At 66.8% G+C, this 54893-nt stretch carries 62 protein-coding genes, 1 tRNA gene and 1 pseudogene; 35 read left to right on the top strand and 29 right to left on the bottom strand.

The features are described 5' to 3' along the window. Positions 1–107: 107 nt before the first annotated feature. The gene (locus AC0685_RS16010; RefSeq protein ID WP_478226218.1) at positions 108–1328 is read left to right on the top strand and encodes an acetyl-CoA C-acetyltransferase; all 1221 of its coding nucleotides are present in this window, start codon (positions 108–110) and stop codon (positions 1326–1328) included. 95 nt (positions 1329–1423) lie between these two features. On the opposite strand, the gene AC0685_RS16005 is transcribed toward AC0685_RS16010, so the two are convergent. From AC0685_RS16005 to AC0685_RS15990, 4 genes are all read right to left on the bottom strand, one after another. Beyond that, a complete protein-coding gene (locus AC0685_RS16005) occupies positions 1424–2956 on the bottom strand; it encodes a DHA2 family efflux MFS transporter permease subunit (RefSeq protein ID WP_478226217.1) in 1533 nt (510 codons plus the stop codon). A 230-nt stretch (positions 2957–3186) separates the two neighbouring features. Then, positions 3187–4455 (bottom strand): YeeE/YedE family protein, encoded by a 1269-nt coding sequence (locus tag AC0685_RS16000; protein WP_478226216.1) that lies wholly within the window; start codon positions 4453–4455, stop codon positions 3187–3189. 138 nt (positions 4456–4593) lie between these two features. Continuing rightward, positions 4594–5127 carry an LppU/SCO3897 family protein gene (locus AC0685_RS15995; RefSeq protein WP_478226215.1) on the bottom strand — a complete coding sequence of 178 codons (534 nt, stop codon included), beginning with the start codon at positions 5125–5127 and terminating at the stop codon, positions 4594–4596. A 72-nt stretch (positions 5128–5199) separates the two neighbouring features. After that, positions 5200–6036 (bottom strand): Bax inhibitor-1/YccA family protein, encoded by an 837-nt coding sequence (locus AC0685_RS15990; protein WP_340687070.1) that lies wholly within the window; start codon positions 6034–6036, stop codon positions 5200–5202. A 314-nt stretch (positions 6037–6350) separates the two neighbouring features. Here AC0685_RS15990 and AC0685_RS15985 point away from each other — a divergent pair, with 314 nt between their 5' ends. The 4 genes from AC0685_RS15985 (at position 6351) to AC0685_RS15970 (ending at position 11843) form a co-directional block, all read left to right on the top strand. Continuing rightward, positions 6351–7820 (top strand): SpaA isopeptide-forming pilin-related protein, encoded by a 1470-nt coding sequence (locus AC0685_RS15985; protein WP_478226214.1) that lies wholly within the window; start codon positions 6351–6353, stop codon positions 7818–7820. 11 nt (positions 7821–7831) lie between these two features. After that, the gene (locus AC0685_RS15980) at positions 7832–8515 is read left to right on the top strand and encodes a class F sortase (protein WP_478226213.1); all 684 of its coding nucleotides are present in this window, start codon (positions 7832–7834) and stop codon (positions 8513–8515) included. Positions 8516–8614: 99 nt separating this feature from the next. Further along, positions 8615–10606, top strand: a complete 1992-nt coding sequence (locus AC0685_RS15975; RefSeq protein ID WP_478226212.1) for an SDR family oxidoreductase — start codon at positions 8615–8617, stop codon at positions 10604–10606. Positions 10607–10724: 118 nt separating this feature from the next. After that, positions 10725–11843 carry a cell division protein DivIVA gene (locus tag AC0685_RS15970; protein ID WP_478226211.1) on the top strand — a complete coding sequence of 373 codons (1119 nt, stop codon included), beginning with the start codon at positions 10725–10727 and terminating at the stop codon, positions 11841–11843. Positions 11844–11927: 84 nt separating this feature from the next. Here AC0685_RS15970 and AC0685_RS15965 read toward each other — a convergent pair whose 3' ends face one another. Both AC0685_RS15965 and AC0685_RS15960 read right to left on the bottom strand, forming a co-directional pair. Continuing rightward, positions 11928–13253, bottom strand: coding sequence for an amidase (locus tag AC0685_RS15965; protein WP_478226210.1), 1326 nt, complete (start codon positions 13251–13253; stop codon positions 11928–11930). Positions 13254–13281: 28 nt separating this feature from the next. Beyond that, on the bottom strand, positions 13282–14376 hold the full coding sequence (locus AC0685_RS15960; RefSeq protein ID WP_478226209.1) for an alkene reductase: 1095 nt from the start codon (positions 14374–14376) through the stop codon (positions 13282–13284). Here AC0685_RS15960 and AC0685_RS15955 point away from each other — a divergent pair. Next, the gene (locus AC0685_RS15955) at positions 14375–14857 is read left to right on the top strand and encodes a MerR family transcriptional regulator (protein WP_478226208.1); all 483 of its coding nucleotides are present in this window, start codon (positions 14375–14377) and stop codon (positions 14855–14857) included. The genes AC0685_RS15960 and AC0685_RS15955 overlap by 2 nt on opposite strands. A gap of 6 nt (positions 14858–14863) precedes the next feature. On the opposite strand, the gene AC0685_RS15950 is transcribed toward AC0685_RS15955, so the two are convergent. The 3 genes from AC0685_RS15950 to AC0685_RS15940 are packed head-to-tail and all read right to left on the bottom strand — an operon-like array spanning position 14864 to position 16307. Continuing rightward, positions 14864–15439 (bottom strand): TIGR03086 family metal-binding protein, encoded by a 576-nt coding sequence (locus AC0685_RS15950; RefSeq protein ID WP_478226404.1) that lies wholly within the window; start codon positions 15437–15439, stop codon positions 14864–14866. Between the two features lie 5 nt (positions 15440–15444). Then, the gene (locus tag AC0685_RS15945; RefSeq protein WP_478226207.1) at positions 15445–15927 is read right to left on the bottom strand and encodes an SRPBCC family protein; all 483 of its coding nucleotides are present in this window, start codon (positions 15925–15927) and stop codon (positions 15445–15447) included. 29 nt (positions 15928–15956) lie between these two features. Continuing rightward, the gene (locus AC0685_RS15940; protein WP_340687061.1) at positions 15957–16307 is read right to left on the bottom strand and encodes an ArsR/SmtB family transcription factor; all 351 of its coding nucleotides are present in this window, start codon (positions 16305–16307) and stop codon (positions 15957–15959) included. Positions 16308–16595: 288 nt separating this feature from the next. Here AC0685_RS15940 and AC0685_RS15935 point away from each other — a divergent pair, with 288 nt between their 5' ends. The 4 genes from AC0685_RS15935 (at position 16596) to AC0685_RS15920 (ending at position 20990) form a co-directional block, all read left to right on the top strand. Continuing rightward, positions 16596–17837 carry a glycoside hydrolase family 3 N-terminal domain-containing protein gene (locus AC0685_RS15935; protein ID WP_478226206.1) on the top strand — a complete coding sequence of 414 codons (1242 nt, stop codon included), beginning with the start codon at positions 16596–16598 and terminating at the stop codon, positions 17835–17837. Between the two features lie 161 nt (positions 17838–17998). Then, positions 17999–18937, top strand: coding sequence for a CE1 family esterase (locus AC0685_RS15930; RefSeq protein WP_478226205.1), 939 nt, complete (start codon positions 17999–18001; stop codon positions 18935–18937). Between the two features lie 107 nt (positions 18938–19044). Next, the gene (locus AC0685_RS15925; protein WP_478226204.1) at positions 19045–19749 is read left to right on the top strand and encodes a TetR/AcrR family transcriptional regulator; all 705 of its coding nucleotides are present in this window, start codon (positions 19045–19047) and stop codon (positions 19747–19749) included. 35 nt (positions 19750–19784) lie between these two features. Then, on the top strand, positions 19785–20990 hold the full coding sequence (locus AC0685_RS15920; protein WP_478226203.1) for a cytochrome P450: 1206 nt from the start codon (positions 19785–19787) through the stop codon (positions 20988–20990). On the opposite strand, the gene AC0685_RS15915 is transcribed toward AC0685_RS15920, so the two are convergent. Then, on the bottom strand, positions 20987–21628 hold the full coding sequence (locus AC0685_RS15915) for a histidine phosphatase family protein (protein ID WP_478226202.1): 642 nt from the start codon (positions 21626–21628) through the stop codon (positions 20987–20989). The two genes, AC0685_RS15920 and AC0685_RS15915, sit on opposite strands and share 4 nt — an antisense overlap. A gap of 97 nt (positions 21629–21725) precedes the next feature. Beyond that, positions 21726–22523 carry a TIGR03084 family metal-binding protein gene (locus AC0685_RS15910; RefSeq protein WP_126736495.1) on the bottom strand — a complete coding sequence of 266 codons (798 nt, stop codon included), beginning with the start codon at positions 22521–22523 and terminating at the stop codon, positions 21726–21728. A 129-nt stretch (positions 22524–22652) separates the two neighbouring features. Between AC0685_RS15910 and AC0685_RS15905 the strand changes: the two genes are divergently transcribed. Continuing rightward, positions 22653–23099: a heavy metal-responsive transcriptional regulator gene (locus tag AC0685_RS15905; protein WP_034305512.1), complete on the top strand. Its 447-nt coding sequence runs from the start codon at positions 22653–22655 to the stop codon at positions 23097–23099. A gap of 174 nt (positions 23100–23273) precedes the next feature. Here the strand turns inward: AC0685_RS15905 and AC0685_RS15900 are convergent, their stop codons facing one another. Continuing rightward, the gene (locus AC0685_RS15900; protein WP_478226201.1) at positions 23274–24161 is read right to left on the bottom strand and encodes an acyl-CoA dehydrogenase family protein; all 888 of its coding nucleotides are present in this window, start codon (positions 24159–24161) and stop codon (positions 23274–23276) included. A gap of 204 nt (positions 24162–24365) precedes the next feature. Continuing rightward, on the bottom strand, positions 24366–24917 hold the full coding sequence (locus tag AC0685_RS15895) for a DUF4190 domain-containing protein (RefSeq protein WP_125674380.1): 552 nt from the start codon (positions 24915–24917) through the stop codon (positions 24366–24368). Between the two features lie 222 nt (positions 24918–25139). On the opposite strand from AC0685_RS15895, the gene AC0685_RS15890 reads away from it, so the two are divergent. Beyond that, on the top strand, positions 25140–26339 hold the full coding sequence (locus tag AC0685_RS15890) for a sensor histidine kinase (protein WP_478226200.1): 1200 nt from the start codon (positions 25140–25142) through the stop codon (positions 26337–26339). Between the two features lie 30 nt (positions 26340–26369). Continuing rightward, positions 26370–27017, top strand: coding sequence for a response regulator transcription factor (locus tag AC0685_RS15885; RefSeq protein WP_340688561.1), 648 nt, complete (start codon positions 26370–26372; stop codon positions 27015–27017). Here AC0685_RS15885 and AC0685_RS15880 read toward each other — a convergent pair. The 4 genes and pseudogenes from AC0685_RS15880 to AC0685_RS15865 form a co-directional block, all read right to left on the bottom strand. Beyond that, positions 26990–27574 (bottom strand): DUF7010 family protein, encoded by a 585-nt coding sequence (locus tag AC0685_RS15880; protein WP_478226199.1) that lies wholly within the window; start codon positions 27572–27574, stop codon positions 26990–26992. The genes AC0685_RS15885 and AC0685_RS15880 overlap by 28 nt on opposite strands. Continuing rightward, complete coding sequence (locus AC0685_RS15875) at positions 27571–28410, bottom strand: alpha/beta fold hydrolase (RefSeq protein ID WP_478226198.1); 840 nt, start codon at positions 28408–28410, stop codon at positions 27571–27573. Before AC0685_RS15875 ends, AC0685_RS15880 begins: the two co-directional genes overlap by 4 nt. 39 nt (positions 28411–28449) lie before the next feature. Next, positions 28450–28722, bottom strand: a complete 273-nt coding sequence (locus AC0685_RS15870; protein ID WP_478226403.1) for a hypothetical protein — start codon at positions 28720–28722, stop codon at positions 28450–28452. Between the two features lie 186 nt (positions 28723–28908). Then, positions 28909–29606, bottom strand: a pseudogene (locus AC0685_RS15865) (molybdopterin-dependent oxidoreductase); the annotation flags it as partial. 484 nt (positions 29607–30090) lie between these two features. On the opposite strand from AC0685_RS15865, the gene AC0685_RS15860 reads away from it, so the two are divergent. Together AC0685_RS15860 and AC0685_RS15855 are read left to right on the top strand one after the other, a co-directional pair. Then, complete coding sequence (locus AC0685_RS15860) at positions 30091–30465, top strand: type II toxin-antitoxin system RelE/ParE family toxin (RefSeq protein ID WP_478226197.1); 375 nt, start codon at positions 30091–30093, stop codon at positions 30463–30465. Then, positions 30458–30829: a helix-turn-helix domain-containing protein gene (locus AC0685_RS15855; protein ID WP_478226196.1), complete on the top strand. Its 372-nt coding sequence runs from the start codon at positions 30458–30460 to the stop codon at positions 30827–30829. The genes AC0685_RS15860 and AC0685_RS15855 overlap by 8 nt, the downstream gene beginning before the upstream one ends. A 249-nt stretch (positions 30830–31078) precedes the next feature. Here AC0685_RS15855 and AC0685_RS15850 read toward each other — a convergent pair whose 3' ends face one another. Beyond that, positions 31079–31309: a DUF2188 domain-containing protein gene (locus tag AC0685_RS15850; protein WP_478226195.1), complete on the bottom strand. Its 231-nt coding sequence runs from the start codon at positions 31307–31309 to the stop codon at positions 31079–31081. Between the two features lie 398 nt (positions 31310–31707). Between AC0685_RS15850 and AC0685_RS15845 the strand changes: the two genes are divergently transcribed. After that, positions 31708–32541 carry a hypothetical protein gene (locus AC0685_RS15845; protein ID WP_478226194.1) on the top strand — a complete coding sequence of 278 codons (834 nt, stop codon included), beginning with the start codon at positions 31708–31710 and terminating at the stop codon, positions 32539–32541. 59 nt (positions 32542–32600) lie between these two features. Here AC0685_RS15845 and AC0685_RS15840 read toward each other — a convergent pair whose 3' ends face one another. Beyond that, positions 32601–33278 (bottom strand): GntR family transcriptional regulator, encoded by a 678-nt coding sequence (locus AC0685_RS15840; protein ID WP_478226193.1) that lies wholly within the window; start codon positions 33276–33278, stop codon positions 32601–32603. 262 nt (positions 33279–33540) lie between these two features. Here AC0685_RS15840 and AC0685_RS15835 point away from each other — a divergent pair, with 262 nt between their 5' ends. The 17 genes from AC0685_RS15835 (at position 33541) to AC0685_RS15755 (ending at position 42897) form a co-directional block, all read left to right on the top strand. Next, the gene (locus tag AC0685_RS15835; protein WP_037347686.1) at positions 33541–33879 is read left to right on the top strand and encodes a hypothetical protein; all 339 of its coding nucleotides are present in this window, start codon (positions 33541–33543) and stop codon (positions 33877–33879) included. A gap of 547 nt (positions 33880–34426) precedes the next feature. Next, the gene (locus tag AC0685_RS15830; protein WP_478226192.1) at positions 34427–34654 is read left to right on the top strand and encodes a hypothetical protein; all 228 of its coding nucleotides are present in this window, start codon (positions 34427–34429) and stop codon (positions 34652–34654) included. Further along, positions 34651–34893 carry a hypothetical protein gene (locus AC0685_RS15825; RefSeq protein ID WP_478226191.1) on the top strand — a complete coding sequence of 81 codons (243 nt, stop codon included), beginning with the start codon at positions 34651–34653 and terminating at the stop codon, positions 34891–34893. The genes AC0685_RS15830 and AC0685_RS15825 overlap by 4 nt, the downstream gene beginning before the upstream one ends. Positions 34894–35064: 171 nt before the next feature. Next, positions 35065–35208: a hypothetical protein gene (locus AC0685_RS15820; RefSeq protein ID WP_478226190.1), complete on the top strand. Its 144-nt coding sequence runs from the start codon at positions 35065–35067 to the stop codon at positions 35206–35208. Then, positions 35205–35594 carry a hypothetical protein gene (locus AC0685_RS15815; RefSeq protein ID WP_478226189.1) on the top strand — a complete coding sequence of 130 codons (390 nt, stop codon included), beginning with the start codon at positions 35205–35207 and terminating at the stop codon, positions 35592–35594. The genes AC0685_RS15820 and AC0685_RS15815 overlap by 4 nt, the downstream gene beginning before the upstream one ends. Next, the gene (locus AC0685_RS15810; protein ID WP_478226188.1) at positions 35594–35869 is read left to right on the top strand and encodes a hypothetical protein; all 276 of its coding nucleotides are present in this window, start codon (positions 35594–35596) and stop codon (positions 35867–35869) included. The genes AC0685_RS15815 and AC0685_RS15810 overlap by 1 nt, the downstream gene beginning before the upstream one ends. Next, entirely contained in the window at positions 35869–36051 is a 183-nt protein-coding gene (locus AC0685_RS15805) for a hypothetical protein (RefSeq protein ID WP_478226187.1), read from the top strand. The genes AC0685_RS15810 and AC0685_RS15805 overlap by 1 nt, the downstream gene beginning before the upstream one ends. Positions 36052–36073: 22 nt before the next feature. Further along, the gene (locus tag AC0685_RS15800) at positions 36074–36292 is read left to right on the top strand and encodes a hypothetical protein (protein ID WP_478226186.1); all 219 of its coding nucleotides are present in this window, start codon (positions 36074–36076) and stop codon (positions 36290–36292) included. 134 nt (positions 36293–36426) lie between these two features. Beyond that, positions 36427–37869 carry a type IV secretory system conjugative DNA transfer family protein gene (locus tag AC0685_RS15795; protein WP_478226185.1) on the top strand — a complete coding sequence of 481 codons (1443 nt, stop codon included), beginning with the start codon at positions 36427–36429 and terminating at the stop codon, positions 37867–37869. A gap of 22 nt (positions 37870–37891) precedes the next feature. Beyond that, positions 37892–38314, top strand: a complete 423-nt coding sequence (locus AC0685_RS15790) for a hypothetical protein (RefSeq protein WP_478226184.1) — start codon at positions 37892–37894, stop codon at positions 38312–38314. After that, complete coding sequence (locus tag AC0685_RS15785) at positions 38311–38535, top strand: hypothetical protein (protein WP_478226183.1); 225 nt, start codon at positions 38311–38313, stop codon at positions 38533–38535. Before AC0685_RS15790 ends, AC0685_RS15785 begins: the two co-directional genes overlap by 4 nt. Positions 38536–38553: 18 nt before the next feature. Next, a complete protein-coding gene (locus AC0685_RS15780; RefSeq protein ID WP_478226182.1) occupies positions 38554–38817 on the top strand; it encodes a hypothetical protein in 264 nt (87 codons plus the stop codon). A gap of 46 nt (positions 38818–38863) precedes the next feature. After that, complete coding sequence (locus tag AC0685_RS15775) at positions 38864–39139, top strand: hypothetical protein (RefSeq protein ID WP_478226180.1); 276 nt, start codon at positions 38864–38866, stop codon at positions 39137–39139. A gap of 58 nt (positions 39140–39197) precedes the next feature. Further along, complete coding sequence (locus tag AC0685_RS15770) at positions 39198–40049, top strand: hypothetical protein (RefSeq protein ID WP_478226179.1); 852 nt, start codon at positions 39198–39200, stop codon at positions 40047–40049. A 96-nt stretch (positions 40050–40145) separates the two neighbouring features. After that, a complete protein-coding gene (locus tag AC0685_RS15765; protein ID WP_478226178.1) occupies positions 40146–41495 on the top strand; it encodes a replication initiator in 1350 nt (449 codons plus the stop codon). Further along, on the top strand, positions 41492–41668 hold the full coding sequence (locus AC0685_RS15760; protein WP_478226177.1) for a helix-turn-helix domain-containing protein: 177 nt from the start codon (positions 41492–41494) through the stop codon (positions 41666–41668). The genes AC0685_RS15765 and AC0685_RS15760 overlap by 4 nt, the downstream gene beginning before the upstream one ends. Next, on the top strand, positions 41668–42897 hold the full coding sequence (locus tag AC0685_RS15755; RefSeq protein WP_478226176.1) for a tyrosine-type recombinase/integrase: 1230 nt from the start codon (positions 41668–41670) through the stop codon (positions 42895–42897). Before AC0685_RS15760 ends, AC0685_RS15755 begins: the two co-directional genes overlap by 1 nt. Before the next feature lie 10 nt (positions 42898–42907). Here the strand turns inward: AC0685_RS15755 and AC0685_RS15750 are convergent. The 5 genes from AC0685_RS15750 to nfi all read right to left on the bottom strand — a co-directional run bounded on the left by AC0685_RS15750 (position 42908) and on the right by nfi (position 46353). After that, positions 42908–42984 (bottom strand) — tRNA-Leu (locus AC0685_RS15750). Positions 42985–43007: 23 nt separating this feature from the next. Continuing rightward, positions 43008–43493, bottom strand: a complete 486-nt coding sequence (locus AC0685_RS15745; protein ID WP_478226175.1) for an SLATT domain-containing protein — start codon at positions 43491–43493, stop codon at positions 43008–43010. Between the two features lie 77 nt (positions 43494–43570). Continuing rightward, a complete protein-coding gene (locus AC0685_RS15740; protein ID WP_007028829.1) occupies positions 43571–44899 on the bottom strand; it encodes an NAD(P)/FAD-dependent oxidoreductase in 1329 nt (442 codons plus the stop codon). 84 nt (positions 44900–44983) lie between these two features. Then, positions 44984–45676: a uracil-DNA glycosylase gene (locus AC0685_RS15735; RefSeq protein WP_478226174.1), complete on the bottom strand. Its 693-nt coding sequence runs from the start codon at positions 45674–45676 to the stop codon at positions 44984–44986. Beyond that, entirely contained in the window at positions 45673–46353 is a 681-nt protein-coding gene (nfi, locus tag AC0685_RS15730; protein WP_478226173.1) for a deoxyribonuclease V, read from the bottom strand. The genes AC0685_RS15735 and nfi overlap by 4 nt, the downstream gene beginning before the upstream one ends. A gap of 28 nt (positions 46354–46381) precedes the next feature. Between nfi and AC0685_RS15725 the strand changes: the two genes are divergently transcribed. Together AC0685_RS15725 and AC0685_RS15720 are read left to right on the top strand one after the other, a co-directional pair. Beyond that, positions 46382–47878, top strand: coding sequence for a S10 family peptidase (locus AC0685_RS15725; protein ID WP_478226172.1), 1497 nt, complete (start codon positions 46382–46384; stop codon positions 47876–47878). A gap of 332 nt (positions 47879–48210) precedes the next feature. Continuing rightward, positions 48211–48978, top strand: a complete 768-nt coding sequence (locus tag AC0685_RS15720) for a hypothetical protein (RefSeq protein ID WP_478226171.1) — start codon at positions 48211–48213, stop codon at positions 48976–48978. Positions 48979–49059: 81 nt separating this feature from the next. Here AC0685_RS15720 and AC0685_RS15715 read toward each other — a convergent pair whose 3' ends face one another. From AC0685_RS15715 to AC0685_RS15695, 5 genes are all read right to left on the bottom strand, one after another. Then, positions 49060–50781, bottom strand: a complete 1722-nt coding sequence (locus tag AC0685_RS15715) for a S8 family serine peptidase (protein WP_478226170.1) — start codon at positions 50779–50781, stop codon at positions 49060–49062. 76 nt (positions 50782–50857) lie between these two features. Continuing rightward, on the bottom strand, positions 50858–51856 hold the full coding sequence (locus AC0685_RS15710; protein WP_478226169.1) for an ABC transporter ATP-binding protein: 999 nt from the start codon (positions 51854–51856) through the stop codon (positions 50858–50860). Continuing rightward, positions 51849–52841 (bottom strand): ABC transporter ATP-binding protein, encoded by a 993-nt coding sequence (locus AC0685_RS15705; RefSeq protein WP_340687042.1) that lies wholly within the window; start codon positions 52839–52841, stop codon positions 51849–51851. The genes AC0685_RS15710 and AC0685_RS15705 overlap by 8 nt, the downstream gene beginning before the upstream one ends. A gap of 6 nt (positions 52842–52847) precedes the next feature. Further along, the gene (locus AC0685_RS15700) at positions 52848–53801 is read right to left on the bottom strand and encodes an ABC transporter permease (RefSeq protein ID WP_478226168.1); all 954 of its coding nucleotides are present in this window, start codon (positions 53799–53801) and stop codon (positions 52848–52850) included. Further along, a complete protein-coding gene (locus AC0685_RS15695; protein WP_478226167.1) occupies positions 53794–54720 on the bottom strand; it encodes an ABC transporter permease in 927 nt (308 codons plus the stop codon). The genes AC0685_RS15700 and AC0685_RS15695 overlap by 8 nt, the downstream gene beginning before the upstream one ends. Between the last annotated feature and the right edge of the window lie 173 nt (positions 54721–54893).

The raw sequence follows: 54893 nt of genomic DNA, 5'->3' as shown, positions 1-54893 counted from the left end.
TGGCGTGGATCGCGTTCGCCTTTGACCCGCACCTCACTCCGGTGGAGGATGCGAGGTGAGCAACCGCTTAGCGCGTGTCTGGATCGAAAACAAGGGAGTGTCGTTCCATGCCCGAAGCCGTCATCGTCTCCACCGCCCGATCCCCGATCGGCCGCGCCGGCAAGGGATCGCTGGTGAGCATCCGCCCGGACGACCTCGCCGCGCAGATGGTCCGCGCCGCGCTCGACAAGGTCCCCGAACTCGACCCGACGCAGATCGAAGACCTCATGCTGGGCTGTGGTCTCCCCGGCGGCGAGCAGGGCTTCAACATGGGCCGCGCCGTCGCCGTCGAACTCGGCTACGACCACCTGCCCGGCTGCACGATCACCCGGTACTGCTCCTCCAGCCTCCAGACCACCCGCATGGCGCTGCACGCGATCAAGGCCGGCGAAGGCGACGTGTTCATCTCCGCCGGCGTCGAGACCGTGTCGCGCTTCGCCAACGGAAGCTCCGACTCCTGGCCGAACACGCACAACCCGCTGTTCGCCGACGCCGAGGCCCGCACCGCGCAGGTGGCGGCCGAGGGCGCCGACAGCTGGACGGACCCGCGCGAGAACGGCGCCCTGCCGGACGTCTACATCGCGATGGGCCAGACCGCCGAAAACCTGGCGCGGCTGAAGAGCGTTTCGCGTGAGGAGATGGACGAGTTCGGCGTCCGCTCGCAGAACCTCGCCGAGAAGGCCATCGCGGACGGCTTCTGGGCCAAGGACATCACGCCGGTCACCCTGCCGGACGGCACCGTGGTCTCGAAGGACGACGGCCCGCGCGCCGGCGTCACCCTCGAAGGCGTCTCCGGCCTCAAGCCGGTCTTCCGCCCCGACGGCCGGATCACCGCGGGCAACTGCTGCCCGCTCAACGACGGCGCGGCCGCGGTGATCATCATGTCCGACACCAAGGCGAAGGAACTCGGCCTCACGCCGCTCGCCCGGGTCGTCTCCACCGGCGTTTCCGGGTTGTCGCCGGAGATCATGGGCTACGGCCCGGTCGAAGCGTCGAAGCAGGCCCTCGCCCGCGCCGGGATGTCCATCGGTGACATCGACCTCGTCGAGATCAACGAGGCGTTCGCCGCGCAGGTCATCCCGTCCTACAAGGACCTCGGGATCGACCTCGACAAGCTGAACGTCAACGGCGGCGCGATCGCCGTCGGCCACCCGTTCGGCATGACCGGCGCCCGGATCACCTCGACGCTGATCAACTCGCTGCGCCACCACGACAAGCAGTTCGGGCTCGAGACGATGTGCGTCGGCGGCGGCCAGGGCATGGCGATGGTCCTGGAGCGCCTCTCCTGACCCGCTGACCTGCGGAAAGAGAGCAAGGGACCTTTGCTCGCGTTCGTTAGTGCACTAACCGACGCGAGCAAAGGTCCCTTGCTCCCTTTTCGGGCCTAGTGGGTCATGATCGGCGGGACCGCGGCGACCTCGCCGTCCGCGCCCTCCGGCAGCGCGGGCTTGGTCTTCGGCAAGAACGCCGCCGGGATCAGGCACAGCGCGAGCAGGATCATCGACCACAGGAACGTCGTCGAGAACGCGTCCGCGGTCAGCCCCGAAGCCGCTTCGCGCGTCGCAGGGTTCATCACCGCGGCCGTCGCGGCCAGCTGCCCCTGCGCCGTCGGCACACCGAACTTCCCGGCGAGCAGCGCCGCCAGGATGATCGACAGCACCGCCGAACCGATCGCCCCGGCGGTCTGCTGCAGGATGTTCGTCGCCGTCGACGCCTTCGCCATGTCCTCCGACTTGAGCGTCTGCAACGCGGCCGAGGTGATCGGCATCATCGTCGCGCCCATGCCGAGCCCCATCACGAACAGCGCCGAAAGCAGCAGCCAGTACGGCGTCGCCGCGGTGATCTGGGTGAAGGCGATCAGGCCGGCGAGCATCAGCACGAGACCGGGCAGCACGATCTTCCGCGCGCCGATCTTGTCCGCGAACCGGCCCGCGATCGGCATGGTCAGCATCGCGCCGACACCCTGCGGGGCGAGTAGCAGACCGGCGTTCATCGCCGATTCGCCGCGCGCCAGCACGAAATACGTCGGCAGGAGCAGCATCGCGCCGAAGAACGCGACGCAGAAGAAGGTCATCGTCACCATGGCGACGGAGAACGACCGGTTCTTGAACAGTTTCAGGTCGAGCAGCGGGTTCGCCACGCGGTTCGCCCGGACCACGAACGCCACCAGCAACGCGATCCCGGCCAGCGCGGGCAGCCAGACGTCCACCGCGCCGACACCGCCCGCCGCCGGGATGTTCGAAACACCGAAGATCAGCGCCGCCAGGCCGGGCGAGACCATCAGCATGCCGAGGAAATCGAAGCGTTCACTGGGCTCCGGCCGGTCCTTCGGCAGCAGGCGCCACGCCATGGCCATGGTGATCAGGCCGATCGGCACGTTGATGTAGAAGATCCAGCGCCAGCTCACCGCGTCGACCAGCCAGCCGCCGAGGATCGGGCCGCCGATCGGGCCGAGCAGCATCGGCACCCCGAGCACGCCCATCACGCGCCCGATCCGGTGCGGTCCGGCGGCCCTGGTCAGGATCGTCATGCCGGCGGGCATCAGCATGCCGCCGCCGAAGCCCTGCAGGACCCGGAAGACGATCAGCGATTCGACGTCCCAGGCCATGCCGGCGAGCATCGACCCGATCAGGAACAGCCCGATCGCGGTCATGTAGAGCCGTTTGGTGCCGAACCGGTCCGAAGCCCAGCCGGTGATCGGGATGACCGTCGCCAGGGCGAGCATGTAGCCGGTCGCGATCCACTGGATGGTGTCGAACGAGGTCTGGAACTCGATGGTCAGTTTCTGGAGCGCGACGTTGACGACCGTCGTGTCGAGGATCGCCATGATCGCGCCGAGGATGACGACGCCGGCGATCTTGAGCACGCCGGCGTCGAGTTTGTCGCCGCCCGGTGCGGCCGGGCTTTGCGTTGACATGAAAAATCCGTCCCTGATGCTCAGTGTCCCCCGGGACGCGACAACCCCCCGCGGTCGCGACTACGGAATCGACGCCCGGCCTCGCGCCGAGCTCCCCAAACGAGCTTGTGCATTAATGCGCAAGCTCAGTACGTAGCCGAGGGTAGCCGAACACGGGTTTTACCTGCCAACCTTTTCCCCGCATGCAGGCCTAAAGGGCAGACCCGCATACGTCTTGTCACGAAGAGTGATCAGCAGATGCTGTCCGTGGGAGCCGGGTTGCCGAGCCCGAACAGCGGTCGCAGCTTCAGCCCGATCCAGGTGCCGCCGAGCGCGAAGACGCCCCACAGCCAGCCGTGCAGGCTGCCGACCGAGATGCCGCCGAGGTAGGCACCGATGTTGCACCCGCCCGCCATCCGCGCGCCGACGCCCATCAGGATCCCGCCGAGCACCGCGGCGACCGCGGTCCGCCACGGGATCGAACTGTGGATCTTCCACGCGCCCGCCGCCGCGGCCGCGACACCCGCGCCGATCATGATGCCGATGTCGGTGAGGCTGTTCTTGTCCTTCCAGATCGGCCCCGCCAGCGACGCCGCGTTCGCCTTGATCCGCCAGAACTCCCAGGTCTCGGGGTGCAGGCCGAACACCTGCAGGATCTTGGCGCCCCACAGGCTGAACGCGCTCGTGACACCCCAGATCCCGCCGGAGACCAGGAAGACCGCGCCCGCCAGCACCCCGAGCACGACGGCGCCGACGAGGATCGGCCAGGAGCCGCGGTAGATCCGGGCGAAACCGCGCGCGGTCGGCACGACGTCGACCGGCGGCGGGTTGCGGCGCTTCTGCACGAACCGGGTCCCCAGCACGATCGCGGCGAGGACGGCGACGGTGATCGCCCACGAACCGAACCAGCCGACATGGTCGGCGAGCAGGATGCCCTTGAATTCGGGCCAGCCCGACAGCAGCGGATACGCCCACGTGCAGAGGACGGACCCGGTGATGAAACCGCCGAGGGTCAGCACGATCGCCGACTGCCCGGAGCCGACCGCGAACAGCGTTCCCGAAGCGCACGCGCCACCCAGTTGCATGCCGATGGCGAAGATCGTCGCGCCGACGAACAGCGCGAGCCCAAGCCCACCCGCGGTCGGATTCGGCGAGCTGCCGAAGAGCCCGGATCCGGTGCCCGCGATCAGCGCGATCAACGTCGCCGCCGTGCCGAGCAGCAGCGTGTGCGCCCGCAGGCCCTGGCCGTTCCCGACCGCGATCAGCTGGCGCCAGGCCGAAGTGAACCCGAAACGTGAGTGGAAGAGCGCGAGGCCGAGCAGCAGGCCGAGGATGAGCAGGACACCGAATTTAGCCCCGTGCGCGGCCCAGACGTACCAGGTCAGCCCGACCGCGAGGGCACCCGCGACCGCCAGCGGCACGACCTTGACCGGTTCCTCCGGTCGCGGGACCGGGGCGGCGCAGGAGGTCGGGAAGTCGAGGAGTTTCCTCTCGCCGGCTTGGGTTTCGGTCGTCGCCACCAGGACTCCAGGTCGATCGGCGGGGTGGGGGACGAGCAACGTTAGGACCGGTGGCGGCCCGGTCGCAGCGCGTCCCACTCTGTGCGACGAACGGCGGCGCGCGCAGTGCCGGATGGCTGCGGTAGCAAAGGTCCCTTGCTACTTGGTGCTCTTCACGCAGACCGTCGAGGGCGGTGTCGAGTAGCTCTTGAGGTGAGTCGCGTCCGTGTCGTCACAGGTCGCGACACTGTCGACCACCTTCAGGACCTCCGCGTCCCGCGCGGGATCCGAGCAGGGCACCTTCTGGTAGGCCACGCTGTCGGCCAGGAAGTTCTCGAGACAGTCGCCCTGCTTGGCGTTGATCATCATGCAGAGCTTGTACGAGGCGAAGGTCTTGTCGACGGTGAGCTGGTCATACTCGCCCGCGGGGCAAGCGCCACCCGCGTCGGTCTTCGCGCCGGCCTTCGCGTTGGCCTCGGCCGAACCACAGTCCGCCTTGACCGGATCCTCGCCGATGTCACCGAAAGTGGTGACCGCGTAGCAGTCCCCCACCCGGACGTCGTCGGTGTTCGAGAGGTAGCCGACGATCCACGACGACGCGCTCAGCACCACGATCGCGACCGGCACCAGGAGGCCGACCCAGAACCACTTGGAACGCTTCGGCCTGGCGGGTTCGCCACTGTGCTCGGTCATGGGGTCAGCGTATTCGCGGCGACGAAAAAGGGCGCCCCGATCGCTCGGAGCGCCCTTTCGCGAAAGCCCGGATCAGTCGTTTTGGAAGTACGACAGCAACCGCAGGATCTCGAGGTACAGCCAGACCAGGGTGGTCATGAGACCGAAGGCGGCGAACCACGCCCACTTCGACGGCATGCCTTCGCGGATCATCCGGTCGGCCTGGTCGAAGTCGAGCAGGAAGCTGAACGCCGCGACACCGATCACCACGAGGCTGAAGATGATCGCGATCGGCCCGCCGTCACGCAGCGGGTTGAAGCCGAAGAAGCTGGTGATGAGGTTGACCAGCATCAGGATCGCGACACCGACGACGGCGCCGATGATCCACTTCGTCAGCTTCGGGGTGACCTTGACCGCGCCGGTCTTGTAGACGACCAGCATCGCGATGAAGACACCCGCGGTACCGATGATCGCCTGCAGCGCGATACCGGGGTACAGCGCCTCGAAAAGACCGCTGATCGCACCGAGGAAGACACCCTCGGCGGCCGAGTACGCCAGCGTGAGCGGACCGCTCGGCTTCTGCTTGAAGATGATCACGAGCGAGATCACGAGGCCGACGATCATGCCGCCGACGAGCGCGCCGATCACGCCGCCGCTGATACCGGTGATCCGGCCCGCGGCGTCCACGGGCAGCTGGCTGATCGCCCAGATCGCGGTGAGCACACCGGTCACCAGCGCGGTGCCGAGGCTCAGCGCCGTCTTGATGACGACGTCGTCGACGGTCATCGGACGGTCGTCGGCGCCGGCGGAGGTCTGCGGAGGGCCGTAGCCGGGCACGCCGCCCTGGGGTTGGTTGAAGCCTACGTTGGGTCCGTACTGCGCCGCGCCACGCGGCAGGTTCCGGAACGCCGGGTTGCTACTGGATCGCACCTGATCCTCCTGGATCTACTGGCACCTGCATCGGGTTCAACGACCGCGTGGGCCGCCCGGTTCCCGTCGAAGTAAAGACGACTTTACTCACAATCGGCGCGACGCCCATCCCCCACACCGTATGCGGTGGAGATCACCGACCGTTCACCGATACCCCACCTGATGCCGTATTGCCAAAACCGCTGATCACCCGCCACCCTCCACGTTACGTGTTCGGATAGTCACCGAAGGCGTGTCGGGGAACCTATCGATCGTGTGACCTGCGCCGACGTAAATGCGCCGGGGCGGAGCACGGCCAAAGGAGTCAACACACCATGGGGTGGACCACACGCCCGAGCGTGCGTTCGCGCGCCTTGACCAGCCTGATCGCGACGTGCCTGCTAGGCGCTTTGTCCGCCACCGTCGCGGTGACACCGGCCTCGGCCGCCGACAACGAAGGCATCGGCTTCGGGGTTACACCCGGCCAGCCCTACAAGGACGTGAAACCGAAGAAGGACTGGCTCGGTTCCTACGTCGTCAACGGCAAGCACGTCTTCTGCGTGAGCTTCCAGCAGAAGGCGCCGGACACGAACGAGGAGTACAAGCCCGGCGACGAGCTGCTGGACAAGTGGGGACAGAAGCTGCCCGCGGACATCGCGGCCAACATCTCCTACCTGCTGCTTCGCTACGGTGGCACGCAGGACAACGCCGAAGCCGCCGCACTCGCTCACCTGCTCCATTCCTGGACGGCCAAGCCGCGATCCGACGCCGACACCGACCCGGAGCTGCCTTCCAACAAGATCGGCTACAAGATCCAAGATCATCTCGACAAGCTGAAGGCCCAGTTCCCCGAAGGCGCCACGGCCGTCGAGAAGCTGACCAAGGACGCCGAAGCGAACCGCGGCCCGTGGACCACCGCGATCACGCCGCCGAAGGAAGACCAGCACATCGGCACCGCCGGCGAGTGGACGATCAGCGTCAAGAACGCCAAGGGCAAGGGCGTCTCCGGCGTGCCCGTGCAGCTCACGCCGTCGAACGCGACCGTCGACAGCGGCGAGAGCACCAAGCCCGCGTCGACATCCAACGCCAAGGCCGAGAAGGCCACGACGGTGAAGACGGGCGAGGACGGCACCGTCACGGTTAAGGTGACGCCGACCGGTGACCAGCCGAAGCTGGCCAGCTCGCTGTCCGCCCCGGCGGACCGGCCGTACGTGCAGTTCCCCGTCAAGACCGGCGTGCAGAAGGTCGTCTCGACCGGCGGCGAGAAGGAACTGAAGGCCCAAGGTGTCGCGGTCGTTTCGAAGCCGGGCAAGGTCCAGGTGACGAAGGTCGACGCGAAGACCGACAAGGGCGTGGCGGGCGCCGTGCTGCGGATCACCGCGAAGGACAAGACGACGGCCGCGATCGGCCACGACGGCAAACCCCTCAACGGCGCCGACGGCAAACCCGCCGTCGTCACCACCGAAGGCGAGAACGGCACCGTCATCGTGGAGAACCTGCGGACCCCGCAGGAGATCTGCGTGGTCGAGGTCAGCGCGCCGCCGGGTTACACCAACGCGTTCGACCCGAAGAATCCGCCATCCGCCTGCGGTGAGGTCGAACCGGGTGAGACGCTGGCGCTCAAGGTCGCCAACACGCCCAACGAGGTACCGCGCACCATCCCCGCCGGCGACCGGCCGGTGGCGATGATGCAGGGCACCGTCGAGAATTCGGCGTCGACCGCCGGCATCCTCGGCGTCGGCGCGCTCGCGCTGCTCGGTTCGCTGATGGTGGGCGTGGCCGCGCGGCGGTCTTCGCGACGCTAAGAGGTTCTGGGATGTCAGTACGACGCGGGTTCGCGCTGGGAGCCGTCACGGTCCTGTGCGCGGACCTCGTCGCGGCCTTGCTCATCTGGCCGCCGACGACAGTGGTGACGGGGACGGCCCAGGCCGTCTCCGTCTCGGTCGCGGGCGGCGCTCCGGCCGCGCCCGCGCAACAGGAGGTCCCGCCTCCGCCGGACGTCGTCCCCACGACTCCGACGGCCACTCCGCCGGTGTCGAAGAAGCCCGAAGCCCCGAAACCGCAGCGGCCGGGGACGATCCGGCTGCCCGCGGGCGGTGCCGCGAAACTCGTGCGCAAGGAACTCGGGCCGGGCGCGGAGCTTCCCGTGCCGGAGAATCTCGGCGAGGTGACCTGGTGGGGCGCCGAGCTGAGCGCGGCCACCGGCGCGAGCGTGTTCGCGGGCCACGTGAACTGGAAGGGCGCGACGGGTCCGTTCGCCGAGCTGTGGACCGAGCGGATCGGCGGCACGGTCACAGTGGTCGACAAGGCGGGCAAGTCCTGGCAGTACAAGGTCTCCCAGCTGATCACGCTGAAGAAGAACGAACTGCCGCAGCGGGCGGACGAGCTGTTCGGCCAGTCCGGTCCACATCGGATAGTCCTCGTCACCTGTGGCGGCCGCTGGGTCGGCGGGGAGACCGGCTACGCCGAGAACCGGGTCGTCATCGCCGATCCCGCCTAGTTACCCGTGAGTAACTTCACTGGTGTCGTGGTGGTCCTCGCCGTCCTGATGCAGCAGAATGCCGGGGGACGCGGGCGAGCACGGTGAAGGGTGAGGCGAATGGCGACTTTTCTGGTGACCGGGGCGACCGGGCTGATCGGGCGCCAATTCACCCGGCTGCTGCTCACCAGGGACGACGTCGACGAGGTCGCGCTCGTCGTCCGGGCGTCCTCGCGGGACAAACTCGCCAAACTCGTGAACGCCTGGCCGCATCCGGAACGCGTCACCCTCGTCACCGGTGACCTCGGCGAGCCACTGCTCGGCGTCTCCGGGGAGGACCGTGAGCGGCTTCGCGGCGTCGATCACATCGTCCACCTCGCCGCCCTGTACGACCTCACCGCCGACGACGAAGCCAGCATCAAGGCCAACGTCGAGGGCACCGCGCAGGTGATCGCGCTCGCCGCCGATCTGAACGCGGGCTGCCTGCACCACGTGTCCTCGGTCGCCGTCGCCGGTGACCACGAGGGCATGTTCACCGAAGAGATGTTCGACGTCGGCCAGCGGCTCGTCACGCCGTACCACCGCACGAAGTTCGAGGCGGAGCGCCTCGTGCGCGAGCAGCAGGACGTGCCGTGGCGGGTGTACCGGCCCGCGGTCGTCGTCGGGAACTCCGAGACCGGCGAAATGGACAAGATCGACGGCCCGTACTACCTGTTCCCCGCGATCAGCAGGCTCGCCGGGCTGCCCGACGTGCCGATCGTCGGCCCCGACCTCGGCGACACCAATGTCGTCCCGGTCGACTACGTCGCCGAATCGCTGAACGCCCTGATCACCACGAAGGGGCTCGACGGGCGCGCGTTCCACCTGGTCAACCCGGAACCGCAGCCGGTCGTCTCGGTCTACAACGCGTTCGCGAAGGCGGCGGGTGCGCCGACCATCTCCGTACAGCTCAACGAACGCGTGTCCAAGGGCATCGTCAACCTGGTGAAACTGAGCGAGCACATCCCCGGCTTCACGATCGCGCGTGACGCCGTGCTGGAGCGGCTCGGGATCCCGCCGGTGCTGCTGGAGACCTTGGCGTTCCCGTCGGTGTTCTCGTCTGCGTCGACGCGCAAGGCACTCATCGGTTCGGGCGTCGAGGTGCCCCGGATCGAGGACTACGCGCCCACCCTGTGGCGCTACTGGCGAGAGCACCTGGACCCGTTCCGCGCCCGCAAGCACGGCCCGCGCGGCGAACTGGACGGCCGTCGCGTGATCATCACCGGCGCGTCTTCGGGCATCGGCCGGGCGACCGCGATCAAGGTCGCCGCCGCGGGCGGGGTGCCGCTGCTCGTGGCACGGCGGCAGCACGAGCTCGAAGAAGTGCGGGACGAGATCATCGCCGCGGGCGGCACCGCGTCGGTGTACCCGGCCGACCTGACCGACGAGGAATCGGTGCACAAGGCCGTCGACGCGATGCTCGCCGAGCACGGCCGGATCGACATGCTCGTGAACAACGCCGGCCGGTCGATCCGGCGGTCGATCAAACTGTCGTACGACCGGTTCCACGACTACGAGCGCGCGATGGCGATCAATTACTTCGGCGCGGTGCGGCTGATCCTCGCGGTGCTGCCGCATATGTCCGAGCGGAAGTTCGGGCATATCGTCAACGTCTCGTCGATCGGCGTCCAGGGAATCGCGCCGCGCTTTTCGGCGTATGCGGCGTCGAAGGCCGCATTGGACTATTTCTCCCGGATCGCCGCGACCGAGACCCACGGCGATGGAATCACCTTCACGACAATCCACATGCCACTCGTGCGTACGCCGATGATCCGGCCGACGAAGATCTACGACGCGTTTCCGACCAAATCCCCGGATCAGGCGGCGGACATGGTGATGAAGGCGCTGAGGGAGCGTCCGAAGCACATCGGCACGCCCGCCGGGCAGGCGATCGGGCTCGCGTACACGCTCACACCGGGACTCACGGATGCCGTGGCCTACCAAGGATTCCGGGTGTTCCCGGATTCCGCGGCCGCGGGCGGCGAAGGCGGGCTCAAGATCGGGAAGGGCGAGCAGCATCTGTCTCGTGCGGCGATGGCGCTCGCCCGGCTCAGCCGCGGCTTCCATTGGTGACACTGCGCACACGGGTGGCGGCCGTTCAGGTGAGGGATCGCAGCTGAGAGCCGACACACGTCGGTGAATCACGAAGCCTGACAACGGCGACACCGGGTACGCAGGTACCGTCGTGGCCATGGTTCCCGAGCGAGACAACGGCCTGTTGCCCCTGCGGCGCGAATACACCCAGGCCTGGCACGGCTTCGACCGGAACGAAGTGCGCCAGTATCTGGATCATCTCGAAGCCCAGCTGCACCGCGTGATCACCGACCGCGACGCCGCGATCGCGCAGGCGACATCGGCCACGCGCGAACTCGAAACCGTCCGCCACGAGGTGGCGAAGCTGAACGCCAGGATCGAGGAGCTGAAGAAGCCGCCGGAGCGGCTCGAAGACCTCGACGAGCGGATGCAGCGCACCGTCACGCTCGCACAGGCGCGCGCGGAAGAGATCACGAAGCGTGCCGAGGTCGCCGCCGAGAAGCACTGGGCGTCGTCGAGCGAAGCTTCAAAGAAGCTCCGTGAGCGCTACACGCGGCTCGTCGCCGAGCTGGACAAGCAGGCGGACGCGCTGCACTCAGAGCACGAATCGGCGCTCGCCGAGACGCGGGCCGAGGTCCAGCGGCTGACCGTCGAGGCCGCCCAGCGCCGGGAACTGCTGGACAACGAGGCCGAGCGCAAGCGCCGGAAGATCGAGCGCGAGTTCGATCAGACGATCGCGGCTCAGCGCGCCGCGCACGAGAAGCACATCGCCGACCAGCAGACGGCCAGCAAGAATCAGGCCGAGCGCCGGATCGCCGAGGCCACCGCGGAGGCGAAGCGCCGCATCGACGAGGCAACGGCCGAAGCCAAGCGCCGGCTCGACGAGGCCACGACGACCGCCGCCCAGCGCACGACCGCCGCCCAGCGGAAGGTCGAGCGGCTGGCGGAGATCCGCGAGCAGGCCCGCAAGAGCCTGATGCAGGCCGACGAGGTCCTGAAGGGCAGCGAGGCGATGCTCGCGGCACTGCCCGAGGAGTCGGTGATCCCGCACGCTTCGAAGCTCGTCGGTGGCGACAGCAAGGCCGAGGAGAAGAAGCCGGCGGGCAAGCCCGCCGAGCCGCCCGCCTCGAAGGCCGCCGCTCCAGCCGCCGCCAAACCTTCTCCCAAGCCCGCTCCTTCGGCGCCTGCCGCCGCTGCGCCGAAGAACGGACAGAACGAGCAGAACGGCCCGAAGTCGAACGGGCAGAAGCCGTCACCCGCCAAAACCGGCTCCTGAACAGCACGAAGTAGCAAGGGACCTTTGCTGTCACTCTCTTTTGGAGAGTGACAGCAAAGGTCCCTTGCTCCCTTCTGGGAACGGTCAGGAGGCGGTGGTGCGCGGCCAGGGATTGGCCGCTTCGAGCTGGGCGGCGAGGCCCAGGAGGAGCGCTTCCCCGCCGGGCGCGGCGACGAGCTGGACGCAGGCCGGGATGCCCGAAGGATGCACCCCGACCGGCACGGACATCGCCGGATAGCCCGCGAGATTCCACAGGCCCGCGAAGCCCGCCACACGCACGGATGGCACCACGTTGGCGATCCACCGGCTTTCGTGCCAGGTGCGGGCCTTGAGCGGGAGCGTCGCGATCATGGGCGTGACCAGGACATCGTGGTCGGTGAAGAACTCTTCGGCACGCTCCAGCCAGCACTCCCGGGTGCTCTCCCGGACGCGTTCGGCCATCAGCCGCCCGAGCCGGACGTGGGTGCGTGTCCGGGGCTGGAGCGCGGCGAGATCGAACTCGGCCGCTTGTTCGGCAGGGCCCGCGACCCAGCGCACCAGGAGGCCACCGATCGCTCCGGCGCTGTACCGGGGCGTGCCGGGCACGACGGTGTGCCCTGCCGCACGGAACAGCTCTCCGGCCTGGGCGACGGCACGGTTGAACGCGCGGGGCAGCGGCGCCCTCGTCAGCGGGACCTGGGTCGACAAAGCGATGCGGGACCGCTTCGGGGTGACGAGGTCCGTCAGCCCCGGCTCTTCGGCGAGGACCGACATCAGCACGGCGGCGTCGGCCACGGTGGTCGTCATCGGACCGTGCGTGGACAGGCCGAACCAGCCGTTCTCCCCCGGTACACGGACCACGCCCTTACCCGGTTTGAGACCGACGATCCCGCACATCGCGGACGGGAGCCGAATCGACCCCAGCCCGTCCGTGCCGTGCGCGATAGGCACCAACCCGGCCGCGACGGCCGCGGCGCTTCCGCCCGACGAACCACCGGCGGCATAGGACGGATTGCGCGGATTGCGCGCCGTCCCGTCCGGATCGTCGCTCGACGGCCAGATGCACAACTCCGGCACCCGGGTCAGGCCGACGATCACCGCTCCGGCCGCGCGTAGGCGCCGCGCTATCTCACCGTCCTCTGTGGACAGCGTCGACGAACCCGCACGCGACCCCCACGAGGCGTATTCGCCTTCGATCGGCGCGACGTCCTTGACCGCGACCGGCACCCCGGCCAAGGGCAGATCCGCCAGGTCCAGACGTTCGGCGACAGCGGCTGCCTCGGTGAGTGCCTCCTCGGCCCGCACCCGGCGGAACGCACCGATCACCCCGTCCGCCGCCGCGATCCGGGCCAGCGCCTCACGGGTCACCTGGACCGGATCGAGTTCCTTGGCACGCACAGCCGCCGCGATTTCCACTGCCGTCTTGACCATCCCCGCACTGTAGAGCGGGCGGCGAAGATCAGCTGCGCGCCGAACAGGCGAACTTCGCCGAGTCCGGTTCGAACGCCGGGAAGTCGGTGTAGCCATTGAGCCTGGCGCCGTAGTAGACGGCGTGGTCCGCCCGAGCCAGCGGAGCACGGAGAGCGAAACGGGCGGGCAGATCCGGGTTCGCGATGAACAACCTGCCGAAAGCGACCACGTCGGCCAGCCCGGACTCGATCAAGGACTCACCCTCGTCCCGGGTGGTCGGCTCCTCGGACCGCAGATTCGCGATGAGCGTTCCTGACCACAAGGGCCGCAGATGCGACAGCACCTCGGCGTCAGGAGTGTCGATGACGTGCAGGTACGCGAGCTCGTACCGGCGAAGTTCCGCCACGAGCCGTGAGTACACCTCCTTCCAGTCGCCTTCCACGATGTCGTTCTCCGGGTTTCCCGGCGAGATCCGCAGGGCGACCCTGGCCGCGCCGATCTGCTGGACCACGGCCGCCACCACCTCGAGCGGGAAGCAGAGCCGGGCGGCGACCGAGCCGCCGTAACGGTCCTCCCTGCGGTTGGTGTTGTCGGCGAGGAACTCCTGGATGAGGTAGCCGTTGGCACCGTGGAGCTCCACGCCGTCGAATCCCGCCTCGATGGCTCGCCGGGCCGCCGAAGCGAAGTCCTGGACCACCTCACCGATCTCCTCCTCGCCGAGCGCACGAGGTTCGACCGTGTCCGTCCAGCCTCCGGCCGAGAAGATCCGCCCGGCCTGCTGGACCGCCGACGGCGCCACCGGCGTCCGGCCCATCACTCCGGGGTGAGTGACCCTCCCCGCGTGCCAGAGCTGCGCGAAGATGCGGCCGCCCTTCTCGTGCACGGCCGCCGTCACCGCGCGCCATGCCTCGGCCTGTTGCTCTGTCGCCAGCCCTGGAATACCGGGGCCGCTCTTGCCGGTCCGGTTCACCCAGACACCTTCACTCACGATCAAACCGGCGCTCGCGCGCTGCGCGTAGTACTCGGCCGTCAGTGGATGCGGTAGGCCGGTGACATCGTCCGCGCGCCCCCTGGTCATCGGGGCCATCGCCATGCGGTTCGTCAACTGGAGCGCGGTACCGCGGAATACTTCGAGCAGCCTCATGAACGCGAAGCTAAACCCTGACGCCGACGTCACGGTCAACCTCGGTTCCCGCGGCTACTGTGGACTCATGCAGATCGGTGAACTGGCGAAGCGAACCGGGGTGAGCGTCCGCTCGTTGCGGTACTACGAAACGGAAGGCCTGCTGACTCCCGCTCGATGCGGCAACGGCTACCGGGCCTTCACCGAAGAAGACGTCGCCAGGGTCCTGCAGATCCAGCTCTTCTATTCGGCCGGGTTGTGCAGCGGCAAAATCGCGGAACTCCTTCCGTGCGTTTCCGGGGACCACACGCATTTGGTGCCCTCGCCGGAGATGACCGGCGAACTGGAGATCGCCAGGACTCGGATCCAGAACCAGATCTCCTTGCTCACCACCTCTCTGTCGGTTCTGGAACGTGTCCTGGCCGCGGCCAAGGGAACCGATACCGCCGAGGTACCTGTTCCTTCCCGGCCCGTCCGGCGACACCGCGGGATCCATGTCTGATCCGTGTCAGGCGTTCGGGTCCCGGCCCATCAGGCCGAGCAGCCTGTCCTGCAGGGGCGCGTCTTCGGGCACTTTCACTTCGGGACCGAAGACGACGATGCCGGGCCCGAACGCTCCGGGAATCCTCATCTGATCGGGGATCGCCTGCGCCGCCGGCCACATCCGGGCGATCTCCTCCGGATCGATCGTGTCGTCCTGCCCGGTGGCCCGGGCCAGATCCCAGCCGTGGATCACCATGTCGGCACTGACGACCTGGTCGATGTGCTGTTCCGCGGTCATCTTCCCCGTCGGTGTCTCGTGTTCCGTGGCCGCGAGCACGGGATCGGCGAGGACGGCTTCGACATCGGCCCGCGCGGCACGGAAGGCGCCCAGCGGGTCGTCCAGGAGCGATGGCGCCGGCCCGAGGTCACGCCCGAAGGGGCGAAGCATCGCGCCGTGCATGTCGACGATGTGCCCGACGACATCCCTGGCGTTCCACTCTTCACACGGAGATCCGCTCTCCCACTGCCCGGCTTGGACGGCGGCGACCTTGCTCTCGAAGGCGTCGGCCCGGACGCGATATCGGTCCGCGATGGCGGTCATCGTGTTCACGCCCCCACCGGAGCGGCCAGGAACTCGGCCAGCTTGCCGAAGCCCTCGCCGATGCCCCGTTCCATCCCGGATTCGAGAACGGCGTCCCGGACCCGCTTCGAGCCGTACCGCACCACCTGGGTCAGCGTGGTGACCCCTTCGTGTTCGACCAGCGTCAGAGTCGCCAAGGCCTGGCCTTCCGACGCCTCACAGTCCTCGTTCGTCTCGAGGGAGACGAGCCTTTCCGGACGGTCGATCTCCTGGTAGACGCCCTGCAGCACCATGTCCGTCCCGCCGTGGCGCAGCCGGTAGCGCCACCTGCCGCCGACCCGCAGGTCGATCTCGCATTCGACGACCTCGCAGCCGCGCGGACCGAACCAGCGGCGCACCAGTTCCGGTTTGGTCCACGCGTCGAACACCAGCGTCCTCGGCGCGTCGAAGGACCTCGTCATGACGATCTCGAGATCGCCGGATTTCGTCACGCTGAGAGTTCGTCCCATCGTGCTGTTCCTTTCCGCTCATGCGGTGGTCAATCGGTCTCTGGACGGCGTTCCGGGTGCCGCATCTCCCCGTCGAGGACGAGATCCAGCTCCGAGAAGGCCTCGTCCCAGTAGCGGCGGTAGCCGCCGAGCCATTCGTTCGCGTTCTTCAGCGGCTGAGCCACCAGCCGGCAGGGGCGGCGCTGAGCATCACGCCCCCTTGCCACCAGCCCCGCCCGCTCCAGCACCTTCAGATGCTTGGAGATGGCGGGCTGGCTCATCGCGAAGGGTTCGGCCAGCTCCGTCACCGTGGCCTCGCCGTGCGCGAGCCGCGCGAGGATCGCGCGGCGGGTGGGGTCGGCGAGTGCCGCGAAGGTGACATCGAGCAGATCCTGTGCCACGGTCGCCCGCCTTCCTGTTCCTGGGTTCGAGCAGGTCTCACGAGTTCGAGTTCTCACGATCTCCTCCCCCGTCGCCTACCCGGGGAGGAGATGGATAACCTTGCGGTTCCATAACCATGTGGTAATCTACGGCGGAGCGGATCCAGTTGTCAAGCACGAACACCGGCTTGACCAGAGAGAACACGATCCGGAAGGAGGTGAAGCCGAACGCCCTACCCGACGCGGTCACGCATCAAAGGGCACGCGAGCGCGTACGAAAGGGCAACTGGGGTTACCGTCGACACCGGCATGGACGACGAACGAAACGAGCCGATGAACTCCGGGCGACCGAAGACGACGAAGCGGTGGGCGGCCGTCATCCTGGGAGCCGCCACCGTCCTGGCCACCAGCGTGCAGTGCGGTACGGCGAACGACGGGGCCGGATCCGCGCAGCCAGCGGGAACCGTACCTCCGCCGCGCGGCAGTGCCGCTTCAAGCCAGCCCGCCTCCAGCAAGCCCACGCCCTCGCCGTCACCGAGGGCGGAGCAGGCGCCCGTTCCAGGCTGCGAAGCCGTCATCGCCGGGATGAGCCCCCGGCAGCGGCTGGCCCAGCTGGTGGTGGTCGGCGTGAACGCCGGCGACCCGCAGGCGGCGGTGAAGCTGGTGCGCGACCAGCAGGTCGGCGGGATCTTCCTCGGCGGCAACGAGACGGCCCTGTTGCGGAACCGCGCACTGGACGACGTCCAGCGCGCCGCGAAGGTCCCGGTGTCGGTCGCGATCGACGAAGAAGGCGGCCGTGTCCAGCGGATCGACGCCCTCGACGGCGACATGCCGAGCGCCCGGAAGATGGCCTCGACACTGACGCCGGCGCAGGTACGGGCGAAGGCGGCCGAGCGAGGACGGCAGATGCGAGCCCGCGGTGTCACCGTCGACTACGCGCCCGACGCCGACATCACCGACCAGCCGGACCGCGACATCGTCGGCGACCGATCGTTCGGCGCGGCCCCGGAAACCGCGCGCAAGTACGTCCTGGCGTTCGCGCAGGGCCTGCGGGACGCGGGGGTGCAGCCGGTGCTGAAGCATTTCCCCGGGCACGGGCACGCCACGGGGGATTCCCACAAGGGACTGGTACGAACGCCGCCGCTCGCCTCGCTGCGCAAGGTCGACCTGGTGCCGTACCGCGACATCGGCGAGTACGGCGAGATCGGCGTCATGGTCGGACACCTGGACGTGCCCGATCTGACCGGCGGCACCCCGTCGACCCTGTCGGCACCGGCGTACCGGCTGCTGCGGAAGGACTACGCGTTCAACGGCCCGGTGATCACCGACGATCTCGGGGCGATGAAGGCGATCACGGCGCAGTACCCGCTCCAGACGGCCGTGCTCAAGGCCCTGCAGGCGGGAGCGGATCAAGCGTTGTGGTCCTCCGGCGGCAACGTCGGGACGGTGCTGACCACCCTGGAGCAAGCGCTCGCGTCCGGCGACCTCCCGGCCGCCCGGGTCGACGAGGCCTTGACCCGCGTGCTCGCGGCGAAACGCGCCTGCGGCTGACCTGCGACCGGCTGGACACCCCTGGATCCTCGGCGAGCCCGATCGGCACGCCCGCCAGAGGTGACGGAAAGCGGTCCGAAAACTCAATGAACACAATGCTGACCGGGCCCGCGGCAGGAGTGACCCTGACCACGCCCTGCCGCCCGATCAAGGAGGATCGCGTGCCCGGTCCCACGAAGTACCTGCGTCGTCTCGCGCTGACTGCCGCCGCCGCTGCCGGACTGAGCCTGTTCGCCGCCCCGACGGCGTCGGCCGCACCGTCGCCGATCGATCACCCGGTGCGGACGACCGGCTGCCAGCGTCCGTCCCCGGTTCCCGCCGGGACGACGACGCTGCGGACGCTGACGTCCGGCGGCCTGCTCCGCGAGTACACGGTGCACGTTCCGGCTCAGTACCGGCCGTCCCGGCCGTACCCGCTGGTGTTGTCCTTCCACGGCCACAAACGCACGTCGAAATACCAGGAGGAGCTATCCGGATTTTCCGCGTATGACGCGATTTCCGTCTATCCGCAAGGACTTCCGGGAACGGACGGCGAATCGGCATGGACCGGCGCGCCGTACTCGGCCGCAGCCGACGACGTGCTCTTCACCAGCGATCTGCTGAACACGCTCCAGCGTGAACTGTGTGTCGACTCCCGCCGGATCTACGCGACGGGCAAGTCGAACGGCGGCGGGTTCGTCGGTGTCCTCGCTTGCCGGATGCCGGGCCGGATCGCGGCGTTCGCACCCGTCGCGGGCGCGTTCTACCCGCAGGGCGGCGAATGCCACCCGTCGCGTCCCGCCCCGATTCTCGATTTCCACGGCACGGCCGACGCGACGATCCCCTACGCCGGGAATCCCGCCAAGGGCCTGCCGGCGCTGCCGGACTGGCTCGCCGCGTGGGCGGACCGGAACGGCTGCTTCCCGCATCCGATCCGGTATTCGCCGGAAACCGACGTCACCGTTCAGCGCTGGCTCGGTTGCTCGCTGCAGCACTACCGGGTCGAAGGTGCCGGGCACGTCTGGCCGAGCACCGCGCCGAACAACGACTCCGTCACTCCGACCGTCATCGACGCGACTCCGGTCATCTGGAAGTTCCTGCTCGCCCACCGTCTGCGTTAAGAAACTCGTCGATTCCCTTGCCGGACCGGCACCCCCGGGGCTACCGTCTAACTGACCGGATGACCAGATGAGCAAATCTGGTCACGAAGTCAGAGATGGGAGCGCACGTGGCAGAACGTCCGGACCGCACCGCCGGTCGCGCCGATCGCATCCTCGACGCGGCCGGCGTCCTGCTGACGCGGCTGGGCTATCGCAAGGTGACCATCGAGGACATCGCGAGTCAGGCGGGCATCGGGAAGGGCACGATCTACCTGCACTGGCCCACCAAGGAAACCCTCTTCCACGCGTTGCTCCTGCGTGAATCCCTCCGGGCCGCCGAGAATCTCCTTGCCCGGCTGGACGAAGATCCGGCGGAAGTCGTCCCACACCGGTTCCATCGGGCGGTCTTCCTCCATACCCAGCGGAACCCGTTGCTCGGCGCGCTCATCACCGGCAACACCGAACTGCTGGGCCGGTTGAAGAAACATCCTTTGCAGGATCAGGACGCGGTCGTGAGCGAGCGCTACCTGAAGACGATGACGGACCGCGGCCTGCTGCGCGACGACATCCCGAACCTGCTCTTTTCCCTGCGCGCCTCGTCGCTGGGGTTCTACCTGATGGACAGCTTCATCGCCGACGGCGCCGACCTCGACTCCGAGGAGAAGGCCGACGCTCTCGCGCACATCATCCGGACGGCGTTCGAGCCGCCGGAGCCGCCGTCCCCGGCGAACGTGGCCGCCACCGCGGCCGAAGTGATCCAGGCGTTCCAGGATCTGATCTCGTCCTATCGCGCCTGGATCTACCGGAAGGACGGCCCCGAGGAGCCCGCTTGATCCGGGCTCTCCACCACTGAAGAAGGGGGCAAGCCATGACCACGATCGCCGAAAACTGGGGCGTCCACGAAGGCCAGTTCTGGCTTCGAGAGGAGTTCCCGGCCGAGCCGGTCCGTTTCGATTCCGAGACGGGCATGTGGAACGTCTACGGCCACGCAGAGGCGCTGAAGACCCTGAGTGATCCCAAGGTGTTCTCCTCCGACACCACCCGGCTGATCCCCGAGGAGCTCTCACCGGACAAGGACCTGTTCGTCGAGGGCAATCTGCTCGTGATGGACCCGCCGGATCACAAGAAGCTGCGCACGCTGGTGAGCCACGCCTTCACGCCGAAGGTCGTCGCGGATCTCGAACCGCGGATCGCCGCGCTGACGAACGAACTCCTCGACACCGTCGACGGCGCGGACTCGATGGAACTGGTGACCCATCTGGCCTACCCGCTGCCGGTGATCGTCATCGCCGAACTGCTCGGCATCCCGGCGAGCGATCGCGACCTGTTCAAGGAATGGGTCGACACGTTGCTGCGGAACAGCCAGCAGCGGTCACTGATCAAGCAGACCGAGGAGGACAAGAAGGCCGCCGAGGAAACTGCCGCACAGATAAAGAACCTGGTGAACTACCTTGCCGAGCATGTCGACGACCGGCGGCGGAACCCGCGCGAAGACCTGCTGACCAAACTCGTCGAAGCCGAGGTCGACGGCGCGAAACTCACGCAGAACGAAGTCGTCAACTTCGCGAACGTGCTGCTGCTCGCCGGGCACATCACCACCACGATGCTGCTCGGGAACACGGTTCTGTGCCTGGATTCCCATCCGGAGGAGTACCGGCGTGTCCGCGAGGACCGGGCACTGCTGCCCGCCGCCATCGAGGAATCGTTGCGTTTCCTCAGCCCGTTCGCCCTCGTCGCCCGCGCCACGACGACCGAGGTCGAACTGGGCGGCCAGACGATCCCGCCGGACAGCATGCTCGGCATCTGGGTCGCGGCGGCGAACCGGGATCCGCGTGCGTTCACGGATCCCGGCACCTTCGATCCGGCGAGGGCGCACAACCCGCACCTGGCCTTCGGCCGCGGGATCCATTTCTGCATCGGCGCCCCGCTCGCCAGGCTGGAAGGGAAGACGGCGCTCAACATCCTGCTGGACCGCTTCCCTGATCTGCGCACCGATCCGGCCGCTCCGCCGTCGTTCATCCCGAGCCCGAACATGACCGGGGTGAACAAGCTCCAGCTGTTGCTGAAGCCCTAGCGGTCCGCGTACCGGGACGCGAGCGGGACCACCACTCGCGGAACCCGCTTCCCGGGTGTGTACCGCAGTTCGGTGATGTTGCCGTTCGGCACGAGGTAGGTGTCGGCGAACGTGCGGAATCCGCGCATGGCCTCGCTGTCCGGCGTGGTGATCCCGGTCAGCAACGACCACATGACCGCGCGGATGAAGAGCCCGTGCGTGAAGACCGCGATCGGCCCGGGTTCGCTGTCTCCCAGCCGCGCCAGGAAATCCTGGGTCCGGGTGAAGAGCGCCGCGAAGGATTCCGCGCCGTTCACCGCGTGGTGCGGATCGGCACGGGACCAGTAGGCCTCCGTGTACGGCTTACGGGTGACGGTGGTGGTGACCTGTCCATGGAGTTCGCCGAGAAAGGTGAACTCCTGGACAGGCCACTCCTCACGCTCCGCACCGGGGAACCGCTCGATCGTCGGCTGGGCGGTCTGCCGTGCCCGCAGGAACGGCGACGTCACGATCAACCGAGGCGGTTCGGACAGCGAGTCCGCGATTTCGAGGGCTTGCCGTCTGCCGAGTTCGGTCAGCGCCGAAGCCCCCGGCTCCCCGCCGGGAAGGCCCGCGTTGGACTCGCTTTCCCCATGCCTGATCAGCCACACTCGTGTCACGATCGCCTCCTAGACCCCGTGTGCATCGACGATCGCACCGAGTGCGAGTTGATCGCGACTTCCAGGATGCCCCATCATCGCGGAAATGACGGGACTCTCAACGGCCGAACTGTCCCGGCGAGCGCCCCTCGCCCGCCGGACCGCGGTACGCCTGCGCGATGTCCAGCCACTGGTCGGCCAGCGCGCCCTCGGCACGGACGTCGAGATCGTCGCGGTGACGGCGCCGCGTGACCAGGAGGCAGAAGTCCTCCGCGCTCCCGGTGATCCGCTCCGGCGAGTCCTCGGGGCCGAACGTCCACAACTGCCCGGACGGCGAGGTGATCTCGAACCGGAACTCCTGCTCGGGCGGGGTCAGGCCGCGCGCCTCGTAGCCGAAGTCCCGCACCCGGACCGCGAAGCCGACGAGGTACGCGAGCCGGTCCGTCCGCTCCGGCCGCACACCCAGCGCGTCCGCGACGTCCTGGCCGTGCGCGAACAGCTCCATCATCCCGGCGCAGGCGAGGATGGCCGGCGGCAGCGGGTTGACCAGCCACGGGACGACCTGGTCCGCCGGGACCGCGGCGAGCGCCTTGATACCGGCGTCGCGTTCGGCGCGCCAGCGGCTCAGCAGGACCTCGTTGGGGTCGCCGAGATAGTCGTCGAGGGCCGCGTTGACGGCGGCGTCGAACCCGCGCGCCATCGACGATTTCGCGAGTTCGGCGAAGGCCCGGGGCTCGGCCGCGGACAACCCGGCGATCTTGAAGATGAACGCGAGATGCGCGATCTGGTGTTTGACCGACCAGCCCGTCGCGGGCGTCGGCAGATCCCATCCCGCGTCGTCGAGGCCGGCCACCAGGGCATCGACCTGTTCACCCTCCGTGGTGAGGTCCCTGATCACGTTCCGGAAGTCAGTCACCGTGCCGTCCTCTCGCCGTTTCCACCCTCTCGAATGATGCGGACGCGCCTGGCCGTCGTCTTCTCTTCGTGAGCGCCATCGGAATCCGGACTTGATTCTGGAGCCGAGTCCAAGTTCTACCCTCGCATCATGCGAACCGAAGCGACGAAGGCGCTGACGGCGTTGACCATGTCCGAGGTGACCTCCCGCGCCGGCGTGCGGCCGGACACCGTGCGTTACTACGAGCGCATCGGCCTTCTGCCCACACCCGCGCGGACGACCGGTGCCCACCGGCGCTACGACGAGGGCGTCATCGAGAGGTTGCGGTTCATCCGCGGCACCCAGCGGCTCGGGCTGACGCTGACGGAGATCGGTGACCTGCTGAGCGTGCGTGACACCGGCGTATGCCCGTGCGAACCCGCCGAAACCATGCTGGAACGCCATCTCGCCGAGATCGAGGCGGAGATGGCGCGGCTCGGCGAGCTGCGCGCCGAACTCACTTCCATGCTGTCCGGGATGTCCGGCGAGAACTGCGCCGATCCGGTTCCCGGCGCCTGGTGCCCGCCCGGCTGCGACCCCGAGGGAGGAGGTGGATGACCATGCGGAACGACGACTGGTGCGATTGCGACTGCTGCGGCAGCGGCTGCTGCTGACCCGCTTCGGCGGGACCGGCCGGGCTTGACGTCACCCGGCCGGCCATCCGAGGTCAGTCCTGCGGCAGGAGCACCGTCTTCCCGATCCGGTCTCTGCGGACTTCGGCCGAGTAGGCCATCAGGCCGCCCGCCTGCGTGTCCGGAACAGCCGCTGGATCGGCGAAGTGCGCAGGAAGCCCGAACCGCCACCGGCTTTCAGCGCCAGCTGCGCGGCTTCGCGGGCGACGTCGTTCGCGAGCACCTTCGCCGTCATGGTCGCGGGCAGGAACTCCGGTGAATTCCGGTCCGCCAGCCACGCCATGTTCCGCGAGTACACGCGCGCGGCTTCGAGACGGGCGTGGACGTCCGCGGCTTCGAACTGGAGCCATTGCATTTCGGCGAGTGGCTGCCCGGTCGCGGGGATGACGTGGCTTCGGGCGTGCGAGACCAGAGCTTCCTCCACCGCGTCGGCGATCCCCAGTGACAGGAACGCGAGGCCTGCCGCGATGTGGTTCGGGCGACGCTCGGCCGAGGGCGGGCACCTGCGGTCCTCCCGCAGGAGGGTCCCTTCGAAGGAGACGAGCTGGCTTCGGCTGGCGCGCAGGCCCATCGTGTCCCAGATGGACACGAAGGTCATCGTGTCGTCCGGCGAGACGCCGAAGAACGTGGGCTCGCCGCCGACGAGCGCGTTGACCAGGAAATGGTCGGCGGCATCACAACCGGAAACGAACCGCTTGGCGCCGGTGAGCCGGTATCCGCCGTCGCCGGGCTCGGCGCTCTGCTGCGGCATCAGGAACATGTTGCCGCTGCTCGGTTCCGAAAGCGCGTTGGCGAACCGCTTGCCGCCGATGAGTTCTTCGGCATAGAAGCGCCCCACGTCGGGAGCGGACAACTGGGCCAGCCCGACCGCGGCACCGATGTGCATCACCCAGACGCACGCGGTGGACGAACAGGCGGCGCTGAGAATACGGACGATCTCGTCGTAGCTCCGATAGCTGAGGTCCTCGACGCCGAACTCCGCGGGCAACGTCGCCCTGTCGCGTGCAAGGCGTGAAGGTTGGCGATGGGCAGCTCGGCCGTTTCGTCGAACTCGGCGGCGTTCGCGGCGAAGTCCCTCGCCAGTTCGGTGACGGTTTCGATCCAGTGACGTTCGTGGGCGCATCATGCCGGAAGCGCGAAGGCCTCCTCGCCACCCCGAGAATGGCGAAGGAGGCCTTTCACGGTCCGGCCGTCACACTCCGGTGCAGGCGGCCATGGCGAATTCGCCCGAAGCGGTCTTGGTCGAAACGACCGCGCCGTCGACGGTGATCTTGCAGGTGACGGATCCACCGGTCTCGCCCGTGGTCACCGTGAGCGTCCCGCCCTTGTAGACGCCCTTGTTCTCGACTTCCTTGTTCCACGGCAGCGCCGGAACGGTCTCGGTGGTGGGGTTGAGGACCTCGCCGTAGATGACCTCGACGTTCGTGGCGTCACCGGTGACTTCGTAGGAAACCTTCGCGGTGCGGTTGATTTCGTTGTTGACCTCGTTGACCGCCGCGTTGAACACGAAGATCCACACCACGCAGACCACGAGCCCGAGCGCGGACAGGGCGATACCGGTGATGGAGAGCCCCTTGTTGGAGGCCTTCCCGTTCTTGACGCGGATCAGCCCGATGATCGAGAAGATCAGGCCGAGGATCACCAGCGGCCACGCGATGACGCCGACGAACGGGATCGGGGAGAAGACCAGCCCCACCAGGCCGAGGACGAAGCCCGTGACGCCGATGCCGTTGCGGGGAGGCATCGGGCTGGCGGGGGCTTGCGGGGCCGGCGTGTAGGGGGTTTGCTGGGTCACGGGGATTTCCTTTCCAACGGGATGAACGAGGCGGCATACAACCAGCGATCGCGAGGCGGCCGCGTCGTCCTCGGCGCGTGAACCCGTTACGACGAAAGTCGTAATTCGCGCGCTTCGAAGGATCGGTTCCGCTGATGTGGGTGACCTGGCCTGCTTGCGTACGCTCAGCGCATGGCAAGGCGTGTGCTCGGTGTGGTGCTCACCGTGGTGGCGGTCGCGGCGTGCGTGATCAGCAGCATTTTCGTCTTCAGCGCCCAGGGCTATCTTCCGGCGACGAGAGAGTTCGACCCGACGTGGTGGTCCACGCTCGGCTTCTTCACCGGGATCGCGGCGGCGGTCATGCTCTGCTGGCGGCACAAATGGCCGGAACTCGTCCTCGGCATCGCCTTGGTTCCGCCGCTTTGCTTCCGCTCCGACGCGCTGGCCGCGTTGGTCGCCCTCGCCGCTTTGGCCGCGCACCGCCGCGACCGTCTCCTGTGGATCGGGTCCGTACTGGTCTACATCGCGACGGCGTGGGCGTTGTTCGGCGACGCCAACCGCCATCCCGATGTGACCGTCGCCGGGCAGATCGTCGGAAAGCAGCTGTCCGCGGTGCAGGTGATGGGGACGCTGACGGTCGCCGTCGTGATGACGGCCGTACCGCTCACCGTCGGGGTCGTCCGGGGGATGCAGGGCACGATCGCGATCCGCGAGGCCAAGGAAGAGGAACTCCGCGCCGAAATGACCCGCCGCGCGGAACGCACCCGGATCGCGCGCGAGATGCACGACGTCCTCGGGCACCGGCTTTCCCTGCTTTCGCTGCAGGCCGGCGCGCTCGAGGTCAGCAAGGGACCCGCGACGACGGAAGCGGCGAAGACCGTCCGCACGACGGCCCGCCAATCGCTCGAAGATCTGCGGCAGGTCATCGGCGTCCTGCGCGATAGCCAGGGTTTCGGCGAGAATGGCGAGAACGGATCCCATCCGGAGCCACCGCAGCCGACGCTGGCGGACATTCCCGAGCTGGTCGCCAACGCGCGGCGGGCCGGATTGAGGGTCAACGTGACGATCCTGCTCGACGACGCGGGCGGCGCACCGGCCTTGCTCGGCACGACCGCGTATCGGATCGTCCAGGAGTCGATGACCAACATCCTGAAGCACGCCCCGGGAGCGGCGGCCGAGGTTTCGGTTCGCGGAGGCCCCGGGAACGGGCTCACCGTCGAGGTCGTCAATCCGCTGCCCGCGACGGCGGCGGCGGGCAAGCCGCCGGGTACCGGCGCGGGACTGACCGGGATCGGCGAACGGGTCACGCTGATCAGCGGGAACGTCAGCGCCGGCCCCACCGAAGAGGGCACATTCGCCGTCCTGGCTTGGCTACCGTGGGGACACCACTAACCTGTCCGGGTGAACCAGCGCCCACTGCGAGTGCTGCTCGTCGACGACGACCCGCTCGTGCGAACCGGTTTGTCGATGATCCTGTCCAGCACGGGCGACATCCAGGTCGTCGCGGAAGCCGGCGACGGGGACGAAGCCGTGCCGAAGGTGAGCATGCACGCGCCCGACGTCGTGCTGATGGACATCCGGATGCGGCGGATGAACGGCCTCACCGCGACCGCCGCCGTCACCGCGCTGCCCAATCCGCCGAAGGTTCTCGTTTTGACCACTTACGACCTCGACGAATACGTCTTCGACGCGCTCGGCGCGGGCGCCAGCGGGTTCCTGCTGAAAGAGGGTTCACCGCAGGAGATCATCGACGCGGTGCGGGTGGTCGCGGCGGGCGAGGCGATGCTTTCGCCGCGGACGACACGGAAGCTCATCGGGCACTTCGTCGCGACCAGGACGAGTCCTCGCCGTCATCGGGCGCGAGCCGGACTGAGCACGCTGACCGAACGCGAGCGGGAGATCGTCACCGCCGTCGCGCAGGGCGGGACCAACGCCGAAATCGGCGCGGCACTGCACCTGAGCGAAGCGACGGTGAAGACCCACATCACCCGGATCTTCGCGAAACTCGACGCGGCCAACCGGGTCCAGCTGACGATCTTCGCCTACGAAGCCGGGCTTGTCGCTCCCTGACGGTCCGTAGCGAACAACCCGGCGACGACGGTCACCCAAAGGACCACCGCGCCGCCGAAGCCCGGCACGAGCTGCCAGGCCGCCGCCCAGCCCGCGATCGCGAGCACGGCGGCCAGCACGGCGACGCCGCACAACACGGCACTCAGCACCAGGAAACGCCGCGAACCGAACAATTTCGCGAACGGCACGAAGTGCAGGCCGACCACGAAGAGCACCCACGCGGGCACGGCTTCGGGAATTTCGAAGACCGCCGACAGCACCCGTGCCCCGGCGAAGATCCCCACCAGCATGAGCACCACGGCGATCCCGTACCGCCTGCCGAACGGGCTTTCCTCCCGGCCACCGCCCGCGGGCAGCCCGGTGCCCCGGCGGGCGGTCAGGACGAGCCGGCCTGCCAGTCCCAGGACCACGGCGACGCCCACGACGACGAGCGGCGTCGATCCGCCGGAGACGGAGGACGCGCCGAAGAACCACCACCCGGCACCGAATCCCACGCCGATCGCGGAACTGATCAACAGGGTGATCAGATGTCCTTTGGTGAACTGTGCGTCCGTCATCGCGCGAGGCCGGCGAGGACTACGGCGGCCTCCTGCGGGTGGATGAGGAACCGGACGTGGCTGCTCACGAGCGATCGCACGTCGGTCGGGTTGTCCGGGGTGAGCGCGTCCGCCTCCTCGATGAACCGGTCCTGCAGCGCGAGCGGCATCGACCGGTCCTCAGTGAGCCTGATGTAGGTGCGCGGGATCCGGCCCCACGTGGCGGCGTCGGTGAGTTCGGTCCCGGCGTCGAGGCTCTCGTCCGGCTCGAGGGTGTTGAGGTAGGCGAAGAACTCCTGCTCGGTGCCGTCTTCGAGCATCGCGGTCTTCAACCCGGCCAGCAGCGCGGGATCGGCGGTGCGCCAGTTCATCCGGAGCGCGCCGAGCGTCGCGGGATCGGCGACGACGACATCGCCGACGTCATTGAGCGCGCTGCTCGCGTACTCGGGTCCTTGCATGTACTCGCCCACCGTCGCGTCGACGCAGCACCACGCGGAGATGTAGACGATCCGGTCGATCAGTTCCGGGACGGCGTTGCCGACGCCGGTGAGCGTGACCCCGCCGCGGCTGTGCCCGACCAGGATGACCGGCCCGTGCTCGGCGACCTTGCGCACGACGTCCACCACCTGCTCGACAGCCTCGGCCAGCGTGGCACCCGCCTGGTTCGACGGCGCCGTGGCCAGCGCTTCGAGGTCCTGCGGCGCCTGGTAGGCGGCGTGGAAACCGGCGGCGAAGCCGTGGCCGGGAAGGTCGACGGCCAGCGTGCGGTGGCCGAGCAAAGCGAGCTCACGTTGCAGTGGGCCCCAGGTGAACGAGGCACTGCTGGAACCGTGCACGAAAACGTAGGTCGAAGTCACGGTTCGTATCCTGACATCCCGGCTTTGCCCGGATGGCGCTCAGTTCGCGATGAGCACCTGGCCCGCCCCGTCGAACCGGTAGCCCTGGGCGTTGTGCGGAGCGACCTCCGGCTGGGTGACACCGGTGATGTCCGTGGCCCGCGCACGCAAGGTGTGGGTACCGGGAACGCCGGAGCGCCAAGGGATCTCCCAGCGTTGCCAGCCTCGATCGGCCGCCGCGCCCACGAACTTCGCCTGCCGCCAACCGGCACCGGTGTCGACTTCGACGCGCCGGATCCGGCCGTTTCCCGACCACGATCGGCCGCGCAGCACCTGCCTGCCGCCCGCCACGAACTCGGCATTCCAGGGCAGTTCGAAAGCGCTCTTGACCACCTGTCGGGTGACGACCGTGCCATCGGCCGGATAGTCCGGCCCGAGCAGCCGGTAGTACTGCGTGTTCCATGGCGACACCAGTGGCGTGTCCGAGACTTCGATGCGCCCCAGCCATTTGATCGACGAGATCCCGACCCAGGACGGCACGACGAGCCGCACCGGATGGCCGTGGTCCGGCGGCAGCGGACGTCCGTTCATCTCGTACGCCAGCAAAACGTCCTGCAGGCCTTCGCGATCGGCAGCGGGCGGCGAACCTTCCCCAGGTTGACCCCGCCGGTGACATAGTCGGCGTCCAGTCCCTCCGGCAGGACGTCCACCGCGTGCCGCGTCAATCCCGCCTTGGCCAGCACGGTGGAGAGCCGGACACCGCGCCAGCGCGCGACCCCGATCGCGCCGAGCTTCCACGCCGTGCCGGACACCACCTGCCCTTGCTGGCTGCTGAAGAAACTCCGTCCGTTGCCCGCGCATTCGATCGCGGAAGTGATCGTCTCCGCGGGCAACCCGAGCAAGTCTCGGTAGCTGAACTCGACCGGCCCTCCACGCAGCCCGGTCCCGAAGAGCTTCAGCCGCCAGGTGCCGGCGTCGATCGACGGTGTGGCGGTGTGGTTTCGCACGAAGAACCGTTCGACCGGCGTCAGATAGCCCTGCCCGCTCAGCGCCTCCCAGCGCGTCTCGGCGTTGGTGCCGTAGACCTCGAAGATCTCCGGCTGCAAGGGTTTCACGATCGGCGTGGCCGCCGACGCCGTTCCGGCCGGAAACGTGTCGAACGCCGTCAGCGCGAGTGACCCACCGGCCGCCAGCCGAAGCAGGCCGCGCCGCGACATCCCGCCACCCCTCGCCTCCCCCGCGCGCCACTGGGCGAGCCGAGCGCGGTCGTAGGCGGCTTCGTCGGTCAGGCCGGTTCCGGTCATGCGGGTCATTGTCGGCAGCGGCGGTCCGCGCGGACCAGGACGCCCACAGAGCGGAACCGGTGGTGCCCCGGACGGGGATCGAACCCGCACTGGGTCGATTTTGGCGCGGCAGTGATCGACATTTGTCATTCACTGCCGTTCCGTACCCTTACCTGCAAGATTAGCGAAAGGGAAGAGTCATCGTTTGACATTGCCTGTCGTTGCAGGGCATCCAAATCCGGGGGTAACTCGGGGGTCGATCTTGCCCCTTGCCCACTAGGGCCTTGCGTGACCCCTGGTAGTCAGGCGCGTGCTGGATGGCGACACCAACTGCCTTCAGGGAACACGCTGCCACCTGTTCGTGATGCCCACAACTCGACATCTCCACCTGACATAACCCCTGTGTTATACTGCTTGCATGAAGTGGGCGGTGGAGCTGCACGACGCCGTGGAAGACTGGCTACTCGCGCTAGCCAAGGAAGATCCGGCCAGCGCCGACCTGGTTGAAGCTGCGATCGACATGCTGGAGACCGAGGGGCCACAACTCGGCCGTCCGCTCGTGGATCGAATCCAGAGGTCGGAGATCCACCACCTGAAGGAGTTGCGACCCGCTTCGAGTGGACAGAGCGAGATCCGGATCTTGTTTGCGTTCGATCCGCGCCGCTGCGCTCTGCTACTTGTGGCAGGTGACAAGCAAGGGCGATGGAACCACTGGTACGAGACAGCGATCAAAGTTGCAGAGAGGCGCTACAGCGAACATTTGACCGCACTGGAGGTCGACAAAGATGGCTAAGTCTTGGAAGGAAGTAAAGGCCCGCAAGGAGCAGATCGACACCGTCGCCGGTCGGGATGTGGAGGCTGCTCGCGCTGAGGCCAGGAACCGTACCGCTCTCTATGTTCTAGGCCATCGCCTGGGGGAGCTTCGTGAGCGTACCGATCTCACACAGCAGGAGGTAGCTGATCGCATGGGCGTTAGTCAGCCTCGTGTCAGCAAGATTGAGCAGGGCGACCCGGAACTTATGGAGATCGAAACCATACGCCGGTACGTTGCCGCACTTGGTGGTCACCTGCGAGTTGTCGCTGACTTCAGCGGTCCTTCTGAGGACGTTTCCGACAGTGAGGCAGACAGTAAGATTGGCACCTTGCTGGCTCTTTGACCTACAAGTGGGGGCCTCTTCGTCCATCCCATCGACCTGGCGCCAGCCCGATCGAGTCTGTCAAGGGGGCACCGCTCCCGTCGTCGTGAGCGTACCGCCGGACTGCCCCCTTGACAGGCTCGATAGCCCTCAGGAGGTCGATGGGATGGACGACAGGCACACACGAACGCGAGTTCCGCGCTCTCCTCGCCCATCCCGGAGACCTGCCCGTCCGGCGAGGACATTGCTTTTGCGGTCGAAGCAGAACCGCTAGCCCTTGCTTTCGCGAGGGTCACGGGAGCGCGGGTAGGTGTTTCGCTCCCCGATCTTGCCGTCCTGGTTGTGAACGACGTGTTCGACGCCTCGTTCGATGGCCATCTCCCGGCCCTTCGCTTGAGCTTCCGCCTTGGTCGACGCCGTGTTGCTCACGCGCTGGCCGCCCTCGACCTTGTTCGCCCAACCGTCTCCGTGCTTGACCGTGTGAACGTCGCCTTCTGCCATTTGAGCCTCCCTGAGCAGTGTGTTTCCCGCGAAGTCGTCCGCTTGCGGTTCTGCGTAACGGTCGTTACCGAGAGGTGATCCATTCAGGATGGTTGCCCTTGTTGACGGGAACGAACCGCGGTGCCACGCCGGCACTGACGTATCCCCTGGTCCACGGCTCGAACCCTTGTTGACGGCCCCTCCGACGGGTGGGCCGCTGGCTGGCTTTTCCACGGGCGACCGCCGGGGACCGGGCGCCAGCCCGCACGCCCCGGCGGGGCTTGCCCGTGGATCAAACACCCTGGCCAGCGGCCCCGGAGGGGCCGCCTTGAACAAGTAATGAAACTCTGAACACGCTGAGATTGTGGCCGACCTGTCCGGGTTGCGGGCTATCGAGCCGGTGCACCAGGATCGGACGAGTGGTCGAACTCGCGCTAACAGCAGAACGTCGTGACGAGCTTGCAACGCTGCTCGATGATGATCAACGTCTACGGCTTGAGTATCCGAAGGTCGCTGAGTACCTCGACATGGCGCCCCAACTCCAGGGAACGGGCAACGACAGGGCGGATGCAGCCTTCGACTTGCGGTTCGTCCACTACATGACTGGCGACACGTCCGTCAGCTCAAACCCCTACTGGGACATTGTCTCGCCTGCCGTCTCCGAGCGTGGCGACCGGCTCGTCATCGACGGAGGTAACCCGCGTGGGAGCGGCAGACTCGGCTACGCCGCAACAATCCTCCAGTCCACCTACGCGTACGCCGTTCCCTCTCCACGGAGCCTTCGGTGGATTTCCGAGGTCGCAGGGAGCCGCCCCGTGGTGGAACTAGGAGCCGGGCGCGGCTACTGGGCAGCCCAGTTGGCCACGACGGGACTTTCGGTTGCTGCTTACGACGTAGACCCTCCCAATATGGCAGATAACCCTTCGTTCCCGAGCGCTTCAGGGCAGCTTGACGCGTGGCACCCTGTCCAGGGCATGGAAGACTTCATCAAGCATGGATGGCCGACGGACTCAGTGCTCTTCCTTTGCTGGCCGCCGGGATGGGGCAGCAAGATGGCATCCACCGCCCTGACGGAGTTTGAGAAGGTCGATGGCGATTGCTTGATTTTCATCGGCGAACCGCAAGGCGGAAAGACCGGCAATGAAGCCTTCTTCGACGCCCTAACGGACCGGTGGAAAATGGAGTCACAAGATCCTGAATTTGTCTCGTGGTGGAACTTAAAAGACGTGGCGCAAGCATGGGCACGAAAGTAGGAATGTCCGGCAAGCGAACTGCACTTGCCGGACATTCCTGATCAACTTGCCTTTGAAGACTACTCGGAAGTCTCACCAAGGGTCATACGGAAGACGAAGGAATCGTAGCGGTCGCGCGGATACGAGATATCAGACACCATTACGACTTTGCCTCGCTCGTCAGTGAACCGCTGACGAATCGTCTTCACGAGATCGCCAGGAATCACGCGTAGCCACTCCGCGTGCGCAGGTACGGGCAGGCGGTCTGCGCACGTCTCCTCAAGATACTTCGCGGACGATATCCCCTCCACCCCGGCGGGCTGGTAGGTGTCTGAAATAGAGATCGGCTTCCCGTTCTCTGAGGCGCGCGTGACCACATGCGAAACCTGTTCTCCTGTTTCCAGGCCGAGAATCTCGGCGAGGTCATCACCAGCAGGAACGCGCCGCATTTCACGATCAACCCGAACCGACTGACTCGATTCGTTTTCGAAGGTGGTCTCAGCGGTCTCCAATTGACGCTCCGGCGAGACTCGCACGAGATTGGTGCGATCTGCCACGAAAACACCGCGCCTTCGGACGGCTCGAACAAGCCCTTGATTTTGCAGAAGTTCGATTGCCCGTCGAACAACGATGTCCGAGACCCCGTGACGCTCAGCCAGCTCCACGTAGCTCGGAAGCTGCATTCCGGCCGGAAGCTCTCCCGCTCGGATCTTGCGTGCGTATTCGCCTGCGATGGCGACGTATGCCGGTTCCGTCACGAGCGTGATCCCTTCATCCGACTCACTGACCTGCCTAACCCGTCTAGCATACACAACTTCGTATACGTAGAGGTCGCGACAGGCCGCATATGGACCCATCGGTACAACTTGACCACTTCGTCGATCACATCTTCGCAGGTCAACACCATGTCGACTAGGCCAAAAGAGTGAACTGACCGCTGTACGTATCCGTAAGCCTTGTGCGTATACGTTGCTGCGTATACGTTGGTGTCATCAGCAACGACAACCAACGGAGGACGACATGAGGAACATCCCGGTGAACCTGGCGGGCTACCGGCTCACGGTCTCGGAGAACCCGGAGATGAAGATGCGTAAGGTCGACGGCCGCGAAGAAGTTGTGACCGACCGCGAGGGGGTCACCAAGTACACGGTGGCGCTCATGGTGAAGGCCAAGGGTGAGAAGGGCGAAGAGATCCGGGTGACACTGGATGCCGACCCCGGCGAGGGTTTCTCCGAGGACGACATGACCCGCGTCGAGCTGATCGACCCGCGCGTGACCCCGTACTCGTTCAAGAACGACCGGGGTGAAACCGTCTCGGGTGTGGCCTGGGGCGCGGCCGGAATGAAGCCCCTGTTCTGATCACGCGTCGCGTGAATCCTGCCAAATCGGCAATTTGCCTGCTCGGGCACTGAATTCTTCTGATCATTGACAAATACATAGTGAGCCCAACTATGCCCAAAAACGCGCCTAATACGGCTATGCGCTTTGGTTCCTGACCTCATTTCGTCAGGGACCGGCGGGCGTATCCGTCCTAGACGAAATGTGAGGCCTACGGTGATCACGACCGCTTTGAAGGACGAGATTCTTGAGGGGTACGACAGGGCGTCCCGGGAATTGTGGTCCATTGTCAGCAATCTGGAAGACCTCATGTGGAAAGTGGAGCTTGCAAACCCAAACCTTCGTCTTTCGAACACGCGGATGGTCGACGGGTTGCGATGGACACGAGGAGAAATGAGCAGGATTTGCCGCTGTATTGAAGAAGTCAAGATTGTCGAAATCTAGTGGAACAACCTAGGTGTACGTCTGAAGCCTGAATGAAATGAGGGTTTGAAATGAGTGAGCACGAAATTTTGGCCGCACAGTTGAACGAGTGGCCGTGGCTGCACCTGAAGGAAGGGGACGAGCTGTGAAGAGCGCGAACGAGGACATGATGGCCGAATTCGCTGCCATGCTTGAAGAGTTGCGGGTTCTCGCAGCTCGGGCGTATCGCCTTGAGGGCGCCGAGTCGATCCATGACGCTGCTCATTCTCGTGTGCGACGGGTAGCCCGAGAGCTGATGAACTGTGCGGGCGACGTGCAGGCTGCCGCGTTCATTCAGGAGGACTGGTCGGAAAGTCAGGAGGATGCAGCGTGATCACTGCGCCCCTAAAGGCTGAGCTCCTGGAAGCACTCGACAAGGCGCTCAAGGATCTGCACAACATGATTCGCGCGATGGAAGACGTCTCGACGTTGGTCTTTCTCGCGGATCGAGACCAGCGTTTGTCGCACAGTCTGCTGATCGGCGAATTGGGCAACTCGGAAGCGCAGATGAGCTTGATTCGCCGACGAATCGAGGAAGCAAAGACTTACGAAGACCGGAGGAAAGAGTCATGACCAAGGCAACTGTGGCCGCTTTGCGGAGCGGTCTTTCATCGTTCGATCCGAACGGCCCGAAGCGGGGTGCGTGATGGGGAGTCACGTGTGTTCGGCGAATTTCTGGCTGTCCCCGACCCGTATCGCGACCTGCAACGTGTGCGGTCGCCAGTGGCAAATGTGAGGAATGTGATGGAGACGAGTTTCGCGAAGGTGACGTTCTATCCGCTGTGGCTTCTGCTGGTCGCCGCGCTGGTGATCGCCATGCCGGTGGCCGGTGCGGTCGCCCTGGTCCTGGGATTGCTGGCGGTGGTCGGCACGCGGGGGAAGCGATGACGGGCGCGCTGGACTTGTTCGGGAATCCGGTGGACGAGCCGGTAGCGACGGCACCGGCGTCCCTGCCGATCAATGACATGAATCTGATCGAGAAGGTGCTGCAGGTTGCGGAGAACACCGGGTATGTGCTGGTCGGTCCTTCGGAGCGGGTGTATCACCTGGTCGCCCGCAAGACGATCGAGGTCGCCCCCCGGCCCGAGGAGGAGGCCGTGCACCAACTCTTGACCGCGAAGTGGCTGACGAAGGGAGGTGTGCACGTCTACACCCATCACGGGTATGAGGGGCCGGGGAACTCGGTCCTGGTGCCCAAGGCCACCAAGGTGAAGGCCCGGCAGTGGCGCGCCTTGGCGCCGATTCCCTGTTCTCGCAAGCGAAAGGCATCGTGATGACGTCGCAAACGATCAACAACGTCAATAAGGCCCGGTTCGCGGAGTTCGAGTTCGCGCTCGATCAGGTCCGCGCCGCGTTCGATGAGGTCGGCAAGCTCGGGAAGTCCCTGGACGACAAGGGCGCTACGGCGGACCGGTTCGAGGGCTGGCAGGTCCCGACCAAATCGGAGGTGCAGGCCGATCTCCGGGACGCGTCCGCCGCGCTGGACGAGTTGCGGGAGGCCGCGCTCAAGCGCAAGTCGGAGCTGGTCTCGCGGGGCTGGCGGGTCTGATGGCCGCCCGCGAGGAAGACCTCGTTCACATCGCTGTGGAGGAGTCGTTCTGGTCGGGGGACATGACCGCCGCGTGCGGGATCACCGCGAACGTGGCTGACGTCGAGACCGCCTACATCGGGTTCTTGTTCGCCACCTACTGCCCGGAGTGTCGGCGGGTGGCTAAGAAGACCTGGTTCTGAACCGAGTACCGAGGAGAAACCGATGAGCACCAATCAGATCGACGGCAAGCTGACCGAGCTGGACAAGGCGATGAAGAACCTCCGCAAGACGCTGACGAACCTGTCCAACCGGGTCGCCGGGCTCGGCAAGCAGCACACGAATGCCGCCCGCAAGGTCGCGACCGCGATGACCACCGTGGAGTCGGCGAAGCCGCTGTTCGCTGACCGCTCGAAGGCGAAGCCCCGCGCCCGGCGACGCTGACCGCCGAACCGTAGTAGCGACAACCGCATACCGCATGACCGATCCGTCTGGACGTAGTGAGGGCCGTAGACCCCGCGTCCAGTGTCTGGGGCTCTGCGGCCCTCCTGTGTCCACCAAGCACAGGAGATCTACTGATGAAGACCCCGAAGTCCAAGACCCGTCGTCCGAGCGGGAAGACCCCGATCCCGGCCCGGTGCGCGGGCTGGATGCTGCGCCACCCGGCCATCACCACAATGCCGGCAGTCCTGGGGACGAGCACGATCGAACTCGGTGCGGTCACGACCGGTAGCGCGGTAGCTGGGCTGGTCGGCGCCGGGCTGTCCTGGCGCTACCTGCACAAAGACTCCTACATGGCGCTGGCGTCCCCGCGGCTTCGTGCCGTCCGGCGCCGCTGGACCCGCTACATCGGCAAGTCCTGGAAGGAATCACTCGAGTACTGCAATCTCGTGGGGCAGGACCGCCGCACCGGCGAACTCCTCGTGCCCCGGCTGCTCCGGGTCGCCGCGCCCACCCCGTCGATCGACGTCCTCAAGGTCAAGTTCGTCAAAGGCCAGTCGCTGCGCGTCTTCCAGGACGTCCAGGACGAGCTAGCCGCCGCTCTCGGCGCGGACGTGATCGCGATCGAGAAGGGCAGCAAGCCCCGGATCCTGACGATCACCCTCGTGCACGGCAACCCGTTCGACGACGTGATCCCTCCGGCCGATATCCCCGGCGAGGTGGATGAGGTCGATCTGAAGGCGATCGAGCTGGGCGACACCGAACAGGGCGAGATCTGGGCCGAACCGCTGCTCGGTCACCACTGGCTGATCTCCGGCGCGACCGGCTCGGGCAAGGGATCGCTGCTGTGGAACCCGCTGCGGGCGATGGGGCCGATGATCCGGGAACAGATCGCCCGGATCTGGATGATCGACCCCAAGGGCGGCATGGAGACCGAACGCGGGAAGCCGCTGTTCTACCGGCACGCCACCTCCGCCGATGAGGACGTCGAGTACGACGACGGTACCGGTCCCGACGACGTCGATCCGATGCTCGCGGTGCTGCTCGAATTCCGGGACCGGATGCGGGAACGTCAGGCGTTCTTGAGGGAGCGCAAGAGTCGCAAGTTCAGCCCCTCGGCCGAGACCCCGTTCGAGGTCCTGATGATCGATGAACTGGCGATGCTCACCGCGCTCGGTGGTAGCCGGTCGACGATCAGCCAGGTGAACCGGATTCTCGCGGAAATCCTGACTCAGGGCCGCGCGGCTGGCTTCTCGGTCGTGGCCTACGTCCAGGAACCGACCAAAGACATCGTGCCGGTACGGGACCTGTTCACCCGCCGGATCTCGCTGCGCACCGGCTCCGCCTCCTATGTGGACATGGTGCTCGGGGAGGACGCGCGGCTTCGTGGCGCTCTCGCCGACGAGATCCCGGAAGAGGGCTGCGAGGGCATCGGCTACCGCACCTCGGAGAAGTCCCGCACCCCGATCCGGGTCCGCGCGGGCTACAGCACCGACGACGACATTGACGAACTCGTCCGGCTCTGCACCCCGCACTTCGACGACGAACCGGGCGTCGCCCTCGTCCCCTTGGCCGCCTGACCGTCCAGAAAGGACACCAATCATGACCACGGCACTCGCTCCGCTCGAAGGAGTCGCCAAACTCGCAGCCATCGCCACCCGCCTGGTCCGCGAGACTCCCGCACCTGAACCGTTTTCGATGCGACTGGAGCCGGGAACGTTCAGTATCGCGATTCAGCCCGGCTACATGGGTGATGCGGTGACGGAGATCGGCGCGCTCCTGATCTGGACACACCTTCTTACCGGGCTCAAGGGCGAATGGTGGCACACCAATGCGGGACGGCTCCACATCGAACTGAACGGGCGGGGGCCGTCCGGGACGCGGGTGTGCGTATACGGCTCGATCCCGTACAGCCTCGCCCGACAACACCTCGCTCTTCGCAAGGGAGACCACGAGACCGTCACTCCGGACGAGCTGTACCTCCTCGCCCTCGAAATCGCCAAACAGAAGGAGAACGACCAGTGATCACGCTCAAGCTTCTCTGGCTCTGGCTCAAAATCACCGGCCTCACGGCCCTCGCCGTCATCCTCGAAGGCGTGATCATCCGGGGATTCTGGTGGACCGTCCTCGCGGTCGGCGCGACGGTTGTCGTCTACATCGGACTGAGCATCGGGATCTGGAAGGAATGGCACGCGGAACGCAACGGTGCCGGAACGTACCAAGTCATCCACTACACCCGCGACTGACCAGAAAGGACACTGACAATGTCTTACGGAGACTCGTTCGCCGACGTGCATGAGGAGATTAGCCGCAAGACCTCGCAAGCGTTCAATGAGGCGGTACTTCGGGCAGACTGGTCGCACACTTCGTTCGAGCAGAGCCAGTTGACCCCCTCGCAGCTCGACACGCTGAGGACGCTACGGAACCAGGTTCTCCGGAAAGTTCAATCGCTGCTCGCGGAAGCGGTCAGGACCCTGGACCAGATCAACCCGGACGACGATCCGAAACCGGGGGCGACCCGTGGCTAGCCCGGAGCCGGTACCCGGACCGGATTCGGACTTGTGGCACTCGGCAGTGTCCACCTTGGAGGACGGGTTAGCGATCTACCCGCTTCGCTCGATCGACGGGGTGCGGTTCGAGCGCGCGACGGTCACGAACACGGCTGTCTCCGGCACCGCGTCCACGGTGCTGCTGCGGGTGAGCCAGTCCCCGCCGGGAAAACCGGACCAGGCGTGGGAACTGGCGATGCCCCCGGAGTTCGCCCGCTACCTGGCGGCCCTGCTTGACGCGCAAGCCCGCTACATCCAGACCGCGTCACCGGCAGGCACGGAGTCCTCGCGGGACACGTGAGATCTCCGTCGTGCCACGGGCGCCTCGCCCGTCCGTCCCCGTGAAAGGAGGCAACATCATGTTCTGGAAACGCAAGATCGAGGGCGAGGACACCCCCCGTTCCCGCCGGGTCCGCGCGCTGGCCGATCAGCTCGACGAAGCCCGCGACGTTCACCGGCTGTCCACCGATCCGATGTTGGGCGCGGTGACCGCCGACCGGTTCCGGGCCTCGATCACCCGCACCATGTGGGTGTTCCTCGCGATCGGGCTCGGGTTCACCACCACTGGCGTGCATGACTTCCTGGCCGGTGACCGGCCGATCACCGATCCGCTGTGGTGGGGCGCGTGGCTGGCCGAACCCGCGCTCGCGGGCATCTTGGTGACCCTGCTCCGCTGGGAAGCCTCGATGCTCTCCCACGGCGTCACGGTCGACGTCAAACCGGTGCGCTACCTCAAGCGCCTTCTGCTGGGCGCCACCCTGGTGGCCAACGTCTGGGCCGGACTCGCACCGGCCGACGGCGAGGTCTCCAAGGGCATGGTGTTCTTCCACCTGGTGATCCCGCTCGTGGTGTTCCTGCTGGCGGAGGTCATGCCGGTGATCCAGCAGACATGCACCCGCGTCCGCGAGCAAGCCCTCGCCACGGTCCCGGCCCCGACCAGGGAGAACACCGTGCGGCAAACCGCGGCTTCCCCGGAGGCTATGCCGGCCGAATTCCAGGCTCCCCGGTCCTCGACGGCGAACGCCACGTTCGCGAAGCTCCCCGCCAGCATCCGCACCACGGTCACCAGCATCACCGAGACCGCCCACGGCGCTGGCAGGCCCGTCACGGCCGCCGATCTGACCACCAGGGTCAACCTGCCCGAGGCGATGCTCACCACGCTGGTGGACGAACTGAACGCCTCGATCAACCACCACCCGGTCACCGCCTGACCGGTTCCTCCCGCACCACGCACGTTCGCCGGGCAGCCCTCGGTGACCGTGCCGGGGTCTGCCCGGCTCTCTCGTGCCCGCACGAAATGGAGAGCCATGATCACCGAGCACGACGGGTCCTCACTGGCTACCCGCATCACCCGCCACCTGAGCATGCGCCACGTCCGCGACCGCGTGACCGCAACCGGCGGATGCCTTCAGCCGGTGCACCTGTCCGGCTACCGCGTCGTCACCGACCGCGCCACCGGCCGCACCCTCGATCACCACGCCGGGACCGTCTACGCCCCGTGCGGCAACCGCCGCGAGTCCGTGTGCCCCGCCTGCTCCGACCGCTACGCCGCCGACGCGTTCCAGCTCATCCGCGCCGGAATGACCGGCGGCAAGACGATCCCGGAGACCGTGGCGGACAAACCCCGCCTGTTCGTCACCCTCACTGCCCCGAGCTTCGGGGCCGTCCACGGCCGCCGCACCACCCGCACCGGCCGCCGCATCCCTTGCGGGTGCGGGGAATACCACCACGAAGCCGATACCCGCGTCGGTACCGCGATCGACCCCGAGAGCTATGACTACCGGGGCGCGGTCCTGTGGCAGGGCCACACGGGCGACCTGTGGCACCGCTTCATCATCCGTCTTCGCCGGGAGATCGCCCGCGCGGCCGGGCTCAAGGTCAGCGAGTTCGCCGACCACGCCCGGCTCTCTTACGCCAAGGTCGCCGAGTACCAGAAACGCGGTCTCATCCACTTCCACGCGGTGGTCCGGCTCGACGGCCCTGAGGGCGCCCACGATCCCGCTCCGGCCTGGGCTGACAACACCCTGATGGAGCATGCCGTCCGCGCGGCGGCAGAAACCACCCGCGTCTCTCGCGAACTCCTGCTCGACGGCGAGACCACCGAGCACGTGTTCGCTTGGGGGCAGCAGATCGATATTCGGCCGATCCGTCCGGCCCATGCCGCCCAGATCGAGGGTGACGACGGCGAGATCAGCGACCGCGCGCTAGCCGGATACATCGCCAAATATGCCACCAAGGGCACCAGCACCAGCGAAGTCCCCGACCGTCCTGTCAGGTCCGAACGCGCGATCGAGCACCTGGACGTCCTGCCGCACCACCGCCGCATGATCGCCACCGCCTGGGAACTCGGAGCCAGCGACGACCTCGCGTTCCTCCGGAAATGGGCTCACATGCTCGGCTTCCGTGGCCACTTCCTCACCAAGTCTCAGCGGTACTCGGTCACCTTCACCACGCTGCGCGGTGACCGCCGCACCCACCAGCACGTGGCGACGCTCGAAGCACTCGGGGCCACTCCGGACAGTGTGGTCGTCGTCAACCACTGGAACTACACCGGAAACGGCCACAGCAGCCCCGAAGAACGCGAGATCGCCGAAGCGATCTACGAAGGAGAACGCCAGCAACGTAAGGACAAACTCACGAAGGAGAACCAGCGATGAACCAGCCACTCATGACCGTCGAAGACGTTTCCGACTACCTCCGCGTTCCCGTCGGCACCCTCTACCGGTGGCGGACCACCGGCTACGGCCCGGTCGGCAAGCGCATCGGCAAGCACCTCCGCTACCGCCCGGAAGACGTCGACGCCTGGGTCACCGAACAAGGGGGCGCGTGATGGCACGGCCACCGCTCGATGTGGGGACGCACGGGAAGATCCGTTTCAGCGACACGGCTACCGGCGTAAAGGCTCGTGCGAGCTACCGGGGCTTTGACGGGAAGGTGCACGACATTGAGCGCACCGGCCCGACTCGTCCCAAGGCTGAACGGCTGTTGAAGAAGGCGATCAGCGAAGCCCTGAAGGCGCCCGGAGGCGGCGACATGGATCACAACACGAAGTTCAGCGTGGTCGCCGACAGGTGGATCACACGGCAGGCTGAGCGCGTCGAGGCGGGAGAGCGAGCACACGGCACGCTGGACAACTACCGAAGTGTGCTCAAGAACCACGTGCTTCCCGCGCTCGGTGATCTCCGGTTGCATGAGGTGACCGTGCCCCGGCTGGACGGATTTCTTCCTGCTGTCAAAGCGAAAACCAGTGCGTCCCATGCGCGGACGACGCGTGCCGTGGTGAGTGGCGTTCTCGGCTTCGCGGTGCGTCAGGGGGCCTTGGGGTCGAACCCGGTCCGGGAGCTTGAGCGGATCGAAGGCGGAAGGCGCAAGAAGCCACGCGCCTTGTCGTCGGCAGAGCGCCGCAAGTGGCTCGAACAGCTCGAAGCAGACCCCAAGGCCGTCGCGCGAGATCTGCCGGACCTGACGCGCTTCATGCTGGCGACCGGTGTCCGGATCGGCGAGGCGCTGGCGACTTTCTGGGAAGACGTCGATCTTGACGCCGGAACGGTCGCGATCGACTGGAAGGTGATTCGAATCCGGGAGGTCGGGTTACGGCGGGTGAAGAAGCTTAAGACCGAATCCGGTGATCGGACACTGCCGCTTCCCTCGTGGGCGGTATCAGTGCTGCGGGAGCGTCGTCGCCTCGCTGAGGAAGCTGGACGCGGTCCGGCCACCCCGGTCTTCCCGGACACCCTCGGTGGGCTACGCGACCCATCGAACACCCGGCGAGATCTCCGGGAGGCACGCGGCACGGAGGATTTCGCGTGGGTCAAGTCGCACGTCTTCCGCAAGACGGCGGCTACAGTGCTGGACGACGCGAAACTGAGTTCCCGGCAGATCGCCGATCAGCTCGGCCACGCTCGGCCGTCGATTACTCAGGACGTGTACATGGGCAGGACGACGGTCTCTCGGGACAACGCGGTCGCCCTGGAAGGCATGTGGGATGACGACGGTTCGGCCAATTCCGGGGGTAAACCGGGGGCCGGTCAGGACCAGCAAGACCAGACAGGCCCCTGACCTGCATGAATGGTGCCCCGGACGGGGATCGAACCCGCACTGGGTCGATTTTAAGTCGACTGCCTCTGCCAGTTGGGCTACCGGGGCACAGACAGCCTAGGCGATGTCCTTCAGTTCGCCGCTTCAGTACGCCGATATTCGAGCCAACGAAGACCGACCTGGTTCCAAACGGCCTGGTACTCCTCGAACTTCTCGTTGATCAGCCGGGGATCGATCCGGTCGGGCGGGGTCGACGCGATGTAGAAGCTGAGCTCGTCGCGCAGCCGGTAGAGCCGGAACTGAACCTCTTCCATCAGGACCCACAAGGAGCGCCAGGCGAAGAAGGGCTCGAGCGCGCCGACGACGGTCGTCACGGCCACGAGGGCGAACGCCACACCGGTCCAGCCGTTGAGGTTCTGCAGACCGAAGATGATCGTGGACGCCGCCGACAGCGCGAGCAGGAAGACCCTGATGGACACGGCGCGCCAGCGGAAACGCCTCTTCCGGGAGCGCGCGTTGTCGCGCTCGATCCGCTCCAAAACGTGCTTCGCCAGTTCGGCCGGAGTCAGGCCGGTGGCAAGCGGGACGGAGGGTACGGACTTCCGGAGTGCCTGCACCGGCACACCTTAAACGCCGTGAAGGCCTCCTTCCCTAACTTGAGCGTAGGGAAGGAGGCCTTCACGGACTTACGAACTCAGGACTTCGACAGCCGGTCGAATTCCTCGCGCGGGTTGTTGATCTGGCCGAGCGAGATGACCTCGCGCCGGAACAGGCCACCCAGCATCCAGTCGAACAGGATGCGGATCTTGCGGTTCCACGTCGGCATCGCCTTGAGGTGGTACGCGCGGTGGAAGAGCCAGGCCGGGAAGCCCTTGATCTTCAGGTTCAGCGCGTCGGCGACACCCTTGTGCAGGCCGAGGCTGGCCACCGCGCCCAGGTTCTTGTGGTAGTAGTCCTTCGGCTTGCCGCCGCGGATCACCTTGATGATGTTCTTCGCCAGCAGACGCGCCTGACGAACGGCGTGCTGCGCGTTCGGCGGGCAGGTCGCGGTCGGGTCCTGCTCGGTACGCGACAGGTCCGGCACGGCGGCGTTGTCACCGGCGGTCCAGACGTCGGGGTGACCGACGACCTGCATCGCGGCGGTGGCCTCGACGCGACCGCGCTTGTCGAGCGGCAGGTCCGAGCTGGCGAGCACCGGGTTCGCCTTCACGCCGGCGGTCCAGATGATCGTGTCGGTGTCGAACTCGGTGCCGTCCGAAAGCACGACGTGGCCGTTCTCGAACGACTTCGCCGCTGTCGACAAATAGACTTCGATGCCGCGCTTTTCGAGCTGCTCGACGGTGTACACACCGAGCGTCTCGCGCACCTCGGGCAGGATCCGCCCGGCCGCCTCGACGAGCACCCAGCGGATGTCCTCGACCTTGAGGTTCGGGTAGTAGTTCTCCACCGCGAACCGGGTCATGTCCTCGAGCTCGGCGAGCGCCTCGATACCGGCGAACCCGCCGCCGACGACGGTGAACGTCAGCAGGCGCTTGCGCTGCTCGGGATCGAGCGTGCTGGCGGCCTCGTCCAGCTTCGTCATGACGTGGTTGCGCAGGTAGATGGCCTCGCCGATGGTCTTGAAGGCGATGCCTTCCTCGACCAGGCCCGGGATCGGCAGGATGCGCGCCACGGCGCCGAGAGCGACCACGAGGACGTCGTAGTTCAACTGCTCGACGTGTCCGTCGGCGGCCTCGACCGTCACGGCCTTGCGCTCGTGCTCGATCTTCGTCACGCGCGCGGTGAGCACGTGGCAGCGCTTGAGCACGCGCCTCAGCGGCACGACCACGTGCCGCGGTTCGATCGCACCGGCCGCCGCCTCGGGCAGGAAGGGGGCATAGGTCATGTGCGGCTGCGGGTCAACGACCGTCACGGACGCTTCGTTGGCCCGGAGCATCTTCTGGAGCCCGTACGCCGTGTAGAGCCCGACGTATCCACCACCAAGGACGAGGATCCGTGTCGGTTCCGACTTAACACCAGCCATATTTCTATAGTCGCACCCATCTGCTGAGATCGCTCGCAGACCCCATCCGGCTGTGACCAGCGTCGCCACGGTTTCCGCACCGATTCAGTTCAGGCCGGCCGCCGAGGTCGCGGAGGCCAGGACGTCGCACACCATGTCAAGGGTCAGGCGGCCGGTCTGGACATTGCGCTGCGACACGTGGTAACAGCCGAAAAGGCGCAGGTCGCCGAGTTCCACTTCGGCTCCGTGGCCGAACTTCGGGCGTGGCGCGGGCACCGGCCAGCCCACCTCCGCGAGCACCGGCAGCAGCGCCTGCCAGCCGAACGCGCCGAGCACCACGACGGCCTTCAGTGTCGGTTTCAGCAACTCGAGCTCCGCCGCGAGCCACGATCGGCAGGTTTCCCGTTCCTCAGGTGTGGGCTTGTTGGCGGGTGGCGCGCATCTCACCGGGGAGACCATCCGGGTCCCTCTGAGCTCGAGGCCGTCACCTATACGGGTCGACGTCGGCTGCGACGCGACCCCGACCCGGTGAAGCGCCTTGAAGAGAACGTCACCGGACGGGTCGCCGGTGAACAGGCGGCCGGTCCGGTTCGCGCCGTGCGCCGAAGGGGCGAGGCCGACGATCGCCAGCGACGCGTCCGGCGGGCCGAAGCCGGGCACCGGCCGGGCCCAGTAGGTCTCTCCGGCGAAGGCCGCGCGCTTGACCACGGCGATCTCCTCACGCCACGCGACCAGCCGCGGGCAGGCGCGGCAGCCGACGACCTCGGCGTCGAGTTCGGCGAGCGAGCGGAACCTCATAACGCCTCTTTCAGCGCGTCCCGGGCGAGACGGTCGGCTTGCCGGGTGGTCTCCGGCTGACGGAACGCTGGACACAGCCGCAGCACCTGGCGGCACGCGTTGTCCAGCGAGATCTTGTGGCCGACGGAGACATAGAGAGGCTTCACGCCGTCTTGGGTGCGCAGGACCGCGCCGACGACGTCGCCGTCATCCAGCAAGGGCGTCCGCGAGCCGCGTTCGGCCCCCGGTTCGTCGTGCTCGCCGACGAACCGGGTCTTGCCGACACCGACGGACGGCAGGCCCGTCACGACGCCGACGTGGCAAGCGAGCCCGAACCGGCGTGGGTGGGCCAGGCCGTGGCCGTCGCAAATCAGCAGATCCGGGACGTGGTCGAGCGCGCGGAGGACGTCGAGCAGCGGGGGCAGCTCGCGGAACGCGAAAAGGCCCGGTTCGTAGGGGAACGCGATCCGGGAAACGACGGTTCGCTTCTCCACGACGCGGAATCCGTCGATTTCGAGGGTGACCGCGGCGGCCGCGATCAGGCCGCCGTCCTCGTCGTAGGCGACGTCCAGCCCGGTGACCGTGACGATCTCTTGTGGACAGCGATCTTCGAGTTCGACCAGGCCACGCAGGGTTTCCTGGATCCCGATCGCCTCCTGGGGCGTACTCGGGCGATCATGCGCCGTGACGATGTCCACTCCTACAGACTGCCAGTAGGTTGGGGACATGCCGGACACCAATCCCGATGAAAAGGCCACCGACGAGAAGGACACCCCGTCGGTGGAAACCAAGGTCGAGCCGACCGACGACCTGGTCACCACGAAGCACACGCTCACGCTCAAGCGCAAGAAGCTCGCCTACACCGCCCAAACCGGGCGGATCGTGCTGCGGAAGGAGGTCATCACCGACGGCAAGTCCGAGGGCTACAAGGCCAAGGCCGAGGTGTTCGTGACCTCCTACACGCTCGACGACGCGGAGCCCGGCTCGCGCCCGGTCACGTTCGCGTTCAACGGCGGGCCCGGCTCGGCGAGCGTCTGGCTGCACATGGGCCTGCTCGGCCCGCGCCGGGTGCTTTCGGGCGATGTCGACGACCCGGTCGCGCCGCCCTACGGGCTGACCGACAACCAGGAAACCCTGCTGGCGCACAGCGACCTGGTGTTCATCGACCCGGTGTCGACCGGCTATTCGCGCGCCGTGGACGGCGAGGCCGCCAAGGAGTACCACGGGTACACCGCCGACATCGAGTCCATCGGCGAGGTCATCCGGCTGTGGGTCTCGCGCAAACAGCGCTGGCTCTCGCCGAAGTTCTTGGCGGGCGAGTCCTACGGCACGCTCCGCGCGGCCGGGCTGGCGTCGCATCTGCAGGAACGCCACGGCATGTACCTGAACGGGCTGCTGTTGATCTCGTCCGTGCTGGACCTGGGCACGCTGCGGTTCACCGAGGGCAACGACCTGCCGTACTCGCTCTACGTGCCGACGTACGCGGCGATCGCGCACTACCACGGCCTCCACGGCGACCGGCCGCTCGACGACGTCCTCGCCGACGCCGAGGACTTCGCGGCCAAGGAACTCCCCTGGGCTCTGGCGCGCGGCGCGCGACTGTCCACGCAGGACCGTGCCGACGCGGTAGCGACGCTCGCTTCACTGACCGGACTGAGCGAGTCCTATGTGGACCGGGTCAACCTGCGGATCGAGCACGTCCGGTACTTCACCGAGCTGTTGCGGGACAAGGGTCTCGTCGTCGGCCGAATGGACGGCCGGTTCACCACCTGGGAGCCCGACGGCGGCCGCGAGCACATGAGCGACGACCCGTCGATCTCGCGGATCATCGGCGCCTACACGGGCGGGCTCAACCACTACGTACGGGCCGAACTCGGCTACGAGAACGACCTGCCGTACGAGGTCTTGTCGACGGACGTCTTCAAGGCCTGGTCGTACTCGGACTTCGAGGGCCGCTCTGTGTCCTCTGTGGACTCACTCGCGTCGGCGATGCGGGCGAACCCGCACCTTCAGGTGCACGTCGCCTTCGGCCACTACGATGGCGCGACACCGTACTTCGCTTCGGAGCATGTGCTGGCGCGCCTGCAGATTCCCGAGGAGTTGCGGGAGAACATCGACACGGCGTACTACCCGGCCGGACACATGATGTACGTGCACGAGGAGTCGCGGGTGCGGCAGGCAAAGGACCTGGCGAAGTTCATCAAGAACGCGTCGGGGAAGTAGCCCCCACTCCTACCGCGACCCCTGTCTGCCAGTGCCATGAAAGGTCCTTTCCTTGCAAATTTTGCAAGGAAAGGACCTTTCATGGCACTCCGGGATCGAATCCTGTCGGACCTGCTGGTCATTGTGTCGGAATGTACCTATCTAGAGCTCCGCTAACGGATTCATACCTACGCCAACACAGTCGGCACGGCGTCATCCGTGTGGCGACCCTGGAGAAACTCGGGGTCACGCAAAGCACGTCGTATCGAAGATGCCAGCCTGGTGGAAGGTGGACTCACCTGCTACCAGGCATCGTCCTTCTCTCGAAGGAACAACCAACCGCACGGCAACGAGTGGAAGCCGCGCTGATGCTCACTGACTCCCGGGGCGTCGTCACCGGCTTCGAAGCCACGCGACGATACGGCCTACGACAGTCCGGCCCCCATGGGACCGTCCATGTACTCATTCCCCAACAGCGCAAGGTACGAAGCGTCAAGTTCGCGATCATCGAACGAACGATCTCGATGCCGGAACGTCGGGTGATCGAAGGGGTCCCGCTGGCAGCACCGGCTCGAGCGGTCTTGGATGGTGTGAGGCGCATTCGGGACCTCGAACCGGTTCGGGCTCTGCTCATCGAAGCCATCGAGGCGGGCCTCTGCACAGTGGACGAGTTGTGCGCCGAACTCGAGTCCGGCAGCAGACGCGGAACAGCCCTTCCTCGTGCCGTGCTCCGAGAGCTCGCCGCCGACGTCAAGTCGGTCCCCGAAGCAGCATCGCTGGCGCTCTGGGAGAAAGCGGGACTGCCGCCTGCCGAGCGGAACGTCAAGATCTATGATTCCTTCGGCAACTACATCGGCAAGCCCGATTCATGGTGCGACGAGCTTGGCATGGCATGGGAAATCGATTCGTATGCCTTCCACTTCGGCAGGGACGCTTATCGAAAGACCCTCCACCGCAACAATCGTTACGCGGCCGCGGGGATCGTCGTCGTCCAGACCTTGCCGTCTCGGATTCGCGACGAACCGGAGAAGGTCATCGCCGAACTCCGTGCCGCGGCCGACGCAGCGGCACGGCGTCCGAGACCCGATGTCACTGTGGCGCACACCGACCGAGCCGCCTGACCCGCGCATGCTATGAAAGGTCCTTTCCTTGCAAATTTTGCAAGGAAAGGACCTTTCATAGCACTCCAAGGAACCGAAGGGTCAGCCCCGCAGGTACTGCGAACCCCGCGTGACGGCCGACCAGGCGTCGACGGCACCGTGGCCGTAGAAGCCGTTGAACGAAGCGTCACCGGTGCAGGTCGCGGTGAACGACGCGTCCCGGCCTTCCTTCAGGTAGTCGACGGTCCGCGGCACCGGGCAGGCGATGTCCGAAGCCGTGCCTTCGAGCACCCGCTGCACCGCGTCCGGGTTCATCCCGAAGTCGCGCGAACCCTTGCCGTACTGCGAAACGATGAGCGCGGCGACACCGCTCGCGTGCGGCGACGCCATCGACGTGCCCTGCAGCCACTGGTAGTAGCCGACGCGGCCGTCTGCGGCGGTCTCCTTCTTGATGCCGGCGGCGACACCGTCGGGAGTGACGTTCCCGGCCGCGTCGATCATGCCTTCCGCGACACCGACGTTGCGCGGGTACGTCGACAGGATCTGGTTCTCGACCGTGCGGAACCACGGGGTGCCGAAGTAGTCACGGAAGTATCCGCCGGGCGCGGACACCGAGATCTGCTCGACGCCGTAGTTCGAGTAGTCCGCCTTCGCCTGCGAAGGACCGAAGGAGGAGACACCGATCGTGTGAGGGCCTTCGACGGGCAGCGAGAGACAGCTCGCGTTGTCGATCTGCCGCGGGTGCGTGCTGTTCGACGGGTAGCCCGGGCTCGACGCGTCCGGCTGCGGGTTGGCGAGGTCGCTGTGCTGGTTGCCCAGCGAGACGACCTGGGTGACACCCTTGCGGTGCGCGTAGTTCAGCGCACGGGTCGTCGCCTCGATGATGGTGCGCTGCTCGGCCTGCTGCGCGGGCGTGTCCGCGGGGTTCGCGGTGCAGTTGTACAGCCAGGGGTCCGTGAAGAAGCTCATGTTCACGACGTCCACACCGGCGTCGCCGGCGTAGGTGATCGCGTCCACGGTCGACTGCAGGAAGAAGAAGCCCGAGTCCTGCCCGGCGCGAAGGTTCACCAGCGTCACGTTCGGCGCGACACCCGAGACCCCGAAGCCGTTCGCGGCGGCGCCGATGGTGCCGGCGACGTGCGTGCCATGCCCGTTGTCGTCGTGGTCCACCGGGTCGACACAGCCGCGGTATTCACACGGTCCGTCGACGACGGCGCCGTTGACGTCGGAGACGATGTCCTTCGTGAAGTTCCGCGACGCCGCGCGGTCGAAGTTCGGCGCGATGTCCGGGTGGCTCCCGTCGACGCCGGTGTCGATGACACCGACCTTCACCCGCTTGTCACCCGGCTGCTTGGTGCGCGAAAGGTCCGACCGGACCGACTTGAGTCCCCACAGCTGGTCGTCGAGCGGGTCCATGCCGACGGCGTTCGCCTGCACCGGCTTCTTGGCCGACGCGGCGCCGCGGCCTTCCTTCTCGACGACGCCCGGCTTGACCTTCGCCTTGCCGTTCTTCGGCGCGGTGCCGATCGGCTTCGCTTTGGCCGCGCCGAAAACCGACCGGTCCGCGGAGACCCGCTCGGCGAATCCGTTGGCGGGCGCGGTCGCGGTGATCAGGCCGACCGCGGCGTTGCTCGCCACGACGGTGCCCCCGGCGGCGCGGACCGCCCTTTCCGCCGAAGCGATACTTTGGCCTTCACGGGCCAGGACGGAGAATTCCGTCGCGGCGCCGGAAAGCGCCGGTTGCGCTGATGCCACCGGAGCAGCGACGATCGCGCCGAACAGCGGTACCGCTAGCGCGACCACGAGATATCTGGGCTTTTTCACTTCCTGCCTCCTGAAGAAAACTATTCGTGCAAACTACGTGAGCGATCCCCACGTATCAACGAAGTCCCTACGAAAGTCAGGGGACGACGGTTTTCTCCTCCGCGAAATGACAGGCGGACAAATGCCCGCCGGACCGGGTGATCAATTCGGGTTCCTGATCGGCGCAAATGTCCTGCGCCTTCCAGCACCGCGTGCGGAACCGGCAGCCCGACGGCGGATCCAGCGGGCTCGGCACGTCGCCTTCCAGCCGGATCACCTGCCGCTGGCCACGCAACGCCGGATCCGCGACCGGCACCGCGGACAGCAGCGCCTGCGTGTACGGATGCGAAGGACGCTCGTAGATCTCCTCTTCGGTCCCCATTTCCACGATCTTGCCGAGATACATCACCGCCACGCGCGTGGAAAGGTGACGGACAACCGACAGATCGTGTGCGATGAACACATAGGAAAGGCCGAATTCGTTCTGCAGATCACCGAGCAGATTCATCACCTGCGCCTGAATCGAAACGTCGAGCGCGGAAACCGGTTCGTCGCAGATGATCACCTTCGGCCGCAACGCCAGTGCCCGCGCGATGCCGATGCGCTGACGCTGGCCGCCGGAGAATTGATGCGGATAGCGGTTGATGTGCTCCGGATTCAGCCCGACGACGTCGAGCAGCTCCCGCACCTTCGCGGCCCGCGACCCCTTCGGCGCCACGTCGGTGTGGATTTCGAAGGGTTCGCCGATGATGTCGCCGACGGTCATCCTCGGGTTCAGCGAGGTGTACGGATCCTGCAGCACGATCTGGATCTCGCGCCGCAGCCTCCTCAGTTCGGCTCCCCGCAACGCGAAGATGTCGCGGCCTTCGAAGGTCGCGAGCCCGCCTGTGGGTTCTTCCAGCCGCATCAGCACCTGGGCCAAAGTGGACTTGCCGCAACCGGATTCCCCCACCACACCGAGCGTTTCGCCCGGCATGAGGTCGAAGGAGACGCCGTCGACGGCCTTCACGTGCCCGATGGTGCGTTTGAAGAGGATCCCGGCCCGTACCGGGAAGTACTTCACCAGGTTTTCGACGCGCAGAATGGGCTCAGACACGGTCGCCCACCACCTCGTCGGCGAAGTGGCAGGCGCTGACCCGGCCGAAGCCGAGGCTGTGCAGGGCCGGCCGTTCGGTCTCGCACCGGCTTTCCGCCCGCGGGCAGCGCGGATGGAACGGGCATCCGGGCGGGACGTTCAGCAGGCTCGGCGGCAGGCCCTTGATGGTCTCCAGCGTCTGTCCTTTGAGGTCGAGCCGCGGCAGCGAGGCCATCAGCGCCTCGGTGTAGGGATGCCCCGGCGAACGGAACAACTCGGTGACATCGGCCTGTTCGACGATCCGGCCGGCGTACATCACGGCGATCCGGTCGGCGACCTCGGCGACCACCGCCAGATCGTGGGTGATCAGGATCAGCCCCATCCGCCGTTCGGCCTGGATCTCCGCCAGCAGGTCCATGATCTGGGCCTGCACGGTGACGTCGAGCGCGGTCGTCGGCTCGTCCGCGATCAGGAGATCCGGGTCGAGCGCGAGCGACATGGCGATCATCGCCCGCTGCCGCATCCCGCCCGAGAACTGGTGCGGATACTCGCGGACCCGGCGGGCGGCGGCGGGGATGCGCACGGTGTCGAGCAGTTCGATCGCCCGTTTCCGCGCGTCCTTTTTGGACATCCCGAGCCGGACGCGCAGCTGTTCCTCGATCTGGAATCCCACGGTGAACACGGGGTTCAGCGCCGACAGCGCGTCCTGGAAGATCATCGCGATCTCCCCGCCCCGCACCTCACGCCGCCGCTCTTCGGTGGCGGTGAGCAGATCCTCGCCGCGGTAACGGACCGCGCCGCCGGTGACGACGGCGGGCGGGCTGTCGAGGATGCCCATCACCGTCTGCGCGGTCACACTCTTCCCGGAGCCCGATTCTCCCAGCACGGCAAGGGTTTCCCCGGCGTGCACGGAGTAGTCGACGCCGTTGAGCACGGTTGCGACGCCATCGGACGTGCGGAATTCGACATGGAGGTCTTCCACCTCCAGCAGCAGTTCGTCGGTCACGGACGATCACCGGGCCTTCGGGTCGAGCGCGTCGCGGATACCGTCACCGAGCATGACGAACGCGAGCACGGTGATGGTCACGAACCCCGCGGGGAACAACAACATGTGCGGATTCACCCGGAAGTAGTCCCGCGCGTCGCTGATCATCACACCCCACGAGACGACCGGCGGCCGCACACCGACGCCGAGATACGCCAGCGTCGCTTCCGCGCCGATGAACGCGCCGAGCGCGATGGTCCCGTAGACCAGCACCGGCGCGACCGTGTTCGGCAGCAGATGCCGGAACACGATGCGCGGTGTGCTCGCCCCGAGTCCGCGCGCGGCCTTGACGTAGTCGAGCTGTTTGGCCACCAGCGTCGCCGACCGCATGATGCGCATCGCCACCGGCCAGCTCAGCGCGGCGATCGACACGACCACCTGCACGATGATCGTGACGACCCCGGGGTTCGAGCCGGGCGCGTTGAACGTGGTCAGGATGACGATCGCGCCGAGCACGAACGGCAGCGCCGCGAAGATGTCGCCCACCCGCGAGAACAGGCTGTCGATCAGACGGCCATAGTACCCGGCGATGATCCCCACCACCGAGCCGATCAAGATCGTCAGCACCGTCGCGAAGACACCGACCAGCAGTGACGCCCGCGCGCCGTGGATCGTCCGCGCGTAGACGTCGTAGCCCTGGTTGTCGTAACCGAACCAGGCGTCCGCGGACGGTCCTTCGTTGGCGTGGAGCAGATCGCTGAACCCGGCGGGCCGGGAACTGAACAGGTCGGGCACGATCGCGATGAGCACGACGAGCGTGATGATGACGGCGGAGATGATGAACGACGGCCGCTTGCGCAACATCCGCCAGGCGTCGCCGCCGAGGCTGCGCGGTTTGTGCGCCTCCGCGGAATCGTCGGCGACACCGGCACCGGCGACGTCCACAGAGGACACCCCGCCGGCCACATTGGGGTCAGTCATAACGGATCCTCGGGTCGAGAACGGCGTAGAGCAGGTCGACGATGAGACTCACCAGCAGGTAGACCATCACCAGCAGGACGACGACACCGGTGACGGTGGCGCCTTCCCGGTTCTGGATACCGCGGAAGATGAGCCCGCCGATGCCGTTGATGTTGAACACGCCTTCGGTGACGATGGCCCCGCCCATGAGCGCGCCGATGTCGGTGCCGATGAAGGTCAGCACCGGGATCACCGAGTTCCGGAGCAGGTGCACGCCGACGACCCGGCTGCGCGGCTGCCCCTTCGCGACGGCCGTGCGGACGTAGTCGGCGTGCCGGTTCTCCGCGATGCTCGTTCTGGTCAACCGGGCTATGTAGGCCATGGAGAGACTGCCGAGCGCGATTCCGGGCACGATCAGCTCGCCGATCGTGGCGTCCTCGGACACGCTCGCGTCGATGATGCCCAGTTCCGAACCGAGGACGATCTGGAGCACGATCGCGGTGACGAACACCGGGATCGAGATCAGGAACGTGGTGGACATCAGCACGAGGTTGTCGAGGAAACCCTTGCCGCGCAGGCCGGTCAGGATACCCGCGGACAGGCCGATGATCGCTTCGATGGCCACCGCGATGAGGGCGAGCCGGACCGTCACCGGATAGGCGTTCCCGATCAGTTCGCCGACCGAGACGCCGTTGAAGGTCTCGCCCCAGTCGCCGCTGAACAGGTTGCCGAGGTATTTGAAGTACTGGACGAAGATCGAATCGTCGAGATTGAACTTCTCGGTCATCATCTCGATGTAGGCGGGCGGGCAGGCGACCTGACCGCATTTACCGGCGAACGGGTCACCGGGCACCGCCCACACGAGGGCGTAGATGAGGAACGTCGTGCCGAAGAAGACCGGGATGAGTTGAAGTAGACGTCGGAGGATGTATTGGGGCATGCGCGTGCCGTCCTGAGGATCGCGTGGTGGGAGCCTTCGGTCCGGCGGGTCGTGGGGGGGGTTTTTGGGTTTCCCCCCAAAAACCCCCCCCCACCCCCCCGAGAACTCTAAGGGCGGTTCGTCTCTCTGAAACCCCCAGGAGAGCGGGCCCTGCGCCCACCAAAATAAAAACC

It is taken from the genome of Amycolatopsis sp. NPDC043889, assembly GCF_056435645.1.
This window is presented reverse-complemented; position numbering and strand designations above follow the sequence as displayed.

Coding starts and splice junctions, on each gene's coding strand:
- AC0685_RS15725 (WP_478226172.1), top strand. CDS start 46,382: ATGCCGGACACCAATCCCGATGAAAAGGCCACCGACGAGAAGGACACC.
- AC0685_RS15835 (WP_037347686.1), top strand. CDS start 33,541: ATGAGGAACATCCCGGTGAACCTGGCGGGCTACCGGCTCACGGTCTCG.
- AC0685_RS15695 (WP_478226167.1), bottom strand. CDS start 54,720: ATGCCCCAATACATCCTCCGACGTCTACTTCAACTCATCCCGGTCTTC.
- AC0685_RS15920 (WP_478226203.1), top strand. CDS start 19,785: ATGACCACGATCGCCGAAAACTGGGGCGTCCACGAAGGCCAGTTCTGG.
- AC0685_RS15765 (WP_478226178.1), top strand. CDS start 40,146: ATGATCACCGAGCACGACGGGTCCTCACTGGCTACCCGCATCACCCGC.
- AC0685_RS15895 (WP_125674380.1), bottom strand. CDS start 24,917: ATGCCTCCCCGCAACGGCATCGGCGTCACGGGCTTCGTCCTCGGCCTG.
- AC0685_RS16010 (WP_478226218.1), top strand. CDS start 108: ATGCCCGAAGCCGTCATCGTCTCCACCGCCCGATCCCCGATCGGCCGC.
- AC0685_RS15780 (WP_478226182.1), top strand. CDS start 38,554: ATGTCTTACGGAGACTCGTTCGCCGACGTGCATGAGGAGATTAGCCGC.
- AC0685_RS15790 (WP_478226184.1), top strand. CDS start 37,892: ATGACCACGGCACTCGCTCCGCTCGAAGGAGTCGCCAAACTCGCAGCC.
- AC0685_RS15860 (WP_478226197.1), top strand. CDS start 30,091: ATGAAGTGGGCGGTGGAGCTGCACGACGCCGTGGAAGACTGGCTACTC.
- AC0685_RS15880 (WP_478226199.1), bottom strand. CDS start 27,574: ATGACGGACGCACAGTTCACCAAAGGACATCTGATCACCCTGTTGATC.
- AC0685_RS15795 (WP_478226185.1), top strand. CDS start 36,427: ATGAAGACCCCGAAGTCCAAGACCCGTCGTCCGAGCGGGAAGACCCCG.
- AC0685_RS15810 (WP_478226188.1), top strand. CDS start 35,594: ATGACGTCGCAAACGATCAACAACGTCAATAAGGCCCGGTTCGCGGAG.
- AC0685_RS15965 (WP_478226210.1), bottom strand. CDS start 13,253: ATGGTCAAGACGGCAGTGGAAATCGCGGCGGCTGTGCGTGCCAAGGAA.
- AC0685_RS15805 (WP_478226187.1), top strand. CDS start 35,869: ATGGCCGCCCGCGAGGAAGACCTCGTTCACATCGCTGTGGAGGAGTCG.
- AC0685_RS15820 (WP_478226190.1), top strand. CDS start 35,065: ATGGAGACGAGTTTCGCGAAGGTGACGTTCTATCCGCTGTGGCTTCTG.
- AC0685_RS15950 (WP_478226404.1), bottom strand. CDS start 15,439: ATGACCGCCATCGCGGACCGATATCGCGTCCGGGCCGACGCCTTCGAG.
- AC0685_RS15755 (WP_478226176.1), top strand. CDS start 41,668: ATGGCACGGCCACCGCTCGATGTGGGGACGCACGGGAAGATCCGTTTC.
- AC0685_RS15770 (WP_478226179.1), top strand. CDS start 39,198: ATGTTCTGGAAACGCAAGATCGAGGGCGAGGACACCCCCCGTTCCCGC.
- AC0685_RS15800 (WP_478226186.1), top strand. CDS start 36,074: ATGAGCACCAATCAGATCGACGGCAAGCTGACCGAGCTGGACAAGGCG.
- AC0685_RS15735 (WP_478226174.1), bottom strand. CDS start 45,676: ATGAGGTTCCGCTCGCTCGCCGAACTCGACGCCGAGGTCGTCGGCTGC.
- AC0685_RS15890 (WP_478226200.1), top strand. CDS start 25,140: ATGGCAAGGCGTGTGCTCGGTGTGGTGCTCACCGTGGTGGCGGTCGCG.
- AC0685_RS15850 (WP_478226195.1), bottom strand. CDS start 31,309: ATGGCAGAAGGCGACGTTCACACGGTCAAGCACGGAGACGGTTGGGCG.
- AC0685_RS15970 (WP_478226211.1), top strand. CDS start 10,725: ATGGTTCCCGAGCGAGACAACGGCCTGTTGCCCCTGCGGCGCGAATAC.
- AC0685_RS15985 (WP_478226214.1), top strand. CDS start 6,351: ATGGGGTGGACCACACGCCCGAGCGTGCGTTCGCGCGCCTTGACCAGC.
- AC0685_RS15960 (WP_478226209.1), bottom strand. CDS start 14,376: ATGAGGCTGCTCGAAGTATTCCGCGGTACCGCGCTCCAGTTGACGAAC.
- AC0685_RS15760 (WP_478226177.1), top strand. CDS start 41,492: ATGAACCAGCCACTCATGACCGTCGAAGACGTTTCCGACTACCTCCGC.
- AC0685_RS15815 (WP_478226189.1), top strand. CDS start 35,205: ATGACGGGCGCGCTGGACTTGTTCGGGAATCCGGTGGACGAGCCGGTA.
- AC0685_RS15955 (WP_478226208.1), top strand. CDS start 14,375: ATGAACGCGAAGCTAAACCCTGACGCCGACGTCACGGTCAACCTCGGT.
- AC0685_RS15700 (WP_478226168.1), bottom strand. CDS start 53,801: ATGACTGACCCCAATGTGGCCGGCGGGGTGTCCTCTGTGGACGTCGCC.
- AC0685_RS15980 (WP_478226213.1), top strand. CDS start 7,832: ATGTCAGTACGACGCGGGTTCGCGCTGGGAGCCGTCACGGTCCTGTGC.
- AC0685_RS15740 (WP_007028829.1), bottom strand. CDS start 44,899: ATGGCTGGTGTTAAGTCGGAACCGACACGGATCCTCGTCCTTGGTGGT.
- AC0685_RS15935 (WP_478226206.1), top strand. CDS start 16,596: ATGGACGACGAACGAAACGAGCCGATGAACTCCGGGCGACCGAAGACG.
- AC0685_RS15945 (WP_478226207.1), bottom strand. CDS start 15,927: ATGGGACGAACTCTCAGCGTGACGAAATCCGGCGATCTCGAGATCGTC.
- AC0685_RS16005 (WP_478226217.1), bottom strand. CDS start 2,956: ATGTCAACGCAAAGCCCGGCCGCACCGGGCGGCGACAAACTCGACGCC.
- AC0685_RS15995 (WP_478226215.1), bottom strand. CDS start 5,127: ATGACCGAGCACAGTGGCGAACCCGCCAGGCCGAAGCGTTCCAAGTGG.
- AC0685_RS15905 (WP_034305512.1), top strand. CDS start 22,653: ATGCGAACCGAAGCGACGAAGGCGCTGACGGCGTTGACCATGTCCGAG.
- AC0685_RS15855 (WP_478226196.1), top strand. CDS start 30,458: ATGGCTAAGTCTTGGAAGGAAGTAAAGGCCCGCAAGGAGCAGATCGAC.
- AC0685_RS15975 (WP_478226212.1), top strand. CDS start 8,615: ATGGCGACTTTTCTGGTGACCGGGGCGACCGGGCTGATCGGGCGCCAA.